Origin of the sequence: Gordonia sp. QH-12 (genome assembly GCF_001578675.1) — a bacterium.
Lineage (GTDB): Bacteria > Actinomycetota > Actinomycetes > Mycobacteriales > Mycobacteriaceae > Gordonia > Gordonia sihwensis.
This window is the reverse complement of record NZ_KQ969286.1, coordinates 169950-213298: the sequence shown is the minus strand read 5'-3', so window position 1 is coordinate 213298 and position 43349 is coordinate 169950. Positions and strand designations below refer to the sequence as shown.

Genomic DNA, 43349 nt, shown 5'->3' with positions numbered 1-43349 from the left:
TGTCACCTATCCGTGCAGCAGCCCCGAACTGGCCGGCCTGGCTGGGCGTGTACGGCTGCATGACCTTCGACGTCTTCGACTCGAAGAAATGGGAACCGTTCGGCCGGTACCTCGAATACAACAAGGTTCCGCTCGGCTGGTCGCTGCTGATGATCTCGGTGTTCTGCGTGCTGCTGTTCCGCTACCTCGACCTGCGTGAAGCGGATGCGACCGGCGGCTCCGTCGACGGGGGCTCCAGCGACGGCGGCTCGGTCCACGACGGGCCCGTCCCCGCCGCCTGAGCGGTACCCTGGACGGCATGACCGACCAGCCTGCCGACCTGTCCCAGCTCACCGACGAGCAGTGGCGTGAACGCCTCACTCCGCAGGAGTTCCACGTGCTGCGCGAAGCCGGCACCGAGCGGCCCTTCGTCGGTGAGTACACCGACAAGACCGATGTCGGCGTCTACCGTTGCCGCGCCTGCGGCGCCGAACTGTTCCGGAGTACGACGAAGTTCGAGTCGCACTGCGGATGGCCGTCGTTCTTCTCCCCGCTCGCCGGCGACCGGATCATCGAGCGCGTCGACGACTCGCTGGGAATGACGCGGACCGAGGTGCTGTGCGCCAACTGCCACAGCCACCTCGGTCACGTCTTCGCCGGCGAGGGCTACGACACCCCGACCGATCTGCGCTATTGCATCAACTCCATCAGCCTCACCTTCGAGGCCGAGTGAACCCTGCCCGGCGCGCGGGCCCGATCAGGGCAGCGAGCGGGCCAGCTTGGCGGCGTCCACGCGCGGTCCGGTGAAGAACGGGATCTCCACGCGCACGTGGCGGCGCGCCTCGGTGGCGCGCAGGTCGCGCATCAGGTCGACGATCCGATGCAGTTCCGGCGCCTCGAAGGCCAGGATCCACTCGTAGTCGCCGAGCGCGAACGCCGGGACCGTGTTGGCCCGCACGTCCTTGTAGTCGCGCGCCTCCTTGCCGTGATCGGCGAGCATCTTGCGCCGGTCGGCGTCGGGCAGCAGGTACCAGTCGTACGACCGCACGAAGGGGTACACGCAGATGTACGCACCGGGCTCCTCGCCCGCGAGGAACGCCGGGATGTGGCTCTTGTTGAACTCCGCCGGACGGTGCAGCGCCGAGCCGCTCCAGAACGGGTCGGACGCCCGGCCCAGGACGGTGCTCCGGCGGAAGGTCGAGTAGGCGTCCTGCAACTGCTCGATGGTCTCCGCGTGCCACCAGAACATGAAGTCGGCGTCGCCGCGCATACCGGCGATGTCGTAGATGCCGCGCACCACCACGCCCTTGTCGGCGACCTCGGCGAGGAAACGCTCGAGATCGGCGGCCACCTCGTCACGGTCCGCCGGCAGCTCGCCCGCCCGGACCTTGAAGACCGAGAACATCAGGTATCGGATGGTTGCATTCAGTTCGGCGTAATCCAGGCGACTCATGCCTCCATCGTGCCACCGGCCCGACTCGGGCGGAACGTCAGGTCCGCAGGTCGGCGGTGATTTCTCCCACGGCCGCCTCCGCGGTGCCGATGCAGGCGGGCACTCCGACTCCGGCGTAACCGGACCCGGCGACCCCGATCCGGGAGGGCAGTCCGGCCACCGCCTCGCGGACTCGGGCGAGATGCCCCGGTGCGTAGTGCGGCAGTCCGTGCGGCCAGCGCTGCACCACCGCGTCGGCGACCTGGGGCGCGGGCAGTCCGGCGGCGGCGAAGACCGTGCCGAGGTCGGCGACCGCGGCGTCGACGAGTTCGGTGTCGCTCGCCGTCACCGGGTCGCCGAGCCGTCCGAACGAGGTCCGCAGCGTCCGCACGTCACCGTGTCGCAGATGCGGCCACTTCTGGCTGCTCAGCGTGATCGCCTTCAGCCGGAGGCCGGCGTCGGTCGCGACCAGCACACCGGAATGCTCGGGCAGCGGGGTCGCGGCGGGCACCGCGAGAGCCACGACGGCCGAGCCCGCGGGTGCGACCTCGCCGAACACCGCGGCCGCGGCCGGAGCCGCCTCCGACAGGAGGCGGGCGGCCGTCCAGATCGGAACGGCGACGATCACCGCGTCGTACTCCACCGCCCGGGGCTCACCCGAACCGGCGACCAGCACCGCGGCGCCGTCGGCGATCGGCCGCAGCCCGACCACCTCGGTACCGAGTCTCAGATCGGCGCCCGCGGCCTCGACGAGCGCGGACACCAGTTCCCGATATCCGCCGGCGAGCGCGCCGAACACCGGGCCCGTTCCCCCAGCGCCGGCGTCGAGCACGGTCCGAACGGCGGCGCTCAGCGACGCAGCGCCCGCGTCGAGAGCGCGAGCCAGTGCGGGCACGGCTTCGCGCAGTCCGAGCTGGTCGGCAAGCGCCGAGTACACGCCGCCGAGCATCGGGTCCACCCCGCGCGCCACCACCGACCGTCCGTACCGCTCACCCACCAGCTCCCCCACCGACGGATCGGCTCCGGGAGTCCACTCCAGCGGAGTCCGCTCCTCGGCCGCCATCCTCTCCAGGTCGTCGGCGGCCGCGAGATCCGCGAACGGTGCCGGACCCGCCGGGATGCCCATCAGAGCCGGGGCCGGGAGGTCGTGCAGCGCTCCCCCGGACCAGATCGCCGGCCGCATCGGTCCCGGGGCCACCACGCGGTCGGCCAGACCCAGTTCGGTCACCAGCGCCAGGGCTTCGGGACGGCGCACGATGAACGCCTCGGCGCCGACGTCCACCGCGGTACCGCCGACGGTGCGGGTGCACAGCAGGCCGCCCGGCCGGTCAGCCGCGTCGTAGACGTCGATCCGCGCCTGTGCTCCGAGCTCGCGCCGCAGGCGGTGGGCGGCGGTCAGACCGGATACACCGGCCCCGATCACCGCGACCCGGTTCCGGTCCCCCGACCGCCCGCCGGTCACAGCGAGTGAATGAGCTCGACCGCGCGCGTCACCACGCCGGCGTCGGTGTTCGGCAGGACGCCGTGCCCGAGATTGAAGATGTGTCCCGGGGCACCCGCGTCGACGGCTCGCCGTCCGGCCGCCACCACTCGATCGATCTCGCGCTCGAGGACCGCGTCGTCGCCGGCCAGCAGAACCGTCGGATCGAGGTTGCCCTGGACCGCGACGCGGTGCCCGACGCGGGCCGCGGCCTCGTCGAGCGGGATGCGCCAGTCGACGCCGATGACGTCGGCGCCCACGTCGGTCATCGAGCCGAGGATCTCTCCGGTGCCGACACCGAAGTGGATGCGCGGCACCCCGTACTCGGCGACCTCCGCCATCACTCGAGACGAGTGCGGCGCCACGAACTCCTCGTACGCTGCCTTCGACAGCGTTCCCGCCCAGGAGTCGAACAGTTGAACGGCGTCGACGCCGGCGTCGAGCTGGGCGCGCAGGAAGGCGATGGTGATGTCGGTGAGCCGCCCCATCAGCGAATGCCACAGCTCCGGCTCAGCCAACATCATCGCCTTGGTGTGCTCGTAGGTGCGGCTGGGTCCGCCCTCGATCAGATACGAGGCGAGGGTGAACGGTGCACCCGCGAAGCCGATCAGGGACTTCTCGTCGGCCAGTTCACCGAGGATCATGCCGATGGCCGCGGTCACGGCGCCGACCGAAGCGGGGTCCAGGCGTGGGATCGACGCCACATCACGCGCGGTCCGGATCGGCGAGGCGATGACCGGGCCCGTCCCGGCCACGATGTCCAGGTCGATCCCCGCAGCGCGCAGCGGGACCACGATGTCGGAGAACAGGATCGCCGCGTCGGTGTCGTGCCTGCGCACCGGCTGCATGGTGATCTCGGCCACCAGTTCCGGGTCGAAGCAGGATTCGAGCATCCCGCGCCCGGCACGGATCTCGCGATACTCCGGCAGTGAACGCCCCGCCTGGCGCATGAACCACACGGGTCGGCGAGAAGGGGTGCCGCCCGTGGCGGCGGCGATCAACGGCATCCGGCCCGGCGAACGTCGGCCTCGAATCGAAGTCATACGGACAACTCTGCCATCATTGCCCGCGCCCGCCACCATCCGCGCACCGCCCGCGGCCTCCCTGTGCTCCGTCCGGGTGATATGCCGCACCCGTACCGGCGCCGGCGCGTGAGGCCGCTCACTTATCGTCGTTTCAGCTTGCGGCGCGCCTCCGCCAACTGGCAGGAGCGGGGGCCTAACCTGACGCCGTGACCACTTCTGGAGCCCCGAGCGAGCCCGCCGAATTCCGTGATGCGGTGGCTTCGCTCCACGACGCCGCCGTGCGCCGCGAGATCGAGATCGGCTCGATCCGCCCGCCGCAGCGCCTGGCGCCGTACAGCTACGCCCTCGGCGTCGAGGTCAGCCCGCCCGAGTCCGGCGATCCCGCGCTGGTCGCCGACGATTCCTCCGGCAGTGCCTTCGGCAGACTCGTCTTGCTGTACGACCCCGCAGGCCAGGAGGCGTGGAACGGAACCTTCCGGCTCGTCGCCTTCATTCAGGCCGAGGTGGAGGCCGCCCTCGCAGCCGATCCGCTGCTGCCGCAGGTGGCGTGGACGTGGCTGTCGGAGGCGCTCGGCGTCCCCGACGGCGCCACCGAATCCGATCCCCCGCTCGGGTCCGACGTACCGATGGTTCGGGCTCTCGGCGGCACGGTCACCGCCACCACGTCTGTGCGATACGGCGACATCGCCGGCCCCCCGCAGGCGCACCAGCTCGAACTCCGCGCGTCGTGGACGGCCACCAGTCCCCGGCTCGCCGCGCATCTCGAGGCGTTCTGCGAGGTCCTCGCCTCGGCCGCGGGGCTGCCGCCGGCCGGGGTGACCGCGCTCGGCCCGGTCCAGTCCTCGTGACCGAAGCCTCGACCGGTTCGACCGGCGAACAGCCGCGGGTGGAACCGCGGGCCCAGCCCGAGCCAGCCGTCGCGCCCGACGTCACGCCACTCACTTCGCCGCGCGAGGGAGTCCCGCCGGTGCTCGCCACCGGGGACGAGTTCGCCGAAGCCGCACGCCGGCTGCGCGACGGCTCGGGCCCCATCGCGGTCGACACCGAGCGCGCCAGCGGCTACCGCTATTCGCAGCGCGCTTATCTGATCCAGCTCAGACGCGCCGGATCGGGCAGCTTTCTGATCGATCCGATCGCGCACCCGGATGCACTGGAGCCGATCATCGACGCCCTCGACGGGCCCGAGTGGATCCTGCACGCCGCCGACCAGGACCTGCCCTGCCTGCGCGAGCTCGGCTTCCGGACCGAGTCGTTGTTCGACACGGAGCTGGCGGGCCGGCTCCTCGACTTCCCGAAGGTCAATCTTGCGGCGATGGTCGCCGAATTCCTGCACCTCGGTCTCGCGAAAGGTCACGGCGCGGCCGACTGGTCGCGCCGACCGCTGCCGGCGGACTGGCTCAATTACGCGGCCCTGGACGTCGAGGTCCTCATCGAACTGCGCAACGCCGTCGCCGGCGCGCTGGACGAACGCGGCCGCGGCGAATGGGCGGCTCAGGAGTTCGCCCACGTTCTCCGGCGGCCGCCCGCGCCGCCGCGCACCGACCGCTGGCGGCGGACGTCGAACATCCACAACCTGCGCACTCAGCGCCAACTCGCGGTGGTGCGCGAGCTCTGGACGGCGCGGGAGGAGATCGCGCAGCGCCGGGACATCGCGCCGGGCCGGGTGCTTCCCGACTCGGCCATCGTCACCGCGGCCACGGCGAATCCGACCGATACCGCGGCCCTGGCCAGCCTCCCGGTGTTCGGCGGACCGCGCCAGCGGCGTCAGGCCGACCGCTGGATGCGCGCCATCCGGAAGGCCCAGCAACTGCCCGAGTCGGACCTGCCTGCCAAGAAGACTCCGCAGGTGGGACCGCCTCCCTACAACCGGTGGGAGCAGCGCAATCCGGAGGCCGCGGCCCGCGCCGGCGCCGTGCGTCCGGTGGTCCGGGCGATCGCCGAGGAGGTCGGCGTTCCGCAGGAGAACCTGATCTCCCCCGACCTGCTGCGCAACCTCTGCTGGGAGGGTCTGGGCCCGAGCGCCGGCGCCGACGAGTGGCTCGCCGAGCGCGGTGCCCGACCGTGGCAGCGGGCCCTGGTGGCCGCACCGATCGACGCGGCCCTGGACGCGATCCGGCCCTGAGCCGGCTCTGCGTCTACCCGCTCGCGGTGGTGACGGGCGCGTTCAGTTCCACCGGCTCCTCTGGCCCCACCAGGGACACGTACCCGGATCCGGTCGCGATCGAGTCGGCGATCACCGAGTCGGCGATCCCTGCGGGAGTGAGCCCGCAGTCGGCGAGGATCGCCTCGCGCGAAGCGTGTGCGATGAACTCCTGAGGCACTCCCCGACGATGGACGGGAACGTCGACGCCCGCCTGCTCCAGCGCCGACTCCACCGCGCTTCCGACACCGCCGCGCACGCCGCCGTCCTCGATGGTCACCACCGAGGTGTGCGTGCGGGCCAGGTCGGCGATCGATGCGGGGACGGGCAGCGCCCAGCGCGGGTCGACCACGGTGGCGGGAATACCGCGGGCGGCCAGGAGTTCCGCCGCCCCGATGCCGATCTCCGCCATTCCGCCGACGGCGACGATGAGGACCCCGCCCGGCTCGGCGGCCTCCACGAGAACGTCGACGCCGTCGCCGAGCCGCCGTACCGCCGGAATGTCGTCGGGCACGCGGCCCTTGCCGAAGCGCACCGCCGAGGGACCGTCGCCGATATCGAGGGCCTCGGCGAGTTCCTCGCGCAGCCGGACGGCGTCGCGCGGAGCTGCCACGCGCATCCCCGGAACGATCGCCAGCAGCGACAGGTCCCACATCCCGTGGTGGCTCGGTCCGTCCGGACCGGTGATGCCGGACCTGTCGAGCACCACCGTGACCGGCAGATTGAGCAGCGCGACGTCCATCAGCAGTTGATCGAAGGCACGGTTCAGAAAGGTCGAGTAGATGGCGAGGACCGGATGCATGCCGCCGAGCGCCAACCCGGCCGCCGACGTCATGCCGTGCTGTTCGGCGATCCCGACGTCGAACATCCGCTCCGGGTACCGCTCACCGAACGCGGCGAGCCCGGTGGGACCGGGCATCGCGGCGGTGATCGCCACCACCTCGGGTCGGCGGGCGGCCTCGCGCACGAGCGTCTCCGAGAACACCGAGGTCCAGTCGACCGGCGATTCGGCGAGCGCCCGGCCGGTGAGCGGGTCGATCTTTCCGGTGGAGTGCATCTGCTCGGCCTCGTCGTTCTCGGCCGGGGCGTAGCCGTTTCCCTTCCGGGTCACGGCGTGAACGATCACCGGACCGCCGAAGGCCTTGGCCCGCCGCAGCGCGGCCTCCATCTCGGCCAGGTCGTGCCCGTCGACCGGGCCGACGTACTTGATCCCGAGGTCGGCGAACATCGCCTGCGGCGAGACCAGGTCCTTGACCCCGCTCTTCATCCCGTGCAGCACCGCGTACGCGGCGTCGCCGACCATCGGGACGCTCTTGAGGGTGCGCCGGCCCGTCTCCAGGAAGCGCTCGTAACCGGGCTGCAGCCGCAGCGCCGAGAGATTGCGTGCCAATCCGCCGATCGTGGGCGCGTACGACCGCCCGTTGTCGTTGACGACGATCACCACCGAGCGGTCGCTGTCGGCGATGTTGTTCAGCGCCTCCCAGCACATGCCGCCCGTGAGCGCGCCGTCACCGACCACCGCGACCACGGTGCGGTCCTCGCCGCGCAGGGCGAAGGCCTTGCTGAGACCGTCGGCGTTCGACAGCGCCGCCGAGGCGTGCGAGGACTCGATCCAGTCGTGCGGGCTCTCGGTGCGGTCCTGGTACCCGGTGAGCCCGCCCTGCTCCCGCAGGGTGTCGAATCGATCCTTGCGCCCGGTGACGATCTTGTGGACGTAGCACTGGTGCCCGGTGTCGAACAGGATCGGGTCGGTCGGCGAGTCGAAGACCCGGTGGATCGCGAGGGTCAGTTCCACCACGCCGAGGTTGGGGCCCAGGTGTCCCCCGGTGGCCGCGACCTTCTGAATCAGGAACTGCCGGATGTCGTCGGCCAGCTCCGCCAGTTCCTCTGGCGAGCACGCACGTACGTCTGCCGGTGAGTCCACCCGATCCAGCACGCCCATCCGTAGTCCTCCTTCGCAGCCGCGACCGCCCGAGCGGCGTCGCATCAGACCCAGTCTACGGACTCGGGGTCTGAGCCCGGGATCACAGGACGCCGCAGGGTCACCGAGCCCCTCACCGCGTGAGAACGGCGACCGCCTCGATGTGATGGGTCAGCGGGAAGGCGTCGAAGGCCCGCCAGCCGCGCACCCGGTATCCGTGGACCGCGTACCGGCCCAGGTCGCGCGCGAAGGAGGCCGCGTCGCATCCCACGTGCACCACCGCCTCCGGACCCGCGGCGGCGACGCCGTCCACCACCGAGAGTCCGGCCCCGGCACGCGGCGGGTCGCTGACCACCACCTGCGGTGACCGCAGGCCGGCGAGGGTCTCGGCGACGCCGCCCCGATGAGTGGTCACCGGATCGGCGCCGAAGACCGCATCTGCGGCGGCGAGCGCGCTCGGATCGGTGTCGACCAGGTCGACGGATGCGACGTCGAGTCCGCGGCTCGGCCCAGCGTCGATCAGCGCCGCGCTGAAGACGCCCGCCCCGCCGTACAGGTCCCACGCGTGAACCGTCCCCGCGACGCCCGCCTCGGCGAGCAGATCGACCACGGCGGCCGAGTACACCTCGGGAGCGTTGCGATGTGCCTGCCAGAAGCCGGTCACCGGTATCCGCCAACTCCGGTCGCCGACGCGGTGGGTCACCGAACCGTCACCGACCAGCATGCGCAGCTCTCGGTGCGCACTGCGGGCCCCGCGCGATCGCTGGGCCCGGCGTCGGGCGGCGTCGCCGCGACGGCGTCCGCGCACATCGCCTTCCCGGGGCGCGGCGAGCTCACCCGCATGCCGCACGCCGTCGGTGCCCGCCATCAGCACGATCTCCGTCCCCGGCCGGGCACCGAGGCCGTCCACCTGCTCGAGCAGTCCCGCGACGGGTGCGACGCACGGCTCGGTGACGATCTCGGCCGACCGGCGTCCACGCAGGCCCGCCCGCCCGTCTCGGCCCACCGCGAGCCGCGTCCGGATCCGCCAGCCGGTGGACGCTCCGCCGAGCGGCTCCACGTCCGGGGGCGGCAGTTCGTCGAGGTCGAATCGGCCGATCCGGCGGAGGACGTCGGCGAGGGCGTCCGCGCCCAGCCTCCTCGCGTACGCCGGCTCGACGAAGGCGAGATCGCAGCAGCCGGCGCCGGCCGCCGCGGCCGGACAGCGAGGGACCACGCGATGCTCGGACGGGGTGAGGACTTCCTCCACCGCCGCCTTGGCGTAGCTGCTGCGCGAGTCGTCGGTGATCCGGGCGCGTACCCGCTCGCCGGGCAGGGCGCCGTCGACGAAGACCACGCGACCGTCCGACCGCGCGATGCCGGCGCCGCCGTTGGCGTACGCGGTGACCTCGAGGGTGAGCGGGCCGCCGGGGCGGCTCATCGGGTTCCGCCGTCCGAGGGGGAACCGGATCCGGGCCGCGGTTGCTCGTTGGCCGAGAACCCCCGGCGGGCGTCGCCGGGTGCGTGGTAATTGTGCTCCGCCCGCCGGGCCCGGTTCTCCGAGGAGTTCAGCTGCCACGGAACGGAGGTCACCATCACCCCGGGCTCGAACAGCAGGCGGCTCTTGAGGCGCAGTGCGGACTGGTTGTGCAGGATCTGCTCCCACCAGTGTCCGACCACGTATTCGGGGATGAAGACGGTGATGACGTCGCGCGGCGACTCGCGTCGCACGCGCCGCACGTAGTTGATGATCGGACGCGTGATCTCGCGGTAGGGCGACGCCAGCACCTTGAGCGGCACCGTGATGTCGCTCTCCTCCCACTCGCTGACGAGAGTGCGAGTGTCACGGTCGTCGACGTTGACGGTCACCGCCTCGATGGTGTCGGGGCGCGTCGCCCGGGCGTAGCGCAGCGCGCGCCGCGTCGGCAGGTGCAGCGTGGACACCAGGATCACGGCGTGGCTGCGGCTCGGCAGCACCTCGTCGGACTGGTCGGTGGCCTCGAGCTCCTCGACGATCCCCGAGTAGTGGCGGTGAATCAGCTTCATCAGGCAGAACAGCACCACCATCGCCAGAATCGCCATCCACGCGCCGGCGGTGAACTTGGTCAGCAGCACCACCACCAGCACCGTCCCGGTCATCACCATGCCGATCGCGTTGATGACGCGCGAGCGCCGCATCCGCGAGCGCGCATCGGGATCGCTCTCGGTCTTGAGGTGGCGGGTCCAGTGCCGGACCATGCCGGTCTGACTGAGGGTGAAGGAGACGAAGACGCCGACGATGTACAGCTGGATCAGCGACGTGACCTCGGCCCCGAAGGCGACGACGAAGGCGATCGCGGCCAGTGCCAGGAAGACGATGCCGTTCGAGAACGCCAGGCGGTCGCCGCGGGTGTGCAGCTGACGCGGGAGGTACCGGTCCTGCGCGAGCACCGAGCCGAGCACCGGGAAACCGTTGAACGCGGTGTTGGCCGCGAGCAACAGGATCAGGGCGGTGACGACGGCGATGAAGTAGAAGCCCGGCGGGAAACCACGGAAGACGGCCTCGGCGAGTTGCGCGAGGATCGACTTCTGCTGGTAGCCGTCGGGCAGACCGCTCAGATCCTTCGCCGGATCGAGGACGTACTTCGCGCCGATCTTCTGAGCGAGCATCACGATGCCCAGCAGCAGTGCGATCGAGAAGGAGCCGAGCAGCAGCAGGGTGGTCGCGGCGTTCCTCGACTTCGGCTTCCGGAACGCGGGCACACCGTTGCTGATCGCCTCCACACCGGTCAGCGCGGCGCAGCCGGACGAGAACGACCGCGCGACGAGGAAGGCCATCGCCAGCCCCATCAGGTGCGGTTGTTCGGCGACGATCCCGAATCCCGAGGTCTCGGCCTCGACGGTGTCGCCGAGGATGAAGATCTTCACCGCTCCCCACCCGAGCATCAACAGCACGCCGACGATGAACGCATACGTCGGAATCGCGAGGACCGCACCGGATTCCTTGATACCGCGCAGGTTCACCGCGGCCAGCAGCGCGATGCCGAGGACGCAGAACCACACCTTGTGCTCGTGCACCAGCGGTACCGCCGAACCGATGTTCTCCGCGGCCGAAGTCACCGACACGGCGACGGTCAGCACATAGTCCACCAGGAGGGCGGACGCGACCGTCAGACCGGCGTTGGAGCCCAGGTTGACGGTGGCCACCTCGTAGTCGCCGCCGCCCGAAGGATAGGCGTGGACATTCTGCCGGTAGCTGGCGACCACCACCACCATGACGGCCGCCACGGCCACCGCCACCCACGGAGCGAGGGTGTACGCGCTGATACCGGCGATCGACAGGACCAGGAAGATCTCCTGCGGGGCGTAGGCCACCGACGACATCGCGTCAGAGGCGAACACCGGCAGCGCGATCCGTTTCGGCAGCAGCGTGTGACCGAGCCGATCACTGCGAAACGGACGCCCGAGGACCAGCCTCTTGGTGGCTACCGACACCTTTGACATCGTGGACACTCCGCAACATTAAGGCCCGAGGTCGCCCTCGCAACACCAGGGTGCGGATTCAATCGCGGCACAGTAACCTCGATCACCGTGCGCGTAATCATCATGGGTTGCGGCCGAGTGGGATCCGCCCTGGCAGGGGCGATGTCCGGACTCGGCCACGACGTCGTCGTCATCGACCGAGACGAGACGGCCTTCCGTCGTCTCGGCGAGGACTTCCGGGGCCGGAGAGTCTGCGGCGTCGGATTCGACCGGGACGTCCTCAAGGACGCAGGCATCGAGGACTGCGACGCCTTCGCCGCGGTGTCCTCGGGCGACAACTCCAACATCATCGCCGCGCGGGTCGCGCGGGAGACCTTCGACGTCGACCGCGTCGTCGCCCGCATCTACGATGCGAAGCGCGCGGCGGTGTACGAGCGTCTCGGCATCCCGACGGTCGCGACCGTCCCGTGGACCACCCAGCGATTCGTCGCCGCCCTCGGCGAGACCTCCAGCACGCCGGTCTGGACCGATCCGTCGGGCTCGGTGGTGATGGCCGTTCTGGACTTCCACGAATCGTGGGTCGGCACCGACGCGGGCAAGTTCCAGGAACTGACCGGTGCGCGGGTCGCGTTCCTGTCGCGGATGGGCAACACCGTGCTGCCCGATCCGCGGACCGTGATTCAGGACGACGACGTGCTCTACGTCGCGACCCTCGCCTCCAATGTCGACAACGCGCGCGCCGTCGCCGGCGCCGAGATGCCCCGGGAGTAACTGTGAAAGTCGCCATCGCCGGAGCCGGGGCCGTCGGCCGGGCCATCGCCCGCGAACTGCTCGTGAACGATCACGACGTGACGCTGTTCGAACGGAACCGCACGCACATCGATCCGGTCGCGGTACCCGGGGCCGACTGGGTGCACGCCGACGCGTGCGAACTGTCGGACCTGGAGCTGGCGCAGCTGCAGACGTACGACGTGATGATCGCGGCCACGGGAGATGACAAGGCGAATCTGGTGGTGAGCCTGCTCGCGACGACGGAGTTCGCCGTGAACCGGGTGGTCGCCCGCGTCAACGATCCGCGCAATGAGTGGCTCTTCAATGAGGACTGGGGCGTCGACGTCGCCGTCTCCACACCGCGGATGCTGGCCTCGCTGGTCGAAGAGGCGGTGACCGTCGGCGATCTGGTGCGAGTGATGACCTTCCGCCAGGGCCAGGCCAACCTCGTCGAGCTGACCCTGCCGAACGACACCCCGCTCGCGGGGAAGGCGGTGCGCCGCCTGCAGCTCCCGCACGACGTCGCGCTGGTGGCGATCATCCGCGGCCGGCGAGTGATCGTGCCCGAGTCGGACGACTCTCTCGAGGGCGGCGACGAGCTGGTGTTCATCGCACCGGAGGAAGCCGAAGAAGAGCTCCACCGGACGATCAAGTCACCCATTTAACTCCTACACGCTGTAGTAGCGGTAGGGACTTTCGTCCCCGGCTCGAAGGCCGAAAATACCTGTTTCCGCAGGTCATGAGAGGTCCGACACATTAATTGGAGTCCCGGGTTCCAATTATGTTCTGATCGATTCATGCAGCTGACACGGTTCACCGACATCGGCCTGCGGGTCGTCATGGCGCTGACCGCCGACCCGGATGCCAGCCACACCTCCAAGCAGATCGCGGCCGATCTGCAGCTGAGCTACACGCACGTGGCCAAGGTGGTCAGTCGACTGGCCGAACTCGGCGTGGTGCACTCGCGCCGCGGCCGCTCCGGCGGCCTGGGCATCACCGAGCTCGGCAGGCGAGCAGGCGTCGGCTGGCTCGCCCGTCATCTCGAGGGCGATGCCGAAGTCGTCGACTGCGAAGGCCCCGCACCGTGTCCCCTGCGCAACGCCTGCCGTCTGCGCCGCGCACTCGCGACCGCCCAGGAGGCGTTCTACACCAGCCTCGATCGGCTCAGCGTCGAAGACCTGATCGCCGATCCGACCGGAGCCCAGCTGCTGACGCTGCTGCCGACTCTCCGGTCCACCGATACCCCGCCGACCACGACCACCGTGGATGCGGCGGCTCCCGATTCAATCGCAGCGAAGTGAGGATAAATCGATGATCTCGTCGGATACGAAACTGGTGCTCGAAGCCACTGTCCCCGTCGTCGAAGCCGCGTTGCCGGAGATCACGCCGCGGTTCTACGACCGGATGTTCACCGCGCGGCCCGAACTGCTCCGCGATCTGTTCAATCGGACCAACCAGGCCACCGGCGGTCAGCCGCAGGTGCTGGCGGGTGCGGTCGCGGCCTTCGCCCGACTGCAGCTCGAGCCCGATGCCGGCCGGATGCGCTTCATCATCGACCGGATCGCCCATAAGCACGCCTCCCTCGGCATCGTCGCCGACCAGTACCCGATCGTCCACGAGCACCTGTTCGCCGCGATCGTCGACGTCCTCGGTGAGGCCGTCACCCCGGAGGTCGCGGCCGCATGGGACGAGCTGTACTGGGAGATGGCACACGTCCTGATCGGCCGGGAGACCGAGCTGTACCGGGCTGCCGGCGTCGAACCCGGCGATGTGTGGAAGTCGGCGCGCGTCGTCGAACGCGAGCAGGTGGCCCCCGACGCCGTGGCCTTCACGCTCGAGAGCCTCGACGGCGAGCCGCTCGGCGCATTCGTCCCCGGTCAGTACATCTCGGTCCAGGCGACGATGGACGACGGCGCGCGGCAGATCCGGCAGTACAGCCTCACCGGGTCGACCTCCGATCCCGCGTGGCACATCAGCGTCAAGCTCGACGGCGAGGTGTCCAGCCATCTGCACGAGCACGTCTTCGAGGGCGATCTCATGACCGTGAGCACGCCCTTCGGCGACCTCACCCTCCCCGAGGGAGACGATCCGCTGCTGCTGGCCTCGGCGGGGATCGGCTGCACCCCGGTGATCGGTCTGCTGAACCACCTGGTCTCCACCGGCGACACCCGTCCGGTCACGGTCCTGCACGCCGACCGCTCGCGCAGCAGGCAGCCGCACCGAGGCGACCTCGCACAGCTCGTCGATCGCCTCCCCCAGGCCGAACTGCTGCAGTGGTACGAGCACGGACTGGCGACCGACGAGGCGACGCGGATCGGGTATATGGATCTCGAGGGCGTCGACATCGCACCCGACACCACCGCGCTCCTGTGCGGACCGTCCGGCTTCCTCGGCGCGATCCGCGACGCCCTGCTGGAGCGGGACGTGCCCGAGGACCGCATCCACTACGAGTCCTTCAGCGTGATGAAGTGAGCGTGATCCGATGACCGTGACCCAGGCCCTGGCGACAGCCGGCTCCTTCATCTGGCTCGGCATGGTGTTCGGCATCTCGTTCATCGAGGCGCCGCTCAAGTTCCAGGCCCCCGGGATCACCATCCCGCTCGGCCTGGGTATCGGCCGCCTCGTGTTCCGCGCGCTGAACGCGGTCGAGGCGCTCTGGGCGATCGCACTGATCGTCGCGGTCGCCGTCGGCGACGACTGGTCGACGGGTACGTTGATCGGACTCGGTGTGGCGGCCGCGGCGCTGATCGTTCAGGTGGCGGCGATCAGGCCGGTGCTCTCCAAGCGCACCGATCTGGTCCTGGCCCACCCGGAGTCGGTTCCCGAACACCGCAGCACGGCGCACTACTGGTATGTCGGATTCGATCTGATCAAGGTCGCGGCGCTGATCACGCTCGGGACCTCGCTGCTGCTGAGCATCTGAAGTACTGCACGACGCGACGCCGGTCTCCACGGAGGCCGGCGTCGTCATGCTCACTCGGTCATGCGCTCACTCGGTCAGGCGCTCACTCGTCGGTGGCGTGCAGTTCGTAATAGGGGTTGTAGATCACCTTCATGCCGTCCGAGTTCGCCACCCGGCCGCGGATCGTCACCCGTCGACCGGGTTCGATGCCCGGGATCCGGTTCCGGCCCATCCACTTGAGGATCACCGTGTCGGTGCCGTCGAAGAACTCCGCGACCACACCGGTCTTGGTGTTGCGCGAACACGTCTCGACCGCGCGGAGCTCGCCGACCATCGTCGCCTCGTCGCCGCGGGCGCAGTCGACCGCGCGCTGCGCACCATGTGCCTGGCACTCGCGCTGGATGCGACCCTCTTCGATCTCGTCGAGATCTTCGGTCAGCATCCGTCCGAGCCGCTTGAGCAGACCCGAATTAGCCATCCCATCCTCCGCGGGGTGTCGCAATCGAACTCACTTGCAAACTCACCATACTACCCGTGCATGATCGAAGTATGACCACGCTGATCGTGATGCCGGGCACCGGGTCGGACGCCGATTACGCCGCACGGGTCTTCGGCCCCGCCGCCGCCTCGATTGGCGCTCGACTGGTGTCACTCGAACCAGAATCTGACCTGGTCAACAGCTATTCTACGCGCCTGGACCAGGTCGCCGCCGAAGGCGATGACCTACTCGTCGGCGGCATCTCGATAGGTGCGGCGATCGCCGTCGAATGGGCACTGCGATCACCGCTCGCGCAGCACTGCCGCGGAGTGCTTGCCGCCCTGCCGCCGTGGTCGGGCCCGGCCGCGGACTCACTCGCCGCGCTGTCGGCGCGGCTGACCGCCGACGCGATCGAACGCGACGGTCTGGCGGCCGCGGTGGCGCAGATGGTCCGGACCAGCCCCGCATGGCTCGGGGCGGAGCTGTCACGGTCGTGGCGCTCGCTCGCCGACCGCGGACTGGTCGAGCAGTTGCGTGCCGCGGCCGCGCACGCCGCGCCCGCCGAGAGCGAACTGTCCGCACTGACGGTGCCGCTGGGCGTCGCCGCCGCCCCCGACGACCCGCTGCATCCCGTCGAGGTGGGACGGGCCTGGGCCGCGTATGCACCGCGGGCGGCGGTGCGCGCCGTGCCGCTCACCGAGTTCGGGCCGGCACCGCATCGGCTCGGCGACGCCTGTGCCGCCGCCTGGAGGGACGCGTCAGCGGCGGCGCCGGCGGAAGCGTGACATCGCCGAACCGCGCGACGGCGGCGCGGTGGGTGCCTCCTCCGGCTCCACTGCGGGCGGAGCCGACGTCTCCTCCGCTGTCGCCGACGGCGCATCCGCGTCCGGTTGATCGGAGTAGACGGTGGCCGAGGCGCTCTGCTCCACGGCGCCGCCGGGAATCACCTCCGGCACTCCGGAGTCGTCACCGGACGGCTGTGCGGGCAGCGGCTGCGAGGGGAAGGCTCCGGTCTCGGCGTCCACCCCGGCCTGCTCGGCCGCCTGCTCGGCCAGTTGCTGCTGGGCGGCCGCGACCTGTTCGGCGAGGACCGGCGGCAACACGATCGGCAGCAACTCCCGCGGCGGGCACGGTTCACTGCCTCGACGCACCACCGTCTCGGCGAGGACGGCGCGGGCGAGCTGGGCCAGCTGCACCTCGGACTCCTCGGGGCCGCTCGCGACGCAGCGCACCATCCAGCGAGGACCGTCGACACCGATGAACCGGTGACTGCCGCCGGGCACCCGGGCCACCACTTCGCGGCCCCAGTGACCGTCCTCGATCGAGGTCTGCGCTCCGTCGCTGCGGAGCGACTCGGCCAGTTCGCGCACCACTTCGCGCCACAGTCCCCCGCTGCGCGGGGCGGCGAAGGCGTGCAGTCCGATGCGGCCGACCGGCGTCACGAGGTAGACGGCCTCGGGCTCATGCGTCGCGGACATCTCGACGGTCACCTGCCCGCCCTCCACCACCGGCATCAGCAGGGAGCCCAGATCCAGATGGGAGTTCGCGAGTTCGGCGAGGGGCGTCGCCAGATCCGCGATGTCGTAGGGTCCCGCGGTGTCGCCGATCGAGTACTTGTCGCCCGCGGCGCCGGTCGCACGCTGTGCCATCGTCATCCCTCCGTCAGAATCGCGTGGCCGCCACTGGAGCCGTAGCCTCCGGCGCCGCGCTCGGTGTCGTCGAGTTCATCGACTTCGACCACGTCTGGCAACTCGACACGCTGCACGATCAGCTGGGCGATCCGGTCGCCGCGCGTGATGGTGATCGGAGCCTCCGGATCCAGGTTGATCAGGCACACCTTGATCTCGCCGCGGTAGCCCGCGTCGATCGTTCCCGGCGCGTTGACGATCGACAGTCCCGCGCGCGCCGCCAGACCGGAGCGCGGATGGATCAGTCCGACGGTGCCGTACGGCAGCCCGATCGCGATACCGGTCCCGACGAGCTGACGACGTCCCGGCGCCAGCACGAGGTCGGTGGCGGCGTACAGATCGATGCCCGCATCGCCCGGATGGGCGCGCACGGGAAGCGGGAGGTCGGGATCGAGTCGGCGGATTCGCAACGGCGGATACGTATCGGGCGTCACTGGCGTGGTCACCCCCGCAGACTACTAGGGCGCTACCGCATTAGGCTTGTCCGCGTGACGCAAGCAGCCTCGACACCCGCCCCGCAGCAGGACCGCTACAGCGAGCGCCTCATCGTCCCGTGGTGGTGGTGGCTCGCCGGCCTCGCCATCACCGCGATCTTCGGCTACGAGGTCCAACTCGCCGCCTACCGGGAGCCGTGGAGCGTCGTCGCCTATCCCGTCATCGCGGCCCTCATCGGCTGGGGACTGTATTCGATGGGGCGGACGCCCGTTCGCGTGGACGCGAACGGCTCGCTGCACGCGGGGAAGGCCATGCTGCCCAGCGAGGTGATCGCCCGCGGCGCCACGGTCTCGGCGGCGCAGCGCAGCGCGGCCATGGGCAGGCAGCTGGATCCGGCAGCGTTCGTACTCCATCGCACCTGGGTCAAGACGATGGTGCTCGTGGTGTTGGACGACCCCGACGACCCGACGCCCTACTGGCTCATCTCGACCCGCCATCCCGATCGGGTGCTGGTCGCCCTGGGCATGGGTGACGCGGGCCGCGTCCCCGGTCAGGAACCCGCAGACCGGGAGTCCGGAGATGAGGAGTCCGGAGATGAGGGTCACGGAAAGGACGACGCCGCGCAGGGCTGAGCCCTACGCGGCGCACGGGGGTCGCGATTCACCGACCGCGGTCCGGGATCACCGGAGCCGCGGTCGGTTCGCGGCACAGGGGTGCATCAGGCGCAGTCGACGCAGATCATCTCGTTGCCGTGCTGTTCGGCGAGACGGTTGCGGTGGTACACGAGGAAGCAGCTCGAGCATGTGAACTCGTCGTCCTGCTTCGGGACCACGCGCACCGACAACTCCTCGCCCGACAGGTCCGCGCCCGGCAGTTCGAACGATTCGGCGGTGTCGCCCTCGTCGACATCGACGTCGGCGGACTTCGCTTCATTGCGGCGAGCCTTCAGCTCCTCCAGCGAGTCCTCCGCGATGTCGTCGTCGTTGCTGCGGCGCGGAGCGTCGTAATCGGTTGCCATAGTGTGCCTAACCTGGGTTCTGTAGGTGTGGATGCGGATTGCTGTGGGAGAACACACTTGTGGCCTCGTTCCCCCGGCCCCCACATCGTCGCGCGATGATGTTGGGCGCCCGAATTCTAGGTGCACTTACCCCGGAAGTCAACCACTCGTCGAATGCGCCGGTCAGAGGCACCGAACTCGACTTATGAGGGCGCGCCGGACACCTTCCCGCACCGTCGTCGCGGAGCCCTCTACAGTGGTCGGCGACCCCTGATTCCGGAAGAAGGTGCTAGAGCGTCTTGGTCTCGAAGATCGCCACCGGCTACACCACCGATGTGAAGGGCCGTCCGTTCCGGCGCCGCCACCTGATGCCCGCCCTCATCGTCGTCGCGGTCCTCGCCGTGGCGGCCATCACCGCCTGGTCGGTCGCGCTGACCGGCGGCGGTGACGAGGCGCGCCCCACGGACTGCAACATGCCCGAGGCCGCGTCGCCGTCGGACCGCTCCGGGGCACCGGCGACGCCCCCGCCGAATCTGAAGCCGGTCAGCTCCACCGAGATGCTCAGCGTCGCGCCGGCGGGTCTGTCGACGTTCAAGGTGCGCGTCTTCAACTCCGCCGCGCCCCGCGGTTCGGCGCGTTCGGTGAGCGACGATCTCGTGGCCGAGGGGTTCACCCCCGGCGATCCCGCGTACGCCGACGACACCGTCTACTCCGACCAGAATCTGCATTGCGTCGCTCAGATCCGATTCGGTCAGGCCGGTCAGGCGGGCGCGGCGGCGGTGTGGCTCGCCGCGCCGTGCGCTCAGTTGGTCGACGACGGCCGCACCGGTACCGACGTCGACCTCGCACTGGGCGAGTACTACACGCAGGGACGTCCGACTCAGGATTCGCAGGCCGCACTCGAGGCCCTGCGGTCGGTGGACCCGAAGAACCCGAAGACGGCGATCGATCGATCACTCATCGAAGCGGTGCACAACCAGGCCTGCTAGCGGTCACGGCGCCGCCGCGGTCAGATGGCGGCGTCGGCGACCGCCTGATCGATCACCTGGAACAACAGATCGAGACTGGGTGCGGGCTGCATCTCGGCGGACCAGACCATCGCGGCGCGCAACGGCGGGATGTCGAGGGCCAGATCGATCGCCGCGACCTGCCCGCCGACAACCTCGAATCCGTCACGCGGCAGCAGCCCCACGGCCATGTCCGCGGCGATGAGCGGCAGCGCCGTCTGGAAAGTCGACACCTGCTGGATACGGGCGGGGGTCACGTCGTTCCGTCGCCAGAACTGATCGGTCAGCTCGTCGAGCCCGGGGAATCCCTGAATCGCCGCGGGCACGATCCACGTCTCCGACTCCAGATCACGCAGGCCGGCGACATGCCGACCGCTTGAGACCACCAGGACCAGGGGCAGATCCACCAGGAATCGGACGTGGAGTCCGGGGAATGCGGAGGCCAGGCGGGAGACGTCCGCGGTGGCGACGAATCCGACGTCCGCCCGACCCTCCGCCACCATGCCGAGGACTCCGGCCGGGTCGGGATCGGAGAGTTCGACCGACACGTCCGGAGCGCGGGCCCGTTCGCCGAAACCAACCCGGAGCTGGTGAAAGCGTTCGTCCGGGCGGTCAACCGCGCCGATCTCGTCGCAGCGAAGGATCCCGCAGCGGTGGGCGCCGTGCTGGAGAAGTACGGAAAGCTGCCGCCACAGGTCTTCGCCAAGATGCGTCTCCCCGTCTACACGGACCAGATCAGCACCGACGCTCTCCAGGGCACCGCGGACCTCATGAACCACCTCGGCTTCACCTCGAAGCCCGTCGATACGAAGGAGATGATCTGGCCGTGAGTCAGCTCGTCACCGTGACCGACTCCACCTCGGCCACGACCATGCACCGGCCGATCCGGCGATGGGTGCGGACGATCAACGCATCTGCCGAGTCCCGTCTCGGACGATTCCTCTACGGTGCCGGCGCCGTCGCCCTCGTCTTCGCCGTGTGGCAGGTGCTCTGGTCACTCGGCGTCCTGCCGGCCACCGCACTGCCCTCCGCAGGCCAGATGCTCGGCGCCTTGCTCGACCTGCTCGGATCGGGAGCCTTCTGGGCGTCCGTCTGGTCGACGGTGTCGATCGTGATCCTCGGTCTCGTGGTCATCATCGTCATCGCCGCGCCGCTGTCCATCCTCCTCGGCCTGTCGCGATTCGCCGAGGAATCGACCTGGCTCGTCGTGGGGTTCCTCAAACCCATCCCGCCGGTGGCCCTGATCCCGCTCGGTCTGCTGCTGTGGGGCCCGACGCCGGGAATGAAGATGGTCCTGATCGTGTTCGGCGCGATCTGGCCGCTGCTGACCCAGCTGGTCTACGGCGTCCGTGAGGTGAACGCCACCAGTCTCGACATGGCGCGCAGCTACCACCTCGGTTGGTGGCTCACCACGAGCCGAATCGTCATTCCGTCGATGACGCCGTTCGCGATGACCGGCTTGCGGATCGCGGCCGCCATCGCACTCATCATCTCCATCGTCACCGAGATGATCGGCGGCGCCGCAGGTCTGGGCCAGGACATCGTGGTCGCTCAGTCGGCAGGCGCGATCAAGGAGATGTACGCCCTGATCTTCGCCGCGGGCCTGCTCGGGCTCCTGGTCAACACCGTGTTCAAGGCAGCCGAGAAGCCGCTGCTGTTCTGGCACCCGAGTCACCGAGAGGAGGCGAAGTGATGAAGACCGGTCGTCTCTGGCGGGCGATCCTCCTTCGCGCCTGGCTTCCCGCCGCATTGGTTCTGACCTGGTGGTTCGCCTCGGCGACGAGTGAATCGCTGTACTTTCCCTCCCTGAAGACCATCCTCACCACGATGTGGGACGACCTGATCGTCCACGGCATGCGGACCGACGTGGTCCCCAGCGTGGAGAAGTTCCTCATCGGATTCCTCATCGCCGGCGCACTGGGGATAGTCTTCGGACTGCTGATCGGGCTGTCGCCGGTCCTGCGTGCCGCGTGCGAGCCGATCATCCAGTTCCTGCGCTCGCTGCCGCCTCCCGTTCTGCTGCCGATCGGCCTGCTGGTCTTCGGCATCGGTCCGGCGATGAACATCTCGATCATCGTCGTGGGTGCGGTCTGGCCGACCCTGCTCAACACCATCGACGGAGTTCGATCCCTCGACCCGCTCGTCAAGGACATGTCGCGGTCGTACCGACTGACGCTCCCGCAATACATCCGGTACGTTCTGCTCCCGCATGCCGGCCCCGCCATCTTCGCCGGCCTGCGCACCACTCTGCAGATCTCGATCATCCTGATCGTCGTCTCCGAGATGGTGGCGTCGACCAACGGCATCGGCTTCTACCTCCTGAACTCCCAGCAGACCTTCGCGGTCCCGGAGACCTGGGCGGGCACCGTTCTGCTCGGCCTGCTCGGATACCTCGCCAATCTCGTCTTCGTCCGCATCGAGAAGTACGTGCTGCGCTGGCAGTACGGCATGCGGGCCCTGAACGCAAAAGGATGATCATGTCTGTCGACGCCACCGAAACCGATGTCACCGCACCGACGACGCTCATGGAACTGCGCGACCTGCGCAAATCCTACGGCGATGTCCAGATCCTGGCCGGAATCGACTTCACCGTGCGCCGCGGCGAGTTCGTCTGCGTGGTCGGCCCCTCGGGCTCGGGCAAGACCACCCTGCTGCGGTGCATGGCCGGCCTGCTCGCACCCACCGACGGCGCCTGCCTGTTCGAGGGTGACACGGTGACCGGACCGCCCGCGAAGCTGGCCGTCGTCTTCCAGGACTACAGTCGCTCCCTGTTCCCGTGGCTGAGCGTCGCCGACAACATCGAACTTCCGCTGCGCCGCACGGTCCGCAAGGCCGAGCGCGCGGTCCGGATCGATTCGGTTCTCACAGCGGTGGGCCTGGCGGGCAAGCACGACCTGTACCCCTGGCAGATGTCGGGCGGCATGCAGCAGCGCGCGGCGATCGCCCGGGGTCTCGCATATCAGCCGGATGTGCTGCTGATGGACGAGCCGTTCGCCGCCGTCGACGCGCAGACCCGCATCGAACTCGAGGACCTGGTGCTGCGTGTGCGGAAGGACTTCGACACCACCATCGTCTTCGTCACCCACGACATCGACGAGGCCGTGTACCTCGGTGATCGAGTCATCGTCCTCTCCGGTGCTCCGACCCGAGTGACGCGGAACATCGACGTCGATCTACCGCAGCCACGGGACCAACTCGAGACCAAGACGCTGCCCGCGTACGCGAAGTACCGCACCGAGGTCTTCGAGCTCATCCAGGCCGCGCAGTCGCACGCGAGCATCGCCTGACCACCCGAAACGCCAGCAGGAGAAAGCCCTCTAGGAGAACGCCGCCATGACAACTCATCAGCCTCTCGACAACGCCCAGGCCACCGCCTATCGCACCCGGGTCACCCTGCTCGGCACCTCCGGCGGACCGCCGTGGTGGGACGGATCGGACCGCGCCGGCATTTCGACCGCGATCACGGTGAACGACTCGGTGTACCTGATCGACTACGGTGAGGGGTGGGGTCCCCGGTACCGCAAGGCCGGTCTCGGCCCGGCCGGATTCCAGAAGGGTCTCGACGACCTCCGCGGCGTGTTCATCACCCATCACCACTCCGACCACATGGTCGACTATCCGAACCTGTTGCTCCTCGCCTGGCACAACGGTTCCGACGGTCTCCGGCAGCCGGTGCAGGTCTACGGCCCCGGCGATCGTCGCGTCCTGCCGCCGATCTTCGACGAGACCAATCGGGATCCGATCCCCGAGGTCTTCAATCCGGAGTCGCCGACACCCGGTCTCGAGGAGTCGACGGCCAGGCTGCTCCAGGCGTACGCCCTCGACATCAACGACCGGATGCGCGACAACGCCAAGCAGGATCTGCGCGAGATCTTCGAGTTCCACGACATCGTGCTCCCGGGAACGACCGGCGACGACCCCAACGGCGACCCGAGTCCGGCGATGGAACCGTTCGAGGTCTATGCGGACGAGAACGTCCGGGTGACCGCCATCCTCGTCGACCACCGGCCGATCTTCCCGGCCTTCGCCTTCCGCTTCGACACCCCGGACGGCTCGATCGTCGTCTCCGGCGACACCGGCGTGTGCAGCAATCTGGTGACGATCGCGGACGGCGCGGACATCCTCCTCCACGAGTGCATCGACATGGACTGGGTGGACTCCCTGCTCGGGCCGAACTCCGCCAGACCCGACCCCAACCTCATGCAGCACATGCTCGCTGCGCACACCGCGATCGAGGAGGTCGGCGCTCAAGCCGAGGCCGCGGGCGTCGACACCCTGGTCCTCACACACCTGGTGCCGGGCAATACGCCGGTCGAGAAGTGGCAGCAGGCGCAGCAGGGGTTCTCCGGCCACCTGGTGGTGGGAGAAGACCTCATGCATTTCGGTCTCGGCGAGCCCCGCTGAACCGCCCGCCGGCGCACGACCGCAGCACATCGCACAGGCATCAAATCTCACAGGAAGGCCAGATCATGGCTGTTTTCAACGACGGCATCGCCGCAACCGAGGTGCCCGAGGGGGACATCGTCGAGACCGATGTCCTGATCGTCGGTTCCGGACCCGGAGGCGCGTCGGCAGCGCTGTTCCTGTCGACGCTGGGCATCCCGAACATCGTGATCACCAAGTACCGCTGGACCGCGAACACGCCCCGAGCGCACATCACCAACCAACGCTCGATGGAGGTCTTCCGGGACATGGGCATCGAGGATCAGGTCCTCGCCGAGGCCACTCCCCACGAGTTGATCGGCGACACCGTCTTCTGCACGTCGATCGCAGGCGAGGAGATCGGCCGGATCCGCACCTGGGGCACCCGCCCCGACCGCGAGGCGACTACCGGCTCGCCTCGCCGTGCCTCACGGTGGACATCCCGCAGACCTACCTCGAGCCCATCCTGGTCCGCAACGCGACCGTCCGCGGAACGCAGACCCGCTTCTCCACCGAGTATCTCGGCCACTCGCAGGACGAGAACGGCGTCACCGTCGACGTGCGGGACCGTCTCACCGGCCAGGAGTACCGGATCCGCGCGAAGTACCTGATCGGGGCCGACGGCGCCCGCTCACGCGTGGCCGAGGACATCGGTCTGACGTTCGAAGGCGCGATGGACATCGCCGGATCGATGAACATCTCAAAGCCGACATCGCCTCCCTGGTTGACCATCGACCGAGTGTTCTCTACTGGGTGATCCAGCCCGGATCGAATGTCGGCGGCATCGGAACCGGACTGGTGCGCATGGTGCGCCCGTGGGACGAGTGGCTCATCGTATGGGGCTACGACATCAACCAGCCGCCGCCGGATCTGGACGACGAGATGGCCATCGGCATCATTCGCGACCTGCTGGGGGTGCCGGATCTCGAGCCGGAGATCACCGGCTACAGCCTGTGGGGCGTGAACGAGATGTACGCCACCGACCTGCAGAAGGGCCGGGTGTTCTGCGTCGGCGACGCCATTCATCGGCACCCGCCGTCGAACGGTCTGGGGTCCAACACCTCGGTGCAGGACTCGTACAATCTGGCCTGGAAGATCGCCGCGGTTCTGCGCGGGCAGGCGGCACCGTCGCTGCTCGATTCCTACACCGCCGAACGCGCCCCCGTCGCCGAACAGATCGTCACCCGGGCGAACAAGTCGGCGCGAGAGTTCTCCGACATGTTCACCGCACTCGGCGTCGTCGGTCTGGAGGGCGACGAGATGGCCGCCGCGATCGCCGAGCGGAAAGCCGACTCGCCGGCCGGTGAGGCGAAACGGGCTGCCCTCGTCAAAGCCATGAACACCAAGAACTACGAGTTCAACGCGCACGGGGTGGAACTCGGCCAGTTCTACCGTTCGGCTGCGATCGTCTCCGACGGCACCGAGCCGCAGCCGCCGGCCGGGCGTGAGGATCGCGATCTGTACTACGTCCCGTCCACGTCGCCGGGTGCACATCTGCCCCACGCCTGGGTCGGCGACAACGTCTCGCGCAAAGCGATGCTCGACCTGGCGCCGTACGATCGCTGGACCCTCGTCACCGGCGTCGCGGGCAGTCCGTGGACGCAGGCGGCCGACGCCGTCGCCCGCGAGCTCGGAGTACCTCTGGAAGCAGTCGTGATCGGTCCCGGCCGCGACGTGACCGATCTGTACTACGACTGGGCGAAGCTCCGCGAGGTCTCGGAGTCCGGGGCGCTCCTCGTGCGGCCCGACAAGCACATCGCCTGGCGCTCGAACCAGCTGCCCGACGACCCGACCCGCGAACTGTCGACGGCGATGCGAACGGTCTTGGGGCGCTGACGATGAGCTTCGACTTCATTCACGAGACGCTGCCGCAGCGCGTGGTGTTCGCGCGGGGCGACGCGCCGGGAGCCGTGGCCGCGGAGGTCGCGGCGGTCGGCGGCACTCGGGCCATGCTGATCCACTCCGGTCCGAGCGCCGAACAGGTGGAGGCCGTCGCCGCGCGGCTCCCGCTCGCGGTGCGGCACGACGACGTCGCCATGCACGTGCCGATCGAGGTCGCCGAGCGCGCCCGGGCCGCTGCCCGCACCGGTGACGTCGACGTCCTCGTCAGCGTGGGCGGCGGCTCGGCCACCGGCCTGGCCAAAGCCGTGGCCCTGCGCAGCGGTGTGCCGATCGTCGCCGTGCCGACGACGTACGCGGGCAGCGAAGCCACGAACGTCTGGGGGATGACCGAGAACGGAGTCAAGACCACCGGCACCGACCGGCGGGTCCTGCCCGCGTCGATCGTGTACGACGCGACCCTCCTGCAGTCCCTGCCCGCCGATCTCTCCGTCGCCAGCGGGCTCAACGCGCTCGCCCACTGCGTCGACTCGATGTGGGGCCCGCGCGCGGATCCGATCGACCGAGCGCTGGCCGAGGAGGGGATCCGCGGACTGCGAGCCGGGATGATCGGGCTGGTCGACGGCGCCGGAGGCCTCGACGCCATCGAGCAGACGCTCTACGGTGCGTACCTCGCGGCGGTGTCGTTCGCCTCGGCGGGTTCGGGCATGCATCACAAGATCTGTCATGTCCTGGGCGGGATGTACGACCTGCCCCACGCGCAGACGCACGCGGTGGTCCTGCCTCACGTGCTGGCCTTCAACGCGCCCGGCGCACCGGAGGCCGCCGCACGCATCTCTCGCGCGTTCGGCAGCCAGACCGCGGTCGCCGGTCTGGCCGCCCTGCGCCGCGCCGTGTCGGCGCCCCGCGCGCTCAAGGACTACGGCATGCCCGGAGAAGGTATCGCCGCAGCGGTCCCGCCCATTCTGGCAGCCATCCCGACGAACAACCCGAAACCCGTCAGCACCGACGACCTCACCGCGTTGCTCCGCGCGGCGTGGGAAGGAGACGAACCCCGATGACCACCATCCCCGACCACTCGAACCACCCGATCTCCGAACGCCAACGGGCGGTCGAAGAGGACGTCGTACAGCGCGTCGTCCACTCCTTCGACGACTGCGCCGATCCGCGTCTGCGACGGGTGATGGTCTCGCTCGTCGAACATCTGCACGCCCTTCTCCGCGATGTGCGGCTGACCGAGGACGAGTGGCAGGTCGCCATCGACTTCCTCACCGACGCCGGTCACATCACCGATGACAAGCGACAGGAGTTCGTGCTGCTCTCGGACACGCTGGGCGCGTCGATGCAGACCATCGCCATCAACAACGAGGCCTACGGAGATGCGACCGAGGCGACCGTCTTCGGCCCGTTCTTCGTCGACGGAGCCCCCCGCATCGAACTCGGCGGCGACGTGGCGTTCGGCGCTGCGGGACAGCCGTGCTGGGTGGAGGGCACCGTCCGCGACGTCGACGGCGATCCGGTCCGCAACGCCAGGATCGAGGTGTGGGAGGCCGACGATGAGGGTCTCTACGACGTTCAGCACGACGACGGGCGCGTCGCGGCGCGCGCCCACCTGTTCACCGACGACGACGGCGGGTACCGGTTCTGGGGGATCAAGCCGACGCCGTATCCGATCCCCTACGACGGCCCGGTAGGCAAGATGCTGCAGGCCGTGGGCCGATCGCCCTACCGCGCCTCGCACCTGCACTTCATGGTCACCGCGCCGGGCTGCCGGCGCCTGGTGACGCACATCTTCGTCCGCGGCGACGAGCTGCTGGACCGCGACAGCGTGTTCGGAGTCAAGGACTCGCTGGTCAAGGATTTCATCGAGCAGCCGGCGGGCACACCGACACCGGACGGCCGAGTGATCGACGGACCGTGGTCACGAGTGCGGTTCGACGTGGTGCTGGCGCCCGGAGCCGCAACCGACGAATGACGGGCCGGCCGGCGGTGCGCGGGCTCAGTCGGGCAACGCGCGCAGCGCTCCGATCCGCTCGAGGACGTCGACGAACTCGTCGGCGATGCCGCCGGCTGCGGCGACCGTCACGTGGCCGTCGCTCGATCGCGAGTCCGCGGGCGGCAGGAGGACCGTCGCCCCGGCCTCCGCTGCGATCAGTCCGCCCGCCGCCCAGTCCCACGGGCTCAGTCCGTGCTCGATGTGGGCGTCGGCAGCACCCGATGCCACCATGCACAGGTCCAGCGCCGCGGCGCCGACTCGCCGGATGTCACGCACTTCGGGCAGCAGCTGCGCGATCAGCGCGCCCTGGCGCACGCGACGCTCGCGCGAGTACCCGAATCCGGTGGCCACGAGAGCCAGCCCGACGTCGGTGATCGGGTTGCACGACAGTCGGATCGCTTCCGGCCCGAGTCCCGTCGCCCACGCTCCCCCGCCGGCGCTCGCCCAATACGTCACCCCGCGGGCGACGTCGACCACCGCGCCGGCCACCGAGCGTCCGTCGATCTGTGCCGCCACCGACACGGCGAACGCCGGTATCCCGTACAGGAAGTTCACCGTGCCGTCGATCGGGTCGACCACCCAGCGGACCCCGGTGGGGACGTCGACGGACCCGCCGTCCTCTTCGCCGAGGACCTCGTCGTCGGGCCGCTCGGCGCGCAGCAGGTTCCGGATCAGTGCCTCGGACTCCCGGTCGGCGACCGTGACCGGATCCGTCGGGGTCGACTTCGACTCGACCGAGCCGTCGGCGACCCTCGTGCCCGTCGGCGCGAACAGTTCCACCCGCCGCGTCCGGACGTGCTCGGCGGCCCGTTCGGCCACCCGCCGGGCGATCTCGGCGAGTTCGGCCGGCGCGGCCGTGGGCGTATCGATGGGATCGGACGGGGTGGAGAAGCCGGGAGACGTCACACCTAGAGTCTAGAGTTGCGAGTCTAGAGTGTCCGACGGGAGCACGGCGCAGGCCGTCTCCCGCCGCCATCGTCCACCGATCGAGCCTCGACCTGCCAAGAAGGGCGGACCGTACCGATGACCGACGCGCGATTCACCGTGCTTGCCTCCGACCGTTCGCCGAGTCCGTCATCCGACCTCGGCTTCGGCATCGACATCGGCGGCTCGGGAGTCAAGGGGGCGATCGTCGACCTGCGAACCGGACAGTTCGTGGGAGAACGCCACCGCATCGCCACCCCGCAGCCCGCCACCCCGGCCGCGGTCGCCGACACGGTCGCCGAGATCGTCGAGCACTTCGGCTGGACCGGCCCGGTCGGGCTGACCGTCCCCGGCGTGGTCCGGCAGCAGATCATGCGCAGCGCCGCCAACATCGACGAGTCGTGGAAGGGCACCGACCTGTATGCCTTGTTCAGCGACCGGTTGGGCGGGCGCCGCGTCACGGTGCTCAACGACGCCGACGCCGCCGGAATCGCCGAGTACCGGTTCGGCAGCGGTGTCGGCGACGCCGAGGGCACGGTGATCCTCCTGACCTTCGGCACCGGCATCGGTTCGGCGCTCCTGTACAACGGAACGCTCGTACCGAACACCGAGCTCGGCCATCTTGAGATCGACGGCAAGGAGGCCGAGCACCGCGCGTCGGCGAAGGTGCGCGAGGACCACGGGTGGTCGCTGGAGAAGTGGAGCAAGAAGGTCTCCAAAGTGCTGCGGCACTACGAGGCGATCTTCTCCCCCACCCTGTTCATCGCGGGCGGCGGGATCAGCCGCAAAGCCGATCAGTGGATTCCGCTGCTGACCAACCAGACCCCCGTCGTCGCTGCTGAGCTGCGCAACACCGCGGGAATCGTCGGCGCTGCGATCGCCGTCGACGAGGGTCTTTCGTTCTGATCGTCGGCCGCTCGTCGGGGGCGTGAGACCGGCATGCGCATGTGCTCGTCACGGCGATGTCGTTACAATGGAACACGTCGGTCTCGCACCGAGCCCTCAAGCCCCTTCGCCCACGGCGTCACGTCCTGTTCGGGACGCGCGCAGCCGTGCCGCCCGTGAGTTATGTCGAAAGGTTGTACGTGGCAACCACCAAGTCCACCGACGCAGCAGCCGAAGCCACCGGAGCAGAAGACGCCCCGGTAGCCAAGAAGGCGCCCGCCAAGAAGGCACCGGCCAAGAAGGCCGCCGCGAAGAAGGCGCCCGCCAAGAAGGCCGCCGCGAAGAAGACTGCAGCCAAGAAGACTGCGAAGAAGACCGCCGCCAAGAAGACGACGAAGAAGACCGCGGGCAGCAAGGCCGCCGATCCCACCGTCGAGGTGGACGAGACCGAACTCGACGGCGGCGAGGGCCTCGACGACGTCGACGACTCGCAGATCGATCTCGCCGACGCCGAACTGATCGTCGACGATGACGACGAGGCCGACGACGCGAAGCCGGCCAAGGCCGCGAAGGGCCGCGGCCGCGCGAAGAAGGACGACGAGCCCAAGCCGGACTTCGTCTGGGACGAGGACGAGTCCGAGGCGCTGCGGCAGGCTCGCAAGGACGCCGAACTCACCGCCTCGGCCGACTCGGTTCGCGCCTACCTCAAGCAGATCGGCAAAGTCGCCCTGCTGAACGCGGAGGAAGAGGTCGAGCTCGCCAAGCGCATCGAGGCGGGACTGTTCGCCACCGAGCGGCTGCGCCGGGTGATGGAGTCGGGCGAGAAGCTGTCGGTGGCGCAGCGGCGCGACCTGTCGTGGATCTCGCGTGACGGAAACCGTGCCAAGAACCACCTCCTCGAGGCCAACCTGCGGCTCGTGGTCTCCCTCGCCAAGCGGTACACCGGTCGCGGGATGGCCTTCCTCGATCTGATCCAGGAGGGCAACCTCGGCCTGATCCGCGCCGTCGAGAAGTTCGACTACACCAAGGGCTACAAGTTCTCCACGTACGCCACCTGGTGGATCCGGCAGGCCATCACCCGCGCCATGGCCGACCAGGCCCGCACCATCCGCATCCCGGTGCACATGGTCGAGGTCATCAACAAGCTGGGCCGCATCCAGCGCGAACTCCTTCAGGATCTCGGCCGTGAGCCGACGCCGGAGGAACTCGCCAAGGAAATGGACATCACGCCGGAGAAGGTGCTGGAGATCCAGCAGTACGCGCGTGAACCGATCTCGCTGGACCAGACCATCGGCGACGAGGGCGACAGCCAACTCGGTGACTTCATCGAGGACTCCGAAGCGGTGGTCGCGGTCGACGCGGTCAGCTTCACCCTTCTGCAGGACCAGTTGCAGGACGTGCTCGACACCTTGTCCGAGCGTGAAGCGGGCGTCGTCCGGCTGCGCTTCGGTCTCACCGACGGTCAGCCCCGCACCCTCGACGAGATCGGCCAGGTGTACGGAGTCACCCGCGAGCGCATCCGCCAGATCGAGTCGAAGACGATGAGCAAGCTCCGGCATCCGAGCCGCTCCCAGGTGCTCCGCGACTACCTGGACTGAGCAGCAGGCCCCGCCCGGCAGATCGACGAACGCCGGCGAGTCGACCCCCACCCGTCCCGGGCGGCGTCGACTCGCCGGCGTTCTGCGTCGGGCTCCCCTACAGCGTGCGGATCCACGATCTGGTGTCGGCCGGGTCGATCACGTCGTCGAGTTCGAAGGTCGCCGCCGCGCTCAGGGCGCGTCCGCGCGCGTACATCGTCGCGACCAGTCGGTCGTACAGTTCGGTCCGCGCCCCGTCGTCCGGGGCCGCGGCGAGTTCCTTCGAGAAGCCGAGCCGCACGGCGCCCTCCAGACCCATGCCGCCGATCTCACCGGTCGGCCAGGCCACTGTGAACTGCGGCGCCCGGAAGCTCCCGCCCACCATCGCCATCGCGCCGAGTCCGTAGCCCTTGCGCAGGATCACCGCACCGAACGGCACGGTCAGTCGGGCGCCGACCGAGAAGAGGCGGGAGAAGCGGCGCACGGTGGCCTGCTCCTCCGATTCCGGCCCGACCATGAAACCCGGGGTGTCGCAGAACGAGACCACGGGGAGTCCGCGCAGCTGACACAGTTCCAGGAACTCGGCGAGTTTGTCGGCTCCGGCGGCGTCGATCGCGCCGCCGAGATGAAGGCTGCTGTTGGCGACGAATCCGAACGGCCGGCCCTCCACGCGCAGGAAACCGGTGACGATTCCGGGTGCGTGATCCGGGCGCAGTTCCAGAACCGAATCGACGTCCGCGACCGCCCTCACCGCGGCGTGCACGTCGTATGCCCGCAGCCGGTTCTCCGGTACCGCGTGGCGCGCCCGACGCCCGTCGGGGGCGGTCCACTCGTCCACCGCGCCCCGGAAGTACCCCAGCACCTGCCGAGCGAGCCGGACGGCGTGCGCCTCGTCGTCGGCGACGAGGTCGACCACGCCGTTGCGGCGCTGCACGTCGATCGGGCCGATCGCCTCGGGCGGGTACTCGCCGAGCCCGCCGCCGGAGATCATCGCCGGACCGCCCATGCCGATGTTCGCGTCGGGGGTGGCGATGAGGATGTCGCAGGCGCCCGCCAGAGCCGCGTTGCCCGCGAAACACCGGCCGGACACCACGGCGATCGACGGTGCGCGATCGCGCACGCGGGCCATCGACCGGAAGGTCGACACATCCAGGCCCGCGACGATGTCGAGGTCGGTGTCGCCCGGACGGCCGCCGCCGCCCTCGGTGAAGAAGACGACGGGGATCTCCCGCTTGAGCGCGATGTCGAGCATGCGATCGGTCTTGGCGTGGTTGCGCCAACCCTGGGTGCCCGCGAGGACGGTGTAGTCGTAGGACATGACCACCGCGGCGGCACGGTCGGCACCGAAGGCGTCGGCGGCGATGGTCGCGATTCCGCCCACCAACCCGTCGGCCGGGGTGTTGGCGATCAGATCGTCCTCCGACCGCCGCGCCTTCTGCGCGGCGATGACGAGCCCGCCGTACTCGACGAAGCTGCCGGGATCGACCAGGTCGGCGATGTTCTCCCGTGCGGAGCGCCTGCCGATCCGATGGCGACGGGCGATCGCATCGGGGCGGGCCTCGTCCCGGGTGAGACGATGCCGTGCGTTCACCTCGTCGAGGTCGGCGCGGTTCCGGTCGAGGTCGTCGGCCGCGGTGTCGGCTGCGCCGCTCGCCGCAGCGTCCGGGCGGTAGACCACCAGAGGGGTGCCCGCGAGCACCGTCGCGCCTTCGGCCGCGAGCACCCGCATCACCCGCACCGAGGTCTCGGCGATCACCTCGTGCTGCATCTTCATCGCTTCGAGTACCGCGAGGGGCTCGCCGGCGGCGACCACGCGGCCCGGTTCCGCGACGTGGATGACGGTGGCGGTCAGCGGCGCGGCCACCGCCTGTTCGTCCTCGTCGAGGTCGGCGTCGACGGTCTGCCGCGCGCCGTCGTCGTCGCACGCGGGCAGCAGGTCGGCGAGCCTGCGGTCGAGGAAGCCGGTGTCGACCGGCCCCTGAGCGAACTCGGCGTCCGCGAGGATCGCCCGCAGCAGCCCGATGTTGGTCTGCGGCCCGTCGATGACGAACTCCGACAGCGCGCGGTCGGCTTTCGCGTAGGCCGACGAGAGAGTCGGCGCGCGGACGACGACCTTGGCGAGCAGGGAGTCGTACCGCAACGAGGTCTCCAGTCCGGGCGCGCCGAAGGTGTCGACGCGGACGCCGGGTCCGGTCGGCGGCGTGAAGGCGTCGAGCCTGCCCGCTGTCGGCATCGCCGAACCGTCGGCGCTCATCGTCTCGAGGTTGACGCGCGTCTGCACCGCGCAGGCAGTCGTGGGCGGGATCGTGGCCAGACCGCAATCGGCGAGCCGGCCCCCGCCGGCCAGGGTCAGTCCGATCGCCACCAGATCCAGACCGGTGACCTCCTCGGTGACCGTGTGTTCCACCTGGATGCGGGGATTCACTTCGAGGAACACCGCGCGCGACCCCTGCACCAGGAACTCGACCGTCGCGAGCCCGCGGTACCCGGCCGCCGCGACCAGTCGCGCGGCGTCGTCGTGCAACCGAGTGCGCAAGCCGTCGCCCAGTCCCGGTGCGGGCGCCACCTCGATGAGTTTCTGTCGACGGCGCTGGACGCTGCAGTCGCGGTCGCCGACCGCCACCGCCTCAGCGCCGTCGCCGACCACCTGCACCTCGATGTGCCGACCGCCGGTGAGGAGTTCCTCGGCGAACACCCGCCCGTCGCCGAATCCGAGTTCGGCCTCGGCGACCGCGGACCGGAACGCGGCGTCCAGATCGGCGTCGCCGGTAACGGGACGCATCCCGCGCCCTCCGCCGCCGGCGAGCGCCTTGAGCATCACACCGCCGGGGCATCGTCCCGCGAACTCCCTGATCCGCGCGAGATCGGCGGCGCCGTCGGTCGCGGCGAGCACATCGAGCCCGCATTCGACGGCGGCCGCGCGCGCGGCCTGCTTGTCGCCGAAACGCCGCAGTACCTCGGGTGCGGGGCCCGCGAACGTGATGCCCGCGTCCGCGCACGCCTGCGCGAAGTCGGCGTTCTCCGACAGGAAGCCGTAACCCGGATGCACGGTGTCGGCACCCGTCCGGATCGCGGCGCTGCACACCGCGTCGATGTCGAGATACGCGGCCGGGCCCTCACCGGGCAGTCCGACGGCCTCGTCGGCGGCGGCGACGTGCGGTGTGGCGGCGTCGTCCGGTGCGTACACCGCGACGGTGTACACGCCCATCTCGCGGGCGGTGCGGATGATGCGCAGGGCGATCTCGCCCCGATTGGCGATCAGCAGCTTCATGCCGCGCCCCCGGTCGTCGCCGCGGCGCGCTCGAGGAGTTCGCCCTTGCGGACCTTGCCGGTGGCCGTCATCGGCAGCGCGTCGACGACGATCACCTCCGGCACCTTGTAGGTCGCGAGGTTCTCCCTCGCCCAGGCCACCAACGACCGCTCGTCCGGGCCTTTCTCGGTGACCACGACGAAGGCGACCGGGACCTGCCCCCTGTCGGGGTCCGGCCGAGGAACCACCGAGATCGCCTCGATCCCCTCGTGGCGGCGCATCAGTGCCTCGACCTCCGACGGGAACACACTCATGCCGTTGATCTTGATCATCTCCTTGGTCCGCGCCAGGTAATGCAGCGCACCCCACTCGTCGAAGCGGCCGAGGTCGCCCGTGTACAGCCACCCGTCGCGGAGCGCGTCGGCGGTGGCCCGGGGATTGTCGAGGTAACCGCTCAGGATCGACGGACTCCGGACGATGATCTGGCCGACCTCGCCGACCGGCAGCGGACGGCCGTCGTCGTCGACGACCAGGATGTCGGTTCCGGGAACCGGCAGACCGCAGAACACCGGATCGGCGAGCAGATCGCGGTCGCCGTCCTGGAAGCCGAGGGTGAACGTGTCGGCGGTGTGCGTCTCGGTCATGCCGTAAGAGGCCTCGCGCAGGACCGATCCGACCGCGGCCCGCCATCGGGCCCGGATCGGCGGATCGAGCCGGGTCACGAACGACACGGCGAGAGTGGACCTCAATGAGCGCAGCGCAGCCGGGTCCAGGCCGGGCAGGTCGAGGATCTCCAGGTAACTGTCGACGGTGGCCACGAGGTCGGTGACACCGTAGGCGGCCACCTGGTCGACGACCGTTGCGGCGTCCCACCGGGTCAGCAGCACCACCCTTTGGCCGTTGATCAGCGGCTTGATGATGCCGAAGTCCTCGCCGGCGATCCAGAAGACGGGCAGGAAGTTCATCGAGACCGCGTCCGCATCGCCCAGGCCGGTTCCGCCGGCGAGGGTGGCCGTGGCGGCCGTGTACGCCATGTGCCGCTGCGTGTGTTCGCACCCCTTCGGCATACCGGTGGTGCCGCCCGTGTAGTTCAACGCCGCGAGCACGTCCGGATCGGCCGGGCGCACCTGCGCGCGCGGGGCGCGCATGATCTCGGCCCAGTCCGACGCGGTCGACGACGGATGTGCGCGCATGTCGTCCAGTGCCGTCGTCGCGACCAGTCGCACCGGGGTGCGGGCACGCACCGACTCGACGAGGTCGCGCTGCTCGGGTGAGGTGAGCAGCACCGTCACGTTCGCATCCGTGAGCTCGTGCTCGAGTTCGAAGCCTTTGAACAGCGGGTTCACCGGAACATGGACAGCGCCGAGCTTGAGCACGCCGAGCATCGCGATGTGGAACTGCGGGCAGTTGGCGAGGTGGATTCCGACCCGGTCCCCCGCCCGAACGCCCACCGACTCGAGCCAACCCGCGAACCGGTCCGAGAACTCGTCGTACTCCGCATAGGAGACGTCGCGGTCGTAGAAGGTGATCGCCGGCGCGTCGGGACGGAGTGCGGCCCAATGCCGCAGGTGGTCGACCATCGTCGGACGTCCGGCCGGGTACTCGAATTCTCGGGGCACAGCGGCAGGCCAATTCGCCAGCTGCCGGGCCGCGAGCTCCGCGGCCGCCGCCTCGAGAACCGCTGCCGGTGGCGTCTGTGTGCTGTCGGTGGCCCGGACGTCAGCCGGCGTGCTCTGTGGGGACATGGGTGGAACTGCTCCTGTTCGGGGTGGCCCGCTACGGGGCCGGGTGGTCGTCGGTCAGTCCGAGCAGACGCTCGGTGACCGCGATGATGTCGAGGACGAACCGCTCCTTGGCCTCCTCATCCGCCCCGGCGAGCCGCTTGGCGCCGTGGTGGATGGCGTCGCCGATGATCTGCACCAGTCGTTCCGGCTCGATCGCCGGATCGAGGGTTCCGCCGGGAAGGTTCCGGAGGAATCGCGCGTAACCGCGGATCCGGCGGTCGGCTCCCGAGGTCCAGATCTCGGCGACCTCCGGCCGCACCGACGCGGTGACGTCGATCAGCCCGACGATGCCGCCCATCGAGAAGATGGCGTCCAGGTACGCGCGAGTAGTCGCGGCGAGGATCTCGCGTGCACCGGCGTCCTCCAGCCCGGTGAGGCTCTGCGTCACGTTCAGCTCGTCTGCCAGCTTCTCCACCAGGGCCAGGAAGACCTCGTCCTTCGATCGGAAGTAGGCGTAGAACGTGGGGCGCGAGGTGTGCGCGCGGTTCGCGATCATCTCGACGGTGACCGCGGAGTAGCCGAACTCGTCGAAGCACTCGGCGGCGGCGGCGAGGAGTTGGTTGCGGCGGGCTGCTCCGGCGTCCTTGCGGCTGGCACGGGCACGCTCTTGAGTGGTGCTCACTGTGACAGTCTGCTGTGACACGGTCGGCCTTTCAAGGACGCCGGAGCGCCGTCAAGCGGCGGCCGGCACGCCCGGCACCGCCTCCGGATCGGTGCGGACGGCCGCACCGTTGGTCTCCGGCAGCCGCCAGGCGCAGACCACGGTGACCAGTGCCATCGCCGCCAGATAGATCGACACTCCGGTGGTCGACGCCGTCTCGGCGATGATCCAGGTCATGACGAGCGGGGCGACGCCGGAGACGGCGACGGCGGCGATCTGGTAGCCGAGTGAGGCGCCGGAGTAGCGCAGCCGGGGCTCGAACAGTTCGGCCATGAAGGCGGCGAGCGGTCCGTACGTCAACGCCTGCCCGATGCTGCTGATCATCATCGCGAAGAAGAGGAGAACGCCCGATGCGGAGTTCGCGAGCCAGAAGAACGGGAACGCCCACAGGAGCAGCACGCCGCCGCCGAGCAGGATCAACGGTCGGCGGCCGATCGAATCGGACGCCTTACCCGCCCACGCGATCACCACGGGCATCAGGACGGAGACCACCATGATGGCGGCGAGGACGGTGGTCCGGTCCATGCCGAGGCCGTTGTCCGCCGCGGACTTGGTGCCGTAGGCCAGGAATCCGGCGATCGCCACATAGAAGGCCGAGTTGGTCGCGGCCAGCAGACCCGCGCCGAGCAGGATCTTGCGCCAGTGGAAGCGGATGGCCTCCGACAGTGGCGCCTGGGCGATCTGCTCGGTATCACGCCTGGCCGCGGCGGTCTCCTGCAGTCGACGGAACTCCGGTGAGTCCTCGACCTTGAAGTGGATGTACAGCACCAGCGGGATGAGGGCGGCACTGGCCCAGAACGGGATCCGCCAGCCCCAGCTCAGGAAGGCCGCATCCGACGTCGAGGCGTTGACGATGATCATCGCCAGGTTGCCCATCACCAGACCCAGCGGCACTCCCATCTGACCGAACGTCCCGGCGAATCCGCGGCGCTTGGGGCCTGCCGATTCGGTGAGCAGCAGGACGATGCCGCCCCACTGGCCGCCGCACGCGAGCCCCTGGATGAATCGCAGGGTCACGAGGAGGATCGGCGCGGCCGAGCCGATCGCGGCCGCCGACGGCAGGCATCCGATCAGGAAGGTCGCCAGTCCCATCGAGATCAGGCAGGCCAGGACCATCGGCTTGCGGCCGATCCTGTCGCCGAAGTGGCCGGCGAGGATGCCGCCCAGCGGGCGGGCGATGAATCCGACCGCGAAGGTGCTGAACGCGAGCAGGGTGCCGACCAGCGCCGAGGCGTCCGGGAAGAAGATCTTCGGAAAGACGAGCGCCGCTGCGGTGCCGTAGACGAAGAAGTCGTACCACTCGATGGAGCTTCCGAACAGACCGGCGGCCAGCAGTTTGCGGTGCGCGGACAGTTCCTCGGTCCCCTGCGCTGCCACCGCACCAGTTGGATTTCTCATGACCCTCCTCGGTCTCGAAGTGTGATGCGTGACACTCATCATGCTTTACATTGACGTCAACGTCAATGACTGAAGGCCCAGCGGGAGCGTCCGAGGAGACGACCGTCGTGCACAGCTAAAACGCGCCGTCGGCGGACGTGGTCACGTCCGCCGACGGCGCGTCTCGTCGCCTCCGGTTCGCCGAGGTCAGGCGGGCAGATCGGCGAGGATCGCCAGCGCCGCCCGATGCCGTCCGGGAGTACCGAGAGCGATCTGATCGGCCTTCGCCCGCTTGAGGTAGAGGTGCGCGGGATGCTCCCAGGTCATTCCGATGCCGCCGTGCAACTGGACGGCTTCCTCGGCGGCCCGGACGGCGTGGTCGCCGCAGTAGGCCGCCGCGACCGCCGTCGTCAGCGCCGACTCGTCAGAGTCCACTCCGAGATCGGTCGAGACGACCGCAGCCGCGCGCGCCGCCGCCGAGGCCTGTTCGGTGTCCGCGTACAGGTCCGCCAGCCGGTGCTTGATCGCCTGGAAGCCACCGACGACGCGCCCGAACTGGCGTCGCTGCCGCAGGTAAGCCACGGTTTCGGTGACACACCACCGCGCGATGCCCGCTTGTTCGGACGCCAGCAGGGCCGCGCCCATCGCGAGACCGGAGCGGATCGCCGCCGCGCCGTCGTCCGACACACGCCTCCCCTCGGCCCCGTCGAACTCGAGGTCGCTGACCGGTCGGGTCATGTCGAGCGACGTGACCGGCGTGACTACGACCGACTCCGACGGCACCGCATACAGGGCGCCGTCCGAACCGGGAACCAGGAAGACATGGGCGTCCTCGGCGCCGGCCACGCTCTGCACCCGCCCGGACAGGCGCGCGTCGGCCGCCGCCACCGTCGCGATGACCGAATACGGATCGGCGGAGAACGGGACGGCGAGCGCGGCGACGACGGATCCGTCGGCCAGCCCCGGGAGCAGTTCGGTGTCGCCCGCCTCCTCGAGCACGGTGGTCGCGATCACGGCGCTGGTGAGCATCGGGGTGTGCGCCGATATCGCACCGAGTTCCTCGAGGACCACCGCCGCCACCGCCGGCGTGGCTCCGGCACCGCCGTGCTGCTCACCGATCAACAGGCCCGCGAGCCCCAGTCCGGCCATCTCCCGCCAGAGGTCGGGCGGCGCGGCGCCGTCGTAGGCGGCGATGAGGGCGTCCGTGCTCACTCGCCGGGACAGCAGATCGCGCACGGCGGCCCGCAGATCCTCCTCCGCCTCGTCGGGCACCAGGTGCGGCACGTAGTCCGCCGCGACGCTCATCTCGGCACGTCCTTCCATGGAATGTCCTTGTCGACTCGGTGTTCGGGCGGCAGTCCGAGGATGCGTTCGGCCACGATGTTGCGCAGGATCTCCGATGTCCCGCCCTCGATCGAGTTGCCCTTGGCTCGCAGATACCGGTAGCCCGCGTCGCGGCCGAAGAAGTCGACGCGCTGCGGCCGGACCATCGTCCAATCCGAGTAGCGCAGTCCCTCGGCGCCGAGGATCTCCAGTTCCAGCCCGGACAGTTCCTGGTTGATGCGTGCGAACGAGAGTTTCATCGCCGCTCCCTCCGGACCGGGCTGCCCGGAGGCGAGCTTCTGGCCGAGCCGGACGCCGGTGAGACGAGCCACCTCGGAATCGACCCAGAGCTTCAGCAGTTCGCCGTGCAGTTCCGGGGTACGCAGGTCGGGGCGGTCGCGCCAGGTCCGCGCGACCACGCCGATCATCCCGTCCTCACGCCGGGCGGCCCGGCCCCCGATCGCCACCCGTTCGTTGTTCAGGGTCGCATTGGCGACTTCCCAGCCCTGACCGATCTCCCCCAGCCGCTGGCTGTCCGGGATGCGCACGTCGGTGAGGAAGACCTCGTTGAACTCCGCCTCGCCGGTGATCTGGCGCAGCGGCCGGACGTCGACGCCGGGGTCGGTCATATCGCACAGGAAGTACGTCAGTCCGCGGTGCTTGGGCACATCGCCGTCGGTGCGGGCGACGAGGATCGCCATTCGGGCGTTGTGCGCGCCCGAGGTCCACACCTTCTGCCCGTTCACCACCCACTCGTCGCCGTCGCGGACGGCTCGGGTGGCCACGGCCGCCAGGTCGGAGCCGGCCCCGGGTTCGCTGAACAGCTGGCACCACACCTCCTCGCCGGTCCAGAGCGGGCGCAGGTAGCGGTCGAGCTGCTCGGGTGTGCCGTAGCGCAGGATCGTCGGCGCGGCCATGCCCAGGCCGATGCCGTTGACCTCGCTCCGGTTTCCGGGTGCGCCGGCCTCCGCGAAGAGTCGGTCCACCTCGGGCTGCAGCGACCGCGACAGCCCCAGTCCGCCGCGGCCCACCGGGTACGCCACCCAGGCCAGACCCGCGTCGTACCGGGCTCGGAGGAACTCCAGCGAATCGGTGGTCGCGGGATCGTGTGCGGCCAGGAAGTCCGCCACCGTCCGCGCGAGATCGGCCGCCGCGGTCGCCTCCGTCATCAGCGAGTCTCTTGCCTGCGGAGTTCGGCGCGCGCGAGGGAATTCTTGTGCACCTCGTCCGGCCCGTCGGCGAACCGCAGCGTCCGGATGCCCGCGATGTAGTTGGCGAGCGGGAAGTCCTGGGAGAGTCCGCCGGCGCCGTGCGTCTGAATCGCCTTGTCCAGGATCCACTCGACCGTCGACGGGGTGGCGATCTTGATGGCCTGGATCTCGGTGTGGGCGCCGCGGTTGCCGACGGTGTCCATCAGCCACGCGGTCTTCAGGACCAACAGCCGCAACTGCTCGATCTTGACCCGCGATTCGGCGATCCAGTTGCGGATCACACCTTGTTCGGCGAGCGGTTTGCCGAAGGCGACGCGGCTCGCGGCTCGCCGGCACATCATCTCCAGCGCACGCTCGGCCATGCCGATCGACCGCATGCAGTGGTGGATGCGGCCCGGTCCGAGCCGGCCCTGAGCGATGGCGAATCCGTCGCCCTCCGCCCCGATCAGGTTCGCCGCCGGGACGCGCACGTCGGTGAACCGCAGTTCGGCGTGGCCGCCGTGATCGTGGTCGTCGTAGCCGAGCACGTGCATCCCGCGCACCACCTCGAAGCCCGGGGTGTCGCGCTCGACGAGGATCATCGACTGCTGCGCGTGCCGCTCCGCGGACGGATCGGTCTTCCCCATCACGATGAAGATCTTCGCGTTGGGGCTCATGGCACCGGTGATCCACCATTTGCGCCCGTTGATGACGTACTCGTCACCGTCGCGGACGATCGACAGTTCGATGTTGGTCGCGTCCGAGCTGGCGACATCCGGCTCGGTCATCGCGAACGCCGAGCGGATCTCGCCGTTGAGCAGCGGGGTCAGCCATTTGCGCTGCTGCTCGGCGTTCGCGTACTGGGCCAGGACCTCCATGTTGCCGGTGTCGGGCGCGGCACAGTTGAGTGCGGCGGGCGCCAGCCCGGGGCTGCGGCCGGTGATCTCCGCCAGCGGCGCGTACTGCAGATTGGTCAGTCCCGCCCCGTGTTCGCCCGGCAGGAACAGATTCCACAGTCCGCGCCTGCGGGCCTCGGCCCGCAGCTCGGCGAGGACCGGCACGCCGTCCCAATCCCACGGGTCCTCGAGCGCGGCCAGCTGCTCGGCGAACACCGGCTCGGCCGGGTACACGAACTGATCCATGAACTCCAGGAGGTTCTCCCGCAGTTCCTCGGTCTTCGCGTCGAACTCGAAATCCATCTCAGCTCTCCTTCAGAGCGTCCAGGCCCGCGTTCAGCAGCGGACCCACGGCCTGTCCGGCGTCGGCGAATCCTTCGCCGACCGTCTGACCGTTGACGTAGCGGTAGTGAATGCCCTCGACGATCCCGGCCAGCTTGAAGCAGCCGAACGCGAGGTAGAACCCGAAGTCCGAGAGGTCACGGCCGGACTCGGCGGAATAGCGCGCGAGGACCTCGTCCTCGGTGAGGAAGCCGGGCGCCAGCGAGACGTCGGTGACGCCGCCGCCCGCAGCACCGAGACGGTGGTAGACGCACATCAGCGCCAGATCGGTGAGCGAGTCCCCGATCGTCGACAGTTCCCAGTCGAGCACCGCCCGGGCCTGATCGGCGTCGTCGACGAGCACGTTGTCGAGGCGGTAGTCGCCGTGGACGATGCCCGGGGCGGCGTCGGCGGGTACCCGCTCGGCCAGCAGCCCGTGCAGTCGCTGCATGTCCGGGAGGTCGCGGGTGTGCGCGGCGTCGAACTGTTTGCGCCACCGCGCGACCTGCCGGGCCAGAAACCCTTCGGGACGGCCGAAGTCGCCCAGTCCCACCTCGGCCGGATCCACGCGGTGCAGAGCGGCCAGCGTGTCGACGAGCCGCTCGGAGATCGCACGGGTGCGGCTGCTGCCCAGCTCGGCCAGTTCGGCGGCCTTACGGTAAGGAGTCCCGTCGACGGCCTCCATGACATAGAACCGCGCGCCGAGCAGGTCGGTGTCGTCGCAGATCGCGTACATCCGCGGCACGGGCACCTCCGTCGGCGCCAGCGCCGACATCATCGTATACTCGCGTCCCATGTCGTGCGCCGTCGCCAGCAGCTTGCCGACGGGCGGGCGGCGCAGTATCCAGCGGTTGTCTCCGTCCGTGAGGCGGTAGGTGAGGTTCGACTTGCCGCCGGCGATCAGCTCCGCGTCGAGCGCGCCGTCGATCGGGCCGACGTTCTCGATGAACCACGGAGTCAGCCGGGCCAGATCGAGACCGGGCAATTCGCGTGAACCGGTGGCCGCCATCAGAACACCAGCACCGAGACGGTCTCGGCGATGCACACCGGCTTCTCGCCGCCGTCGATCTCGATGGTGACCTTCTCGACCACCTGCTGACCGGCCGAACTCGCCTTCACCTCGACGAGTTCGAAGCCGGCCCGTACCTTCGATCCGACCGGGACGGGCGCGGGGAACCGCACCTTGTCGGTGCCGTAGTTGACGCCCA

The 43349-nt window shown here is 69.5% G+C and carries 40 protein-coding genes and 3 pseudogenes (1 of these 43 only partly in view); 22 read left to right on the top strand and 21 right to left on the bottom strand.

Translation table 11 applies throughout. The annotated features are described in order from the left end of the window. Together Y710_RS06795 and msrB are read left to right on the top strand one after the other, a co-directional pair. A pseudogene (locus Y710_RS06795) lies at positions 1-281 on the top strand (hypothetical protein); the annotation flags it as partial. Between the two features lie 17 nt (positions 282-298). Next, the gene (msrB, locus tag Y710_RS06790) at positions 299-712 is read left to right on the top strand and encodes a peptide-methionine (R)-S-oxide reductase MsrB (RefSeq protein WP_006896356.1); all 414 of its coding nucleotides are present in this window, start codon (positions 299-301) and stop codon (positions 710-712) included. Between the two features lie 24 nt (positions 713-736). Here the strand turns inward: msrB and hemQ are convergent, their stop codons facing one another. Genes hemQ through hemE form a run of 3 tightly spaced genes read right to left on the bottom strand, consistent with a single transcriptional unit; the run spans position 737 to position 3898 of the window. Next, positions 737-1432 carry a hydrogen peroxide-dependent heme synthase gene (gene hemQ / locus Y710_RS06785; protein WP_006896355.1) on the bottom strand — a complete coding sequence of 232 codons (696 nt, stop codon included), beginning with the start codon at positions 1430-1432 and terminating at the stop codon, positions 737-739. 37 nt (positions 1433-1469) lie between these two features. Next, positions 1470-2873, bottom strand: a complete 1404-nt coding sequence (hemG, locus tag Y710_RS06780) for a protoporphyrinogen oxidase (RefSeq protein WP_062366876.1) — start codon at positions 2871-2873, stop codon at positions 1470-1472. Beyond that, complete coding sequence (hemE, locus tag Y710_RS06775; RefSeq protein WP_039867371.1) at positions 2870-3898, bottom strand: uroporphyrinogen decarboxylase; 1029 nt, start codon at positions 3896-3898, stop codon at positions 2870-2872. Before hemE ends, hemG begins: the two co-directional genes overlap by 4 nt. A gap of 224 nt (positions 3899-4122) precedes the next feature. On the opposite strand from hemE, the gene Y710_RS06770 reads away from it, so the two are divergent. After that, positions 4123-4764 (top strand): DUF3000 domain-containing protein, encoded by a 642-nt coding sequence (locus tag Y710_RS06770; RefSeq protein ID WP_081598103.1) that lies wholly within the window; start codon positions 4123-4125, stop codon positions 4762-4764. A 38-nt stretch (positions 4765-4802) separates the two neighbouring features. Next, positions 4803-6038 carry a ribonuclease D gene (locus Y710_RS06765; RefSeq protein ID WP_039867406.1) on the top strand — a complete coding sequence of 412 codons (1236 nt, stop codon included), beginning with the start codon at positions 4803-4805 and terminating at the stop codon, positions 6036-6038. 112 nt (positions 6039-6150) lie between these two features. Here the strand turns inward: Y710_RS06765 and dxs are convergent. The 3 genes and pseudogenes from dxs to Y710_RS06750 all read right to left on the bottom strand — a co-directional run. Further along, positions 6151-7998, bottom strand: a pseudogene (dxs, locus tag Y710_RS06760) (1-deoxy-D-xylulose-5-phosphate synthase); the annotation flags it as partial. A gap of 112 nt (positions 7999-8110) precedes the next feature. After that, positions 8111-9397, bottom strand: coding sequence for a class I SAM-dependent RNA methyltransferase (locus Y710_RS06755; protein ID WP_006896349.1), 1287 nt, complete (start codon positions 9395-9397; stop codon positions 8111-8113). Continuing rightward, entirely contained in the window at positions 9394-11448 is a 2055-nt protein-coding gene (locus tag Y710_RS06750; RefSeq protein ID WP_051999635.1) for an APC family permease, read from the bottom strand. The genes Y710_RS06755 and Y710_RS06750 overlap by 4 nt, the downstream gene beginning before the upstream one ends. A gap of 78 nt (positions 11449-11526) precedes the next feature. On the opposite strand from Y710_RS06750, the gene Y710_RS06745 reads away from it, so the two are divergent. From Y710_RS06745 to Y710_RS06725, 5 genes are all read left to right on the top strand, one after another. Further along, positions 11527-12189, top strand: coding sequence for a potassium channel family protein (locus Y710_RS06745; protein WP_039867369.1), 663 nt, complete (start codon positions 11527-11529; stop codon positions 12187-12189). Positions 12190-12191: 2 nt separating this feature from the next. Then, positions 12192-12854 carry a potassium channel family protein gene (locus tag Y710_RS06740; protein WP_045540236.1) on the top strand — a complete coding sequence of 221 codons (663 nt, stop codon included), beginning with the start codon at positions 12192-12194 and terminating at the stop codon, positions 12852-12854. A 132-nt stretch (positions 12855-12986) separates the two neighbouring features. Then, positions 12987-13490, top strand: a complete 504-nt coding sequence (locus Y710_RS06735; RefSeq protein ID WP_006896345.1) for an RrF2 family transcriptional regulator — start codon at positions 12987-12989, stop codon at positions 13488-13490. A gap of 10 nt (positions 13491-13500) precedes the next feature. Continuing rightward, a complete protein-coding gene (locus Y710_RS06730; RefSeq protein ID WP_006896344.1) occupies positions 13501-14661 on the top strand; it encodes a globin domain-containing protein in 1161 nt (386 codons plus the stop codon). Between the two features lie 10 nt (positions 14662-14671). After that, a complete protein-coding gene (locus Y710_RS06725; RefSeq protein ID WP_006896343.1) occupies positions 14672-15112 on the top strand; it encodes a hypothetical protein in 441 nt (146 codons plus the stop codon). Between the two features lie 82 nt (positions 15113-15194). On the opposite strand, the gene Y710_RS06720 is transcribed toward Y710_RS06725, so the two are convergent. Next, entirely contained in the window at positions 15195-15569 is a 375-nt protein-coding gene (locus Y710_RS06720; RefSeq protein ID WP_006896342.1) for an OB-fold nucleic acid binding domain-containing protein, read from the bottom strand. A gap of 56 nt (positions 15570-15625) precedes the next feature. On the opposite strand from Y710_RS06720, the gene Y710_RS06715 reads away from it, so the two are divergent. Then, on the top strand, positions 15626-16354 hold the full coding sequence (locus tag Y710_RS06715; protein WP_331709891.1) for an alpha/beta hydrolase: 729 nt from the start codon (positions 15626-15628) through the stop codon (positions 16352-16354). On the opposite strand, the gene Y710_RS06710 is transcribed toward Y710_RS06715, so the two are convergent. Then, positions 16328-17218, bottom strand: a complete 891-nt coding sequence (locus tag Y710_RS06710; protein WP_006896340.1) for a DUF3710 domain-containing protein — start codon at positions 17216-17218, stop codon at positions 16328-16330. The genes Y710_RS06715 and Y710_RS06710 overlap by 27 nt on opposite strands. A gap of 2 nt (positions 17219-17220) precedes the next feature. After that, the gene (dut, locus tag Y710_RS06705) at positions 17221-17691 is read right to left on the bottom strand and encodes a dUTP diphosphatase (protein WP_101841578.1); all 471 of its coding nucleotides are present in this window, start codon (positions 17689-17691) and stop codon (positions 17221-17223) included. A gap of 54 nt (positions 17692-17745) precedes the next feature. On the opposite strand from dut, the gene Y710_RS06700 reads away from it, so the two are divergent. After that, on the top strand, positions 17746-18324 hold the full coding sequence (locus Y710_RS06700) for a DUF3093 domain-containing protein (RefSeq protein ID WP_062366872.1): 579 nt from the start codon (positions 17746-17748) through the stop codon (positions 18322-18324). 86 nt (positions 18325-18410) lie between these two features. Here the strand turns inward: Y710_RS06700 and Y710_RS06695 are convergent, their stop codons facing one another. After that, a complete protein-coding gene (locus Y710_RS06695) occupies positions 18411-18710 on the bottom strand; it encodes a DUF4193 domain-containing protein (RefSeq protein ID WP_006896337.1) in 300 nt (99 codons plus the stop codon). Between the two features lie 278 nt (positions 18711-18988). Between Y710_RS06695 and cei the strand changes: the two genes are divergently transcribed. Continuing rightward, positions 18989-19678, top strand: coding sequence for an envelope integrity protein Cei (gene cei / locus Y710_RS06690; protein WP_062366870.1), 690 nt, complete (start codon positions 18989-18991; stop codon positions 19676-19678). A gap of 20 nt (positions 19679-19698) precedes the next feature. On the opposite strand, the gene Y710_RS06685 is transcribed toward cei, so the two are convergent. Beyond that, entirely contained in the window at positions 19699-20322 is a 624-nt protein-coding gene (locus tag Y710_RS06685) for a LysR substrate-binding domain-containing protein (protein ID WP_269449337.1), read from the bottom strand. On the opposite strand from Y710_RS06685, the gene Y710_RS18905 reads away from it, so the two are divergent. From Y710_RS18905 to Y710_RS06645, 8 genes and pseudogenes are all read left to right on the top strand, one after another. Then, on the top strand, positions 20287-20526 hold the full coding sequence (locus Y710_RS18905; RefSeq protein WP_062366866.1) for an aliphatic sulfonate ABC transporter substrate-binding protein: 240 nt from the start codon (positions 20287-20289) through the stop codon (positions 20524-20526). The two genes, Y710_RS06685 and Y710_RS18905, sit on opposite strands and share 36 nt — an antisense overlap. Continuing rightward, positions 20523-21389, top strand: coding sequence for an ABC transporter permease (locus Y710_RS06675; RefSeq protein ID WP_062366864.1), 867 nt, complete (start codon positions 20523-20525; stop codon positions 21387-21389). The genes Y710_RS18905 and Y710_RS06675 overlap by 4 nt, the downstream gene beginning before the upstream one ends. After that, positions 21389-22171 carry an ABC transporter permease gene (locus Y710_RS06670; RefSeq protein ID WP_006896332.1) on the top strand — a complete coding sequence of 261 codons (783 nt, stop codon included), beginning with the start codon at positions 21389-21391 and terminating at the stop codon, positions 22169-22171. The genes Y710_RS06675 and Y710_RS06670 overlap by 1 nt, the downstream gene beginning before the upstream one ends. A gap of 2 nt (positions 22172-22173) precedes the next feature. Beyond that, positions 22174-22983: an ABC transporter ATP-binding protein gene (locus tag Y710_RS06665; RefSeq protein ID WP_006896331.1), complete on the top strand. Its 810-nt coding sequence runs from the start codon at positions 22174-22176 to the stop codon at positions 22981-22983. Between the two features lie 46 nt (positions 22984-23029). Continuing rightward, positions 23030-24100: an MBL fold metallo-hydrolase gene (locus Y710_RS06660; RefSeq protein WP_062366862.1), complete on the top strand. Its 1071-nt coding sequence runs from the start codon at positions 23030-23032 to the stop codon at positions 24098-24100. 65 nt (positions 24101-24165) lie between these two features. After that, positions 24166-25954, top strand: a pseudogene (locus Y710_RS19270) (FAD-dependent monooxygenase). Between the two features lie 2 nt (positions 25955-25956). Next, positions 25957-27018: a maleylacetate reductase gene (locus Y710_RS06650; RefSeq protein ID WP_062366860.1), complete on the top strand. Its 1062-nt coding sequence runs from the start codon at positions 25957-25959 to the stop codon at positions 27016-27018. After that, complete coding sequence (locus tag Y710_RS06645) at positions 27015-27932, top strand: dioxygenase family protein (protein WP_062366858.1); 918 nt, start codon at positions 27015-27017, stop codon at positions 27930-27932. The genes Y710_RS06650 and Y710_RS06645 overlap by 4 nt, the downstream gene beginning before the upstream one ends. Before the next feature lie 24 nt (positions 27933-27956). Here Y710_RS06645 and Y710_RS06640 read toward each other — a convergent pair whose 3' ends face one another. After that, a complete protein-coding gene (locus Y710_RS06640) occupies positions 27957-28859 on the bottom strand; it encodes an inositol monophosphatase family protein (protein ID WP_045538171.1) in 903 nt (300 codons plus the stop codon). Between the two features lie 117 nt (positions 28860-28976). On the opposite strand from Y710_RS06640, the gene ppgK reads away from it, so the two are divergent. Both ppgK and Y710_RS06630 read left to right on the top strand, forming a co-directional pair. Further along, positions 28977-29783 (top strand): polyphosphate--glucose phosphotransferase, encoded by an 807-nt coding sequence (gene ppgK / locus Y710_RS06635; protein ID WP_006896324.1) that lies wholly within the window; start codon positions 28977-28979, stop codon positions 29781-29783. 179 nt (positions 29784-29962) lie between these two features. Then, positions 29963-31360 carry an RNA polymerase sigma factor gene (locus Y710_RS06630; RefSeq protein WP_062366856.1) on the top strand — a complete coding sequence of 466 codons (1398 nt, stop codon included), beginning with the start codon at positions 29963-29965 and terminating at the stop codon, positions 31358-31360. Between the two features lie 97 nt (positions 31361-31457). Here Y710_RS06630 and Y710_RS06625 read toward each other — a convergent pair whose 3' ends face one another. The 9 genes from Y710_RS06625 to Y710_RS06585 form a co-directional block, all read right to left on the bottom strand. After that, positions 31458-34610, bottom strand: coding sequence for a carboxyl transferase domain-containing protein (locus tag Y710_RS06625; protein WP_062366854.1), 3153 nt, complete (start codon positions 34608-34610; stop codon positions 31458-31460). Further along, positions 34607-36334, bottom strand: a complete 1728-nt coding sequence (locus tag Y710_RS06620; RefSeq protein WP_197462916.1) for an AMP-binding protein — start codon at positions 36332-36334, stop codon at positions 34607-34609. The genes Y710_RS06625 and Y710_RS06620 overlap by 4 nt, the downstream gene beginning before the upstream one ends. A 31-nt stretch (positions 36335-36365) precedes the next feature. Next, on the bottom strand, positions 36366-36995 hold the full coding sequence (locus Y710_RS06615; RefSeq protein WP_101841579.1) for a TetR/AcrR family transcriptional regulator: 630 nt from the start codon (positions 36993-36995) through the stop codon (positions 36366-36368). A gap of 51 nt (positions 36996-37046) precedes the next feature. After that, positions 37047-38432, bottom strand: a complete 1386-nt coding sequence (locus Y710_RS06610; protein WP_006896318.1) for an MFS transporter — start codon at positions 38430-38432, stop codon at positions 37047-37049. A gap of 186 nt (positions 38433-38618) precedes the next feature. Further along, positions 38619-39734, bottom strand: a complete 1116-nt coding sequence (locus Y710_RS06605) for an acyl-CoA dehydrogenase family protein (RefSeq protein ID WP_231650147.1) — start codon at positions 39732-39734, stop codon at positions 38619-38621. Next, entirely contained in the window at positions 39713-40903 is a 1191-nt protein-coding gene (locus tag Y710_RS06600; RefSeq protein ID WP_062366852.1) for an acyl-CoA dehydrogenase family protein, read from the bottom strand. Before Y710_RS06600 ends, Y710_RS06605 begins: the two co-directional genes overlap by 22 nt. Beyond that, the gene (locus Y710_RS06595; protein ID WP_062366850.1) at positions 40903-42123 is read right to left on the bottom strand and encodes an acyl-CoA dehydrogenase family protein; all 1221 of its coding nucleotides are present in this window, start codon (positions 42121-42123) and stop codon (positions 40903-40905) included. Before Y710_RS06595 ends, Y710_RS06600 begins: the two co-directional genes overlap by 1 nt. A 1-nt stretch (position 42124) precedes the next feature. Beyond that, positions 42125-43150 (bottom strand): phosphotransferase family protein, encoded by a 1026-nt coding sequence (locus Y710_RS06590; protein ID WP_062366848.1) that lies wholly within the window; start codon positions 43148-43150, stop codon positions 42125-42127. After that, positions 43150-43349 carry the 3' end of a MaoC family dehydratase gene (locus Y710_RS06585; protein ID WP_062366846.1) on the bottom strand. The gene runs 253 nt beyond the window's last position, so only the last 200 of its 453 coding nucleotides appear in the window; the start codon falls outside the window, past its right edge; its stop codon occupies positions 43150-43152. Before Y710_RS06585 ends, Y710_RS06590 begins: the two co-directional genes overlap by 1 nt.

Bases quoted from the DNA above. Each gene is read 5' to 3' on its own strand.
- Y710_RS06665 (WP_006896331.1), top strand. From the start codon at position 22,174: ATGTCTGTCGACGCCACCGAAACCGATGTCACCGCACCGACGACGCTC.
- hemE (WP_039867371.1), bottom strand. From the start codon at position 3,898: ATGCCGTTGATCGCCGCCGCCACGGGCGGCACCCCTTCTCGCCGACCC.
- Y710_RS06650 (WP_062366860.1), top strand. From the start codon at position 25,957: ATGAGCTTCGACTTCATTCACGAGACGCTGCCGCAGCGCGTGGTGTTC.
- Y710_RS06735 (WP_006896345.1), top strand. From the start codon at position 12,987: ATGCAGCTGACACGGTTCACCGACATCGGCCTGCGGGTCGTCATGGCG.
- hemQ (WP_006896355.1), bottom strand. From the start codon at position 1,432: ATGAGTCGCCTGGATTACGCCGAACTGAATGCAACCATCCGATACCTG.
- Y710_RS06695 (WP_006896337.1), bottom strand. From the start codon at position 18,710: ATGGCAACCGATTACGACGCTCCGCGCCGCAGCAACGACGACGACATC.
- Y710_RS06610 (WP_006896318.1), bottom strand. From the start codon at position 38,432: ATGAGAAATCCAACTGGTGCGGTGGCAGCGCAGGGGACCGAGGAACTG.
- Y710_RS06725 (WP_006896343.1), top strand. From the start codon at position 14,672: ATGACCGTGACCCAGGCCCTGGCGACAGCCGGCTCCTTCATCTGGCTC.
- Y710_RS06625 (WP_062366854.1), bottom strand. From the start codon at position 34,610: ATGAAGCTGCTGATCGCCAATCGGGGCGAGATCGCCCTGCGCATCATC.
- Y710_RS06590 (WP_062366848.1), bottom strand. From the start codon at position 43,150: ATGGCGGCCACCGGTTCACGCGAATTGCCCGGTCTCGATCTGGCCCGG.
- Y710_RS06660 (WP_062366862.1), top strand. From the start codon at position 23,030: ATGACAACTCATCAGCCTCTCGACAACGCCCAGGCCACCGCCTATCGC.
- ppgK (WP_006896324.1), top strand. From the start codon at position 28,977: ATGACCGACGCGCGATTCACCGTGCTTGCCTCCGACCGTTCGCCGAGT.
- Y710_RS06755 (WP_006896349.1), bottom strand. From the start codon at position 9,397: ATGAGCCGCCCCGGCGGCCCGCTCACCCTCGAGGTCACCGCGTACGCC.
- msrB (WP_006896356.1), top strand. From the start codon at position 299: ATGACCGACCAGCCTGCCGACCTGTCCCAGCTCACCGACGAGCAGTGG.
- Y710_RS06620 (WP_197462916.1), bottom strand. From the start codon at position 36,334: ATGTCCCCACAGAGCACGCCGGCTGACGTCCGGGCCACCGACAGCACA.
- Y710_RS06720 (WP_006896342.1), bottom strand. From the start codon at position 15,569: ATGGCTAATTCGGGTCTGCTCAAGCGGCTCGGACGGATGCTGACCGAA.
- Y710_RS06645 (WP_062366858.1), top strand. From the start codon at position 27,015: ATGACCACCATCCCCGACCACTCGAACCACCCGATCTCCGAACGCCAA.
- Y710_RS06670 (WP_006896332.1), top strand. From the start codon at position 21,389: ATGAAGACCGGTCGTCTCTGGCGGGCGATCCTCCTTCGCGCCTGGCTT.
- Y710_RS06595 (WP_062366850.1), bottom strand. From the start codon at position 42,123: ATGGATTTCGAGTTCGACGCGAAGACCGAGGAACTGCGGGAGAACCTC.
- Y710_RS06605 (WP_231650147.1), bottom strand. From the start codon at position 39,734: ATGGAAGGACGTGCCGAGATGAGCGTCGCGGCGGACTACGTGCCGCAC.
- Y710_RS06730 (WP_006896344.1), top strand. From the start codon at position 13,501: ATGATCTCGTCGGATACGAAACTGGTGCTCGAAGCCACTGTCCCCGTC.
- Y710_RS06710 (WP_006896340.1), bottom strand. From the start codon at position 17,218: ATGGCACAGCGTGCGACCGGCGCCGCGGGCGACAAGTACTCGATCGGC.
- Y710_RS06600 (WP_062366852.1), bottom strand. From the start codon at position 40,903: ATGACGGAGGCGACCGCGGCGGCCGATCTCGCGCGGACGGTGGCGGAC.